The 57,671-nt window shown below is 55.7% G+C and carries 41 protein-coding genes (1 of these 41 running past the window's edge); 23 read left to right on the top strand and 18 right to left on the bottom strand.

The window, feature by feature from the left end; all coding sequences use genetic code 11:
* Positions 1-75: 75 nt before the first annotated feature.
* Together LOC70_RS19940 and LOC70_RS19945 are read left to right on the top strand one after the other, a co-directional pair.
* Positions 76-783: a PTS sugar transporter subunit IIA gene (locus LOC70_RS19940; protein WP_230255730.1), complete on the top strand. Its 708-nt coding sequence runs from the start codon at positions 76-78 to the stop codon at positions 781-783.
* Positions 764-1,759 (top strand): hypothetical protein, encoded by a 996-nt coding sequence (locus LOC70_RS19945; RefSeq protein ID WP_230255731.1) that lies wholly within the window; start codon positions 764-766, stop codon positions 1,757-1,759. The genes LOC70_RS19940 and LOC70_RS19945 overlap by 20 nt, the downstream gene beginning before the upstream one ends.
* Positions 1,760-1,953: 194 nt before the next feature.
* Here the strand turns inward: LOC70_RS19945 and LOC70_RS19950 are convergent, their stop codons facing one another.
* The gene (locus LOC70_RS19950; protein ID WP_449314299.1) at positions 1,954-3,630 is read right to left on the bottom strand and encodes a ferredoxin; all 1,677 of its coding nucleotides are present in this window, start codon (positions 3,628-3,630) and stop codon (positions 1,954-1,956) included.
* A gap of 670 nt (positions 3,631-4,300) precedes the next feature.
* Here LOC70_RS19950 and LOC70_RS19955 point away from each other — a divergent pair.
* From LOC70_RS19955 to LOC70_RS19965, 3 genes are all read left to right on the top strand, one after another.
* Positions 4,301-5,707 carry a tetratricopeptide repeat protein gene (locus tag LOC70_RS19955; protein WP_230255733.1) on the top strand — a complete coding sequence of 469 codons (1,407 nt, stop codon included), beginning with the start codon at positions 4,301-4,303 and terminating at the stop codon, positions 5,705-5,707.
* Positions 5,708-6,012: 305 nt separating this feature from the next.
* Positions 6,013-7,557 (top strand): trypsin-like peptidase domain-containing protein, encoded by a 1,545-nt coding sequence (locus LOC70_RS19960; RefSeq protein ID WP_230255734.1) that lies wholly within the window; start codon positions 6,013-6,015, stop codon positions 7,555-7,557.
* Positions 7,558-7,733: 176 nt separating this feature from the next.
* Positions 7,734-8,294 carry a hypothetical protein gene (locus tag LOC70_RS19965; RefSeq protein ID WP_230255735.1) on the top strand — a complete coding sequence of 187 codons (561 nt, stop codon included), beginning with the start codon at positions 7,734-7,736 and terminating at the stop codon, positions 8,292-8,294.
* Between the two features lie 52 nt (positions 8,295-8,346).
* On the opposite strand, the gene LOC70_RS19970 is transcribed toward LOC70_RS19965, so the two are convergent.
* Positions 8,347-8,853, bottom strand: a complete 507-nt coding sequence (locus LOC70_RS19970; RefSeq protein ID WP_230255736.1) for a response regulator — start codon at positions 8,851-8,853, stop codon at positions 8,347-8,349.
* Between the two features lies 1 nt (position 8,854).
* Positions 8,855-9,577, bottom strand: a complete 723-nt coding sequence (locus LOC70_RS19975; protein WP_230255737.1) for a hypothetical protein — start codon at positions 9,575-9,577, stop codon at positions 8,855-8,857.
* A 336-nt stretch (positions 9,578-9,913) separates the two neighbouring features.
* Between LOC70_RS19975 and LOC70_RS19980 the strand changes: the two genes are divergently transcribed.
* Entirely contained in the window at positions 9,914-11,644 is a 1,731-nt protein-coding gene (locus tag LOC70_RS19980; protein ID WP_449314300.1) for an alkaline phosphatase, read from the top strand.
* 33 nt (positions 11,645-11,677) lie between these two features.
* Here the strand turns inward: LOC70_RS19980 and LOC70_RS19985 are convergent, their stop codons facing one another.
* Together LOC70_RS19985 and LOC70_RS19990 are read right to left on the bottom strand one after the other, a co-directional pair.
* On the bottom strand, positions 11,678-13,186 hold the full coding sequence (locus LOC70_RS19985) for an RtcB family protein (protein WP_390889059.1): 1,509 nt from the start codon (positions 13,184-13,186) through the stop codon (positions 11,678-11,680).
* A gap of 260 nt (positions 13,187-13,446) precedes the next feature.
* A complete protein-coding gene (locus tag LOC70_RS19990) occupies positions 13,447-14,853 on the bottom strand; it encodes a hypothetical protein (protein ID WP_230255739.1) in 1,407 nt (468 codons plus the stop codon).
* Between the two features lie 381 nt (positions 14,854-15,234).
* Between LOC70_RS19990 and LOC70_RS19995 the strand changes: the two genes are divergently transcribed.
* From LOC70_RS19995 to LOC70_RS20020, 6 genes are all read left to right on the top strand, one after another.
* Positions 15,235-18,672, top strand: coding sequence for a mechanosensitive ion channel domain-containing protein (locus LOC70_RS19995; protein ID WP_390889094.1), 3,438 nt, complete (start codon positions 15,235-15,237; stop codon positions 18,670-18,672).
* A 165-nt stretch (positions 18,673-18,837) separates the two neighbouring features.
* Positions 18,838-20,241 carry an NAD(P)/FAD-dependent oxidoreductase gene (locus tag LOC70_RS20000; protein WP_230255741.1) on the top strand — a complete coding sequence of 468 codons (1,404 nt, stop codon included), beginning with the start codon at positions 18,838-18,840 and terminating at the stop codon, positions 20,239-20,241.
* A 74-nt stretch (positions 20,242-20,315) separates the two neighbouring features.
* A complete protein-coding gene (locus LOC70_RS20005) occupies positions 20,316-21,500 on the top strand; it encodes an FG-GAP repeat domain-containing protein (protein WP_230255742.1) in 1,185 nt (394 codons plus the stop codon).
* 105 nt (positions 21,501-21,605) lie between these two features.
* Positions 21,606-21,998: a nucleotide pyrophosphohydrolase gene (locus LOC70_RS20010; RefSeq protein ID WP_230255743.1), complete on the top strand. Its 393-nt coding sequence runs from the start codon at positions 21,606-21,608 to the stop codon at positions 21,996-21,998.
* An 11-nt stretch (positions 21,999-22,009) separates the two neighbouring features.
* Complete coding sequence (locus tag LOC70_RS20015) at positions 22,010-22,789, top strand: TSUP family transporter (protein ID WP_230255744.1); 780 nt, start codon at positions 22,010-22,012, stop codon at positions 22,787-22,789.
* 12 nt (positions 22,790-22,801) lie between these two features.
* The gene (locus LOC70_RS20020) at positions 22,802-23,650 is read left to right on the top strand and encodes a TerC family protein (RefSeq protein ID WP_230255745.1); all 849 of its coding nucleotides are present in this window, start codon (positions 22,802-22,804) and stop codon (positions 23,648-23,650) included.
* Between the two features lie 22 nt (positions 23,651-23,672).
* On the opposite strand, the gene LOC70_RS20025 is transcribed toward LOC70_RS20020, so the two are convergent.
* The 4 genes from LOC70_RS20025 to bcp form a co-directional block, all read right to left on the bottom strand.
* Positions 23,673-27,587: an FG-GAP-like repeat-containing protein gene (locus tag LOC70_RS20025; protein WP_390889060.1), complete on the bottom strand. Its 3,915-nt coding sequence runs from the start codon at positions 27,585-27,587 to the stop codon at positions 23,673-23,675.
* A gap of 138 nt (positions 27,588-27,725) precedes the next feature.
* Complete coding sequence (locus tag LOC70_RS20030) at positions 27,726-30,581, bottom strand: hsp70 family protein (RefSeq protein WP_230255747.1); 2,856 nt, start codon at positions 30,579-30,581, stop codon at positions 27,726-27,728.
* 132 nt (positions 30,582-30,713) lie between these two features.
* Positions 30,714-32,573: an Hsp70 family protein gene (locus LOC70_RS20035; protein WP_230255748.1), complete on the bottom strand. Its 1,860-nt coding sequence runs from the start codon at positions 32,571-32,573 to the stop codon at positions 30,714-30,716.
* A gap of 12 nt (positions 32,574-32,585) precedes the next feature.
* Positions 32,586-33,062: a thioredoxin-dependent thiol peroxidase gene (bcp, locus tag LOC70_RS20040; protein ID WP_230255749.1), complete on the bottom strand. Its 477-nt coding sequence runs from the start codon at positions 33,060-33,062 to the stop codon at positions 32,586-32,588.
* A 564-nt stretch (positions 33,063-33,626) separates the two neighbouring features.
* Between bcp and rsfS the strand changes: the two genes are divergently transcribed.
* From rsfS to LOC70_RS20055, 3 genes are all read left to right on the top strand, one after another.
* The gene (rsfS, locus tag LOC70_RS20045; RefSeq protein ID WP_230255750.1) at positions 33,627-34,082 is read left to right on the top strand and encodes a ribosome silencing factor; all 456 of its coding nucleotides are present in this window, start codon (positions 33,627-33,629) and stop codon (positions 34,080-34,082) included.
* Positions 34,083-34,167: 85 nt separating this feature from the next.
* Positions 34,168-36,183: an arginine--tRNA ligase gene (gene argS / locus LOC70_RS20050; RefSeq protein WP_230255751.1), complete on the top strand. Its 2,016-nt coding sequence runs from the start codon at positions 34,168-34,170 to the stop codon at positions 36,181-36,183.
* Positions 36,184-36,741: 558 nt separating this feature from the next.
* Positions 36,742-37,044 (top strand): hypothetical protein, encoded by a 303-nt coding sequence (locus LOC70_RS20055; RefSeq protein ID WP_230255752.1) that lies wholly within the window; start codon positions 36,742-36,744, stop codon positions 37,042-37,044.
* A gap of 135 nt (positions 37,045-37,179) precedes the next feature.
* Here LOC70_RS20055 and LOC70_RS20060 read toward each other — a convergent pair whose 3' ends face one another.
* Together LOC70_RS20060 and LOC70_RS20065 are read right to left on the bottom strand one after the other, a co-directional pair.
* Positions 37,180-39,306 carry an adenylate/guanylate cyclase domain-containing protein gene (locus LOC70_RS20060; RefSeq protein ID WP_230255753.1) on the bottom strand — a complete coding sequence of 709 codons (2,127 nt, stop codon included), beginning with the start codon at positions 39,304-39,306 and terminating at the stop codon, positions 37,180-37,182.
* Positions 39,307-39,376: 70 nt separating this feature from the next.
* A complete protein-coding gene (locus LOC70_RS20065; protein WP_255716270.1) occupies positions 39,377-40,813 on the bottom strand; it encodes a BaiN/RdsA family NAD(P)/FAD-dependent oxidoreductase in 1,437 nt (478 codons plus the stop codon).
* A 163-nt stretch (positions 40,814-40,976) separates the two neighbouring features.
* Here LOC70_RS20065 and LOC70_RS20070 point away from each other — a divergent pair, with 163 nt between their 5' ends.
* The 3 genes from LOC70_RS20070 to LOC70_RS20080 all read left to right on the top strand — a co-directional run bounded on the left by LOC70_RS20070 (position 40,977) and on the right by LOC70_RS20080 (position 44,221).
* Positions 40,977-42,101 (top strand): fatty acid desaturase family protein, encoded by a 1,125-nt coding sequence (locus LOC70_RS20070; protein ID WP_230255754.1) that lies wholly within the window; start codon positions 40,977-40,979, stop codon positions 42,099-42,101.
* A gap of 26 nt (positions 42,102-42,127) precedes the next feature.
* Entirely contained in the window at positions 42,128-43,009 is an 882-nt protein-coding gene (locus tag LOC70_RS20075; RefSeq protein WP_230255755.1) for an aminotransferase class IV, read from the top strand.
* 438 nt (positions 43,010-43,447) lie between these two features.
* Entirely contained in the window at positions 43,448-44,221 is a 774-nt protein-coding gene (locus LOC70_RS20080) for a LuxR C-terminal-related transcriptional regulator (RefSeq protein ID WP_230255756.1), read from the top strand.
* A 42-nt stretch (positions 44,222-44,263) separates the two neighbouring features.
* Here the strand turns inward: LOC70_RS20080 and LOC70_RS20085 are convergent, their stop codons facing one another.
* Positions 44,264-45,127, bottom strand: coding sequence for a GAF domain-containing protein (locus tag LOC70_RS20085; protein ID WP_230255757.1), 864 nt, complete (start codon positions 45,125-45,127; stop codon positions 44,264-44,266).
* A 463-nt stretch (positions 45,128-45,590) separates the two neighbouring features.
* Here LOC70_RS20085 and LOC70_RS20090 point away from each other — a divergent pair, with 463 nt between their 5' ends.
* Complete coding sequence (locus tag LOC70_RS20090; protein WP_230255758.1) at positions 45,591-45,989, top strand: hypothetical protein; 399 nt, start codon at positions 45,591-45,593, stop codon at positions 45,987-45,989.
* A 47-nt stretch (positions 45,990-46,036) separates the two neighbouring features.
* Here the strand turns inward: LOC70_RS20090 and LOC70_RS20095 are convergent, their stop codons facing one another.
* The 4 genes from LOC70_RS20095 to rph form a co-directional block, all read right to left on the bottom strand.
* Positions 46,037-47,662 carry a serine/threonine-protein kinase gene (locus LOC70_RS20095; protein ID WP_230255759.1) on the bottom strand — a complete coding sequence of 542 codons (1,626 nt, stop codon included), beginning with the start codon at positions 47,660-47,662 and terminating at the stop codon, positions 46,037-46,039.
* Between the two features lie 160 nt (positions 47,663-47,822).
* On the bottom strand, positions 47,823-48,716 hold the full coding sequence (gene larE / locus LOC70_RS20100; protein ID WP_230255760.1) for an ATP-dependent sacrificial sulfur transferase LarE: 894 nt from the start codon (positions 48,714-48,716) through the stop codon (positions 47,823-47,825).
* Between the two features lie 5 nt (positions 48,717-48,721).
* Positions 48,722-49,816: a Gfo/Idh/MocA family protein gene (locus LOC70_RS20105; protein ID WP_230255761.1), complete on the bottom strand. Its 1,095-nt coding sequence runs from the start codon at positions 49,814-49,816 to the stop codon at positions 48,722-48,724.
* A 165-nt stretch (positions 49,817-49,981) separates the two neighbouring features.
* A complete protein-coding gene (gene rph, locus LOC70_RS20110) occupies positions 49,982-50,710 on the bottom strand; it encodes a ribonuclease PH (RefSeq protein ID WP_315857287.1) in 729 nt (242 codons plus the stop codon).
* Positions 50,711-51,043: 333 nt separating this feature from the next.
* Here rph and LOC70_RS20115 point away from each other — a divergent pair, with 333 nt between their 5' ends.
* Complete coding sequence (locus LOC70_RS20115; RefSeq protein ID WP_230255762.1) at positions 51,044-51,934, top strand: cysteine peptidase family C39 domain-containing protein; 891 nt, start codon at positions 51,044-51,046, stop codon at positions 51,932-51,934.
* A 67-nt stretch (positions 51,935-52,001) separates the two neighbouring features.
* Here LOC70_RS20115 and LOC70_RS20120 read toward each other — a convergent pair whose 3' ends face one another.
* Positions 52,002-52,862 (bottom strand): carbon-nitrogen hydrolase family protein, encoded by an 861-nt coding sequence (locus tag LOC70_RS20120; protein ID WP_230255763.1) that lies wholly within the window; start codon positions 52,860-52,862, stop codon positions 52,002-52,004.
* A 173-nt stretch (positions 52,863-53,035) separates the two neighbouring features.
* Between LOC70_RS20120 and sthA the strand changes: the two genes are divergently transcribed.
* Both sthA and LOC70_RS20130 read left to right on the top strand, forming a co-directional pair.
* The gene (gene sthA, locus LOC70_RS20125) at positions 53,036-54,529 is read left to right on the top strand and encodes a Si-specific NAD(P)(+) transhydrogenase (protein ID WP_230255764.1); all 1,494 of its coding nucleotides are present in this window, start codon (positions 53,036-53,038) and stop codon (positions 54,527-54,529) included.
* Between the two features lie 2 nt (positions 54,530-54,531).
* Positions 54,532-54,828: a DUF202 domain-containing protein gene (locus LOC70_RS20130; RefSeq protein WP_230255765.1), complete on the top strand. Its 297-nt coding sequence runs from the start codon at positions 54,532-54,534 to the stop codon at positions 54,826-54,828.
* Positions 54,829-54,879: 51 nt separating this feature from the next.
* On the opposite strand, the gene LOC70_RS20135 is transcribed toward LOC70_RS20130, so the two are convergent.
* Entirely contained in the window at positions 54,880-55,512 is a 633-nt protein-coding gene (locus tag LOC70_RS20135; protein WP_230255766.1) for a zinc-ribbon domain-containing protein, read from the bottom strand.
* A 289-nt stretch (positions 55,513-55,801) separates the two neighbouring features.
* On the opposite strand from LOC70_RS20135, the gene LOC70_RS20140 reads away from it, so the two are divergent.
* Positions 55,802-57,671 carry the 5' portion of a flagellin N-terminal helical domain-containing protein gene (locus tag LOC70_RS20140; RefSeq protein ID WP_255716507.1) on the top strand. 44 nt of this gene lie beyond the right edge of the window, so 1,870 of the gene's 1,914 nt are visible here — the first part of the coding sequence; it begins with the start codon at positions 55,802-55,804; its stop codon lies off the right edge, out of view.

Raw genomic sequence — 57,671 nt, forward strand, 5'->3', positions numbered from 1 at the left:
TTCGTCAAGATAAATCTGGCCTGCAAACTATTCCGGACTTGAAACACTCGACGAAGCGAGAAGGCAGCTTGGGCAATGGAAGATCTAGACATCCCACAATTGGCTGAATACCTGCACATCACTCCCGATCAAGTTCGCAAAATGGCGACGCGAGGCAATTTGCCGGGGCGCCGAGTCGGCGGCGATTGGCGTTTCAACGAAGCCGAGATCCACCATTGGTTGGAAGAACGCATCGGGCTGAGCGACCAAGGCGAGCTGGATCAGGTACGAGCCGTTCTGCATCGCCAGTCCGATGCTCCGCCGCAAAATCTATCGGAGCTTTGTCCAGTCGATTTGATCGCCAATCCGTTCGTCGGCAGGACTCGCGGCAGCGTGATTCGCAACATGTGCGAATTGGCCAGTCGCACGGGAATGTTGTGGGACGCACCGGCGATGGCCGAGGCGGTGGCCAGTCGCGAAAAGTTGCATCCGACGGCCTTGGACTGCGGTGTGGCGTTGCTTCACCCTCGACGGCCGCAGACATCGATCTTGGCTGAATCTGTGGTGGCTCTTGGGGTTTGTCCGACAGCCGTGCCCTTTTCAGACACGGGGCAGCTGACCGACATTTTCTTTTTGATCTGCTCTTATGACGACAGTTCTCACTTGCGTATTTTGGCAAAGCTAAGCCGCATCGTTTCCGATGAAGCCTTCTTGGAAGGGGTGCGAGCGAGTGACACGCCCGCGGACACGTGGGCGCTCCTGAACGAGGCTGAGATGTCGCTAGATGAGCACCACGCTTTCTAAACCCACCCCCACCGTCGATTTCGCGGCATCCGCGGGCGAGCCAAGGATCGTTGCATGGATCGGTCCTTGTGACGATGCGTTGACGCGTTCCGCTCGTGCGATTTGCGAGTCCGGTTGCGATGCCATTTCGACGTTCCCGACGATCGAGCAATTCCTCAACGCACCTCGACGCTTGCCGGTGTCTCATGTGTTGATCGTCCAGTGCGAACGCATCGCGTTGGAGGCGGGCGAAGTTCAAGCTTTGCGGGCCGTGGTCCCCGAAGCTCGCGTGATGCGGTGGATCGGTCCTTTGGTGGCTCCCTCCGTTCAATTGCCAACGCGAGTCGCCGCGACGAATCAAACGACAGCAACACTAACGTCCCCGAAGTCATCCAAGGCCGATGAATGGCATGACGATTGGGTGGCGACAATCAGTTGGCGAGACACGAGTGAGGTGTTGCCACATTGGCTGGCCAGTTCAGATGAACGATCACGCGACGGAGTTGCCAGATTGCCCGAAGGGAACTGTGTTGTTTCAGGACGTGGCGATAGCGACTCGAGCGAGTTGCCCGGATTGGATGGTGAGTGCACTGCCTGTGCTGTACGCCCCGTCATTCTGGTGTCCCGTTGGTGGGCGACCGCGGACGCCATCTTTGATGCGGTTGAGTCGATTGGTCGACAACACAATCGAGCCGTTCCCGTCATGACTTGGCGGCGCAACGGGGTATCTCAATCGGATCGTATTCAAGACGCCATCGTGGTTTGGGACGATTCGGTTTGGACGCCGGACCGATCAACGCAAGTCAATGGCTCTGTTTGCGGGCCGGGTTCACTACATGACAACGACACCGAAGTGCATGTCTGGATGACGGGGATGGCCACGCCTCACCAGGTTGAATTGGCGATGAAAGCCGGCGTCAAAGCGGTTTGGAACAAGCCCACTCGTCGTGAATCGCTCGAGTCGATTTGGGCAATGCAGCGTTCGCCAAAATTCTGATTTCGAGATCACTTGCTGAGTGATTGTGGGCGACCGCGAGTGCAATCATGAGTGGTGTAAACACGAGTGCTGAAATCAACTGCGATTGGCCAAAAGAAAACCCGCCCACGACGGATCGTGAGCGGGTTAGGTGAACCGAGTGGAGTGGCTCGGTCCAGGTTCTGATCGCGAATCGGGTGATCCGCTGATTTCATTCAGCAACCGGTGCAGGGCGAAGCGCTGACGGTCGCGCCGCAGCTGCCGCATCCACTGCCAACCGAAGGTGCCGACTGGTACATGATCGGTGACGAGCATCCGGACGAATCACCGCCCATCATGACCGAAGGACCAACGTGAATCGGCGCCGAAACGGCAGGAGCACTGATCGATTCGGTGCACGGTGTGAAGGATTCTTCCACCAAGGTTGGCACCATCTTGCAGACCTGGACCTGCTTTTCTTTTGTGACGGTCACGGGAACGTCGACCGTGTATTCCTCGATCACCTGTTCCGCGACTTGGTCGTAGCGGGTGGTGGTGTAAGGTTCGACAGTGTACTCCGGAACGTTGTAGGTGAAGCTGACTTCTTTCGTTCGTTCCTCGGTCTTGTAGGTCACGTACGGGATGGTTTCCGTTTTGGTCACCGAGGTGTACGTCAGGTGTTTGCGAACTCGGGTGCGAGTCTCTTCGTTGTACTGCACTTCTTTGCGGGTACGCGTGCGAGTCTCGTCAACGTACTTCACAACCTTCTTGGTTCCCGTGCGGGTTTCAGGTTGGTAGACGATCGTGGTGCACTCGTAAGGGACCTGCGTGGCCTGTTGTTCGTAAACGGTGTAGTTGACGACCTGCGATTCGGTGGTGCTGGTGGTGACCGGGACTTCTTCTGTCACGACATTGGGCACCCAAACACGTTTGGTCACGGTGGTGGTTGCCGATCCACATCCGGCGGAAGCGGAAGCAGCGTAAGACACCCCTCCGCCACAGCCTGCGTACGATTGGCCACAACCCGTGTTGCATCCACCGCAAGAGGAAACGCAACCGCCACAGGAGCGACATCCGCCGCAACGACTGACGCATCCGCAAGCGGAAGACGACGAGAGCGAAGGCTGGCAACCGCTTGAGTAAGCAACGTTGGTCGCCACGGGAGCCGCGGCCACTTCAACGACTTGTTCTTCCCAGTGGCCGTAGTCTTTCGTGACCGTTTTCATCGTCGTTGTGGGAACGGCGACTTCGATGGTGCGGCTCTTGGTGACCGGAACCGCATTGACCACGGTGCGGGTCTTTTGAGTCGTGACCGCTTGAGGAACGTTGACGGTGTAAGTGAAGCTCTCGTCCACCAATTTGGCGACTTTGACCGTGTAGGTTTCTGGCACATCGACCAAGGTTGGGACACGAACAGTGTACTCTTCAGGAACCTCGTTCCACTGCGGAACGCTTTCCGTGACTTGCACCTGCTTTTCTTCTTTTACAGGAACCAAGACCGAGTATTTGATGGTTTTGGTATCGGTCTTTGGAACGTTGACGACCTTCGTGCGGTAGTTCTCTTCCGTCCCGGGCACGGTCTTGTAAACCGTTTTGGTACGGAAACGAGTTTCCGGTTGGCTTTCCGTCACGTTGACCATGCGGGTTTCGGTCACGTAGGTCGGCTTCATCACAACGCGATAGCCAACGACAGGTTCGCAAATCGTTTCGCGGGCCGGCGAAACGGATTGAACCACGGAAGTTCCGCCCAGCACGGACGTGCCGCAGCTGCTGGCGTATCCGCCGGAGTAGCTTGCACTGGGAACGACGTAGCCTTGGCCGCAGCCAATGGCACCGCCGCAACCGCTGCTGACGACGGAGGTGGATACGCCACACGGATCGGAGCAGCCTCCACATGGCATGCACTGAGCCATCGAAATGGTCGCGGTGAAAGCGAGGCACGCCGCGGCGACCCCCGCCATCATGGATCGTAAATTCACTGGTGAAATCCTCTATGAGTCAAAAACGACGGTGTGTTGTGTGCCGAGTGCGGTCCGCTGGCTCGCTGAGATAGCAGCCACACCGCTGATTGGGTGACTGAGACGCCGGCGATCGGCGATGCAGCCACACATTCGTGCAGTTCAGGACGGACATTTGGGGGATCACTCACCCACTTTCGATGCATCAGATTAGATCAACCCAACCAGGTTACAATCGTTCAGGTCGGAAAAATCCTCTCAAATGTTGCAACCGGAACATCCGTTGCAGTCATCGCAAACATCCTACAGCACGTAGATTCAGCAAGGTCAACCGTGCCGTGGCTGATCCGGCCGCCGAGTGCGAAATTTCCAGGGGAATTCATCTCGCGGGCGGTGGTTTTTTCGTCCCCGTCTCTCGTGGCTTGGGCGGTCGATTGATAGAGTTTCGTTGAGACGCACGCCGGAGTTGCACGGTCGAATGACGGCACGTCTCTGGTTGCCAAGCGTTGCTGACCCGCCAATCGACGATTGCCCGGCAACGCGATGTGGGCCTCGCCGGCAGCCCAGGCGTACGAATTGTCGAGAGCAGCGGCGACTCAATGACTCTGAACCCTTCCACTCATACATGAACACTTTGTTGAATTCACCACAGTTGAAGTCACCACAAATGATCAGTCGCTTGTTGCCACTCGCCGTCGTTTGTTTGCTTTTCAACGCCTTGCATGCGACGCCGATCCGGGCGGCCAAGCCTGGGCAACCGGTCGTGGCTCGTGTGGAAATGCAATTTGCGAAAGAGGATCAGGTCGTAGATGTCATCGCCAAAGGTGACCTTTTGACGGTGGTTGAAGATCGCGGTGAAGACTACGTGATTGTGACTCACGACGGCACGCGTGGCGCCGTGGACAAGGTGAACGCCGTGGAGCTCGCGGAATCGACCGGCATTTACTCCGAGCTGATTGAAGAGAATCCGGACGAGGGACGTTACCATACGCTACGAGCTTCCGCTTGGTGGGCCTTGGGCGAGCAAGAAAAGGCGATGGCGGATTTCAACGAGGCCATCGAAAAGGGATACGAAGAGGCTCACGCCTATAGCAGTCGAGGACTTTTTCACGCTGCTCGCGGAGAACATGAGAAAGCGATCAAGGATTACGAACGGGCTCTGGAACTGGATCCCGAAGACATCACCCCAATCATCAACCGTGCCGCCGTCCGCATGGCCCAGCGTAAGTTCGACGCGGCAATCGCTGACTACACCGAGGCCTTGGAGGTTCGTGAAGGAAACGCTGGTTTGTTGCGGCAGCGAGCGTTGGCCTACAAATCCGCGGGGCAGATGGAAAAGGCGATCGAGGACTACGACGCGATCGTGGATGACAACCCGGAGGATGTCGCGGCCGTTATGGGACGTGGCTACATTCGTTTTCAGCAGCATAACTACGCGGCGGCGGCAGCGGACTTTTCCGCGGCATTGGAACTGAATGAAAAGGACCCGGTGGCGTGGAACAACCGTGGTTACAACCGCTATCAATTGGGCAAAGCCAAGGACGCCTTGGCGGATTACGACCGAGCCATTGAACTGGCCCCGGAATATGCATTGGCGCACCAAAACCGAGCCTGGTTGTTGGCGACCACCGAAGACGAATCGCTGCGTGATCCAGATGCCGCTGTCGAAGCCGCGAAAAAGGCTTGCGAGCTGAACGGCTATGGGAACGTGAGCGATCTCTCTGCCCTGGCGGCAGCGTTGGCGGCACAGGGTGAATTCAAGGAAGCCGTCGGTTGGCAAGAGAAGGTCGTCGAGTCGGCACCAGAAGACGCCAAGACGTTTGCCTCCAAGATTTTGGATCGCTATCGAGCCGGCAAGCCTTACATCGCCGATCCGATTGCGGCTGAGAAGACGGAGCAGCAGGCCGCCGAAGCAGCCGCGAAAAAGAAGGCTGACAAAGAGAATGCTGCGGCGAAGAAAGAGGCAGCCAAACGGTTGTCAGAGCAAGCTGAAAAAGAAGCCAAGGCGAGCGGGCTCGAGAAAGCCGAGTGATTCGAGGCGAGTGACTTCGCTTCGCCAGCCAACACCGTGAAACGGCGGTTTCACGCCAATTATCAGAGCTTTTTTTGCTTTCTTCTGGAAAAGACTCAAGAAACGCGAAAGGGCCGTTTCGATTGGGGTTGCCGCGGCGTGTGTGGATCTCCGAGTATCGCGCGACGGACGAGGACGAGTTGAGGTCGCGAAGGATCGCGGTCTGACTCAATCAGACTCCTCGCCCGAACACGACGGCTTGGGTTCATAGCAATGATTCCAAGCGGTGCGGAGCAAACTTTTCTATCGTCCAAGGAGGGACGGGAGTGCACACGACTCATCATTCGGCTGGTGTTCTCGACCGATCGCGGCAACTTCGTTGGTTTGGTCAGCATCTGATCATTCAGTGCTTGGCGGTGTGTTTCGCGATTCAATCGTTCGCTTCCACGGCGGTCGGCAGCGACGCGATCTTGCTCGAGTTTTCATCCGCACAGTGCGGCCCATGCCAAGCGATGAAGCCCGTTGTTTCGGAATTGATCGCTCGCGGAGTCCCGGTTCGCCAAGTCGATGTGCAGAGCGAGCCGCATTTGACTCGCCGCTTTGGTATCCGCAGCACGCCGACGTACATCGTCCTGCGAGAGGGCAAAGAGGTCACGCGACTGTTGGGCGTTCAAACGATCAGTGAGCTCACTGATGCACTCAGCCAATCCGCCGCTGGGCCTTTGATCCCGACTCGTAGCACCACCAATCAACCCAGCCTCAACGAACCGCAAACTCGACTGGCACCTCTGACCTCGGGTCAGAACGCGGTGGATCGAAGTCCCCGTCGAGCCATTCGTAAAGAACGTGCGAGTGAACCGTGGGATTCGGATTGGCAATCGCTCAACCAAGGTCCCGCGGAATCGGCCACCCAGTTGACCCACACGCAAGACGCATCGATGGAACCCATGCCGAGCATGTCCTTGGCCGATGCGATCGAGAAAGCAAAATCTGCCACCGTTCGACTGCGAGTCTTCGATGGTCGTGGTTACGGTGCTGGAACCGGAACGATTGTCGACACCAATGGCGATGAAGCTTTGATTCTGACCTGCGGCCACCTTTTCCGCGACGGCGAAGGCAAAGACAAAATCGAAGTGGATTTGTTTGTTGCGGGCGAAGTACGAACCGTCATGGGACAAGTCGTCGATTATGACGCGGGTGATCGTGACATTGGTTTGGTGGCAATTCGTCCCGGGTTCCCCGTCACACCAGTCAAAGTATTGCCGGCTGGCGAAGTCGTCAAAGTGGGCCAGACGGCGTTCAGCTTTGGTTGTGATCGCGGTGATCCGCCGAGTCGTCGCGACACGCGAATCACTGGCGTCGACAAGTACAACCAAAACATCGGTGCGTCGAACTTGGAGATCGATGGTGCCCCGATCGATGGTCGCAGCGGTGGAGGTTTGTTCGACGATCGGGGTGTACTGATTGGAGTGTGCAACGCGGCTGACTACAAATCGGATCTTGGAATTTACACCGGTCCGCGGTCCGTCTATTGGCAACTGGATCGAATCAATCTGACCAACCTCTACCAAGGTGGTGCTGCTGATATGCCTCGCGAGCAAATCGCCTCGAACAATCAGCAACCAACCCGCGAGCAGTCTTTGAATGCTCCTGCTCAGACGCCTCGCAACGAATTCACCATGGCAGCGGCAGGAAGCAGCCCATCGCCAATCGCCCAAGTTTCTGCAACGAAAGAGCCTCGGACTTCGGCAACGGAAATGATCGTGATCTTACGAGATCCCAACGGTCAGCAACGCGAGCAAGTCATGACGCTAAACCAGCCCGATCCGGATTTGGTTCAGCGAATCCGTCAGGCGGCGATGGGGCGATAACTTTGTTCCGCCGCGGCCTGCTGTACACGCTCGGCATCATTTGGTGCCGAATCGTACCAGCGTCTTTGCTGCGATACCGCCGATGCGTGATCGTACGTTTGGCGGCGCGAGAAACGTCCGGGGCTGAGCACCTAGCAGCAAATTTCGCCGCCCGTCGATCGAGAACGCCAGACGAATTGGCTTCCGTTGAGCGCGTGACGTTGTATTCACCGCCATCCCAAGATGACGTCACCGCGAAAGAAGCTCCGATGCCGAAAGCCCATGGCATTTGGCGAGAGCGTGACTCACCCGTCGCGCCCGCGTTGGGTGGAGCGTGGATCGCGGAAGACGTGTTTGATGAACACGAGCTACACGTTCGCATCTCGCTGGACACGCAGCAACGATGGTTGTTTGCCGCGAGGGTTGAGAAAGGCCAGCGAGGTCAGGGCGTCTACTCCGCGTTGCTGGACGTGATTTTGCAAAGCGATGCAAATGTCTGGGCGGCAATCAATCCGTCCAACGTTGCCAGCATGCGTGCGCATAAAAGTTTCGTCGTCGAAACAGCGGGTGTCTTCTGCGTCTTGCGAGTGGGACCCTTTGCATGGGGACGAGTCGCGAATGCGGGTGGCTCTGTTCCTGCAAAATCGGCGGAGCCGGCCTTCAGTGATCACCGCTCGCACGTCTTGAAATTGCAGGACTGCTGCACCACAAATGGCAAAGAAAAACCGCTCGTGATTTGCATCACAAGCGGTCAGTGAATCGCAACGATTGTTGGTTCAGCGAACTTTGGTTCGCCGAGTATCGATCTGGTCAGGCTTGTATTCCGCCGCCGGTGTGCGACGGATGATTGCCCGCGTTGCCGGCTGCGGCTGACACGGCCGCTTGTTGAAGGTGAATCATCAGCTTTTTGTGGTCGCGAACGACTCGCAGGAATTCATCTTCGCTGACTGGTTTTTGGATGTAGTCGTAGACCCCAAGCTCGTCACAACGTTCTCGATAAGAAGCTTCTTCGCAGGCGGTCAAAACCACCGTCGTGACGCGGGCCGAATCCGGCTGCAGCTCGCACATCTCTTCGAGCACATCGATGCCAGTTCCGTCGGGCAGAATCATGTCGAGTAGCAACAGATCCAACCGTGGGGCGCGAGCAAAAATGCCGGTGCGTTTCATGAACAGAATCGCTTCGTGCACGCTTCGAACCAACGTGAGTCGGTGATGCAGCCCGCTGCGACGCAATGCGTGAATCGTAACACGCGCGTCCACGAGGCCGTCTTCCACCAACAGGATTTCCATTGGTTTGGTGCGTGAATCACCTAGCATTCTAAAGCTCCCTTTCGATCAGTTCGGCTTCGAGACGTTCATGACGTGTCATCTCACGCGTGAAGTGGGCAACTTGTTCGGCGAACGACACCACAGCGGTGCGGTCGCAACCACGATATTGTAATTCCTCGGACTGTTCGATGAGATCGCACAGGTCGAGGTAGAGCCGTCGATGCTGTTCGAGTGCTTCGTGCAGTTGAGCTTGTGATTCGCCCGAATCGGTCGCGAATATTCCCAGTTGGGGGGGCGGTGCAGCGGTCTTCAAGTAACCATAGGACTCTTCCAGGCCGAATTGCAACGAGAGCAAGTCGCGAATTTCGCCGAGGGCACGTACAAATCGTTTGATGAGTGATTGGGCGGAGTCCTCCGGGTTCCAATCTTCCGTTTCGCAGAGGGCCCGCAACTCGGCCGCTGCCAACCACAGATTTGGGTTGCTGTCTTTAATTTCTTGCAGAAACGCCGCGTTGATCAGCACTAAGCATTCGGAGGGATCCAAATGATGAGTTTGCGTTACGGCGGCGGCCGCCTGCAGCTTTCTACGCGGATGAGGGTCTACGCTCGTCATACCAATGCAAATCCTCCGTGCTTGGTAACTCTGGCCGAACCCGAAAAGGAAGCGTTTTGCCCAGCGTTCGTGCGTCAGAGCGGTGATTGAGAGGTTACGGCTGCTGAGACCGATCGTCAAGGAAATTGTGGAGCGCGGCGGGGTGGAAATTCGCTTCATGCTGAGTTTTGGCGGCTCATTTTCCCTCTATTCCCCCAAGTCTTCCTCATCCGTTTCCTCTTCCAGATCTCATGTCAAAATGTCGCTGCCAAGTTTCTGGCATCGCCATGCGGACACTTCGACGACTTTACGAGTAGGATCTTGCGTCAGACCGAAGCCGCGAATCTGTTCCACAGCGAAGCGTATCTCGACGGATGTGCTGTATCGCGGATGGATTCCGAAACGTCGATTCGCTTTGTGTCCCCCGCCTCCCCACCCACCTTCTTTTCCCGCCCGATTCACATGTCACCGAAGCATTCCTTGTTGCCCAAGTCGTTGTTGCCCACGTCGTTGACCATGTTTGGGTTGCTGCTCTGCGGCCCGTTTGTTTTCGATTGCCACTCTGTCTCGGCGGAGGAGACCGTCAAGAAGCTGTTGGACAAAGCCAAGACTCTGGTGGATCTAGGGCCAGAAAAAGAGGACTTGGTCGACCCACTGCGTGACATGCAGTCCAACGCCATGAAGAAGCAGTCCGCGCCTTGGGGGCACTGGGGAAGCAATCCGGCGAAATACAGCACGTGGACCAATCACAGCAACCGTTTGATACCGCTGTATACGTTTGGGTACACGCTGAATGAGCTTCGAGAACGCGGCAGTTTGTATTCAAACGCTCAACGCATGCGGGAACACTTTGGTCGCGTCGATGAGCGGACCTTTCATCCCGCGGCCAACTATCACGATCAGGTCGACGTGTATGACTTGCAAATGGCAGCAATCGAATCCGGCAAACGCAACGTGATCTTGATGATCTTTGATGGCATGGATTGGCAAACAACGCGAGCCGCGTCGCTGTATCGCAATCAAGCCAATCGCTATGACAGCGGTCGTGGCACCGGATTGCTGTTCCAGGATTACCGCAGAGTCAAAACCGATTTCGCGTTCATCGTGACCACGCCGTACTCATCGGGGGCCAAGTTGGATGTCAATTCGCAAACCATCACCGCGGCACCCGGGAAGTCGACCGGAGGGTTCTCGCCGGAACATGCGGGCCCGATGCCATGGCACGAGCAATCGCGTCGCGAGTATGTCATCGGCCAAGATCGCGAGGTGCCACACACCTTCACTGACTCCGCCTCATCAGCAACCAGCTTGATGGCGGGTGTGAAAACATACAACGGCTCGATCAACGTCATGCCGGATGGGAAGTTTGCTGAACCCATCGCCAGAACGCTTCAAAAGAAAGGCTACCGAGTCGGTGTGGTGACCAGCGTTCCCGTGAGTCACGCGACACCGGGTTCCGCCTATGCCAACAACGTGGTCCGGCAAGACTACCAAGACATCACTCGTGATCTGGTTGGGTTACCTTCTTCATCGCATCGCAAGGATCCTCTTCCCGGATTGGATTTGTTGATTGGCGGAGGTTGGGGCGAAGGCGTTGGCAAGGATGGTTCCCAAGGTGAAAACTTCATGGCCGGCAACAAGTACTTCCACGAATCGGATCGTGAGGCCCTAAAACGCGACTCAAAGGACGGTGAGGAGAACGCTTATCTGTTGGTCGAACGAACGGAGGGGCGTTCCGGTGCGGAGGTCCTGAATGAAGCGACCGAACAGGCCATCGAAGAAGGCAAACGTTTAGTTGGATTCTTTGGGACGAAGGGCGGGCACCTGCCATTTCAAACTGCCGACGGCAACTTCAACCCGACCTTTGATGTGAAAGGCACCGAACGCTACGACGAGGCGGATCTGATTGAGAACCCAAATTTGTCACAGATGACCGAATCCGCATTGAAGTGGTTGTCATCCTCGAAGCAGCGACCCAGCGAAAAAGAAAAGGCTCCGGGTTTCTGGTTGCTGATCGAAGCCGGTGACGTGGACTGGGCGAACCACGCGAACAACTTGGACAACAGCGTTGGCGCGGTGTTCAGTGGCGAACAAGCTTTTGAAACCGTCGTGAATTGGGTGACACAGCAAAACGCTTGGGACGATACCGCCGTGTTTGTGACCAGCGATCACGGGCACTTTCTGGTGATTGAAAACGAACAAGCGATCAGTAATGCGGCCCAAAAAGCGGCCTCCAGCAATCGCTAGAGTTTGGTGCTTCATCGTGATTGTTGGATCACGTCAGTCGTCGGCAGGGGCTCCGTCCTTCAGCACAAATTTTGCTTTCAACCGAGCTACCTCGTCGGCGAGTCCAGCGTGCCGCACGCTTGCCAGGACTTCGTTGAAGTCTTTGTAGGCATCCGGCGCCTCGTCCCGTGGGTAGGCTCGGCAATTGCTGATGATGTCATGATTCAATAAGTCTTGATCGACGTTGGATTGGTTCAATTGCTTCTTGGCCTTCGTACGACTGAGTTGTCGCCCTGCTCCGTGGTTCACGCTGAATGCGGAGACGGAAGCACCCGGTCGAGCCACCATGATGCTGGAACCATCGCGAGGATTGCCCGGCAACAGAATCGGATGCCCAGTTGATTCAAAGTCTGTTCCCGCGAGTTGTTCGTGTCCTGCGGGAAATGCACGTGTGGCTCCTTTGCGATGAACCCACTGTAGTTTGCCATCGATCGGTTCTTGGCGTGCAATGTTGTGGCTGATGAAATAGATCAGTTCGCCTTGGACGCCAGGGAAAACGTCACGGAATGATTCCAAAACGAGTTGGTTGATCAGCAAGTGATTCACCGTTGCGAAGTTCGCTCCCATGGCCATGTCGCAGAGGTACTTTTGGCCTTCCGGGGATGCCGCTTCCGCGTAGACCAATTGCGGGTCACCGGCGGGGAAAGCCAGCCCGGTTGATTGGAAGTGTGCCTTCATGGCGCGGAACTGTCCCATCGCTAAGTCGTGACCAAAACCGCGAGAGCCGCAATGTGACAGAAACGCGACCTGACCATCTCGCAATCCCCACTGCTCGCCGATCGCACGCAGTTCAGGGTCTTGTGAAAGCGAGACCACCTCGGCTTCACCAAAATGGTTGCCACCGCCATAGCTTCCGAGTTGACGGTATTTGCTCTCGATCCGATCCCGTTTGTCACGCTGGCGTCCCATCCAATCCAGTCGTGCCGCCAACGTGTCGACGGAACCATCGGGCGCCGTGTGCGAGGCGTCTTCGCAGCGTGAAGCCCAACTCTTGGGGATGCCAAGTTTCTTCAGCACGGATTTCGAGGCACCCTCGGTTGCCAATTGGAATCCCAGTGCCGCGTCGACGCTTCGGCTTTTGGGGGCGTGTCGCTGACCGCGTCCCGCACCGGTGGGGACGCGTTTGGCAATGGCTTGAATGATGCGTCGACGAACTTTTTGGTCCGCGATTTCTTCGGCGGGCAGATTGGTTTGCAACAAACTCATGCTGCACTTGATGTCGACGCCGACCGGACCAGGATAAACGTGGCTGGGCGAAACCATGACGCAACCAACCGGTGCGCCGTAGCCCACGTGTGCGTCCGGGTTCAGAACCACGCGGGATACACCGGGAGCCAAGCGACTGTTGATGGCTTGTTGAAAGGTTTGACTGCCAAAACTTTCACGAATTGGATCGGTCCCAATCACTGTGATCGGGGAATGATCGTCCCCAACGGGCAGCGTCGCGATTGCTGGTCCCTGGACCTGAAGCATTTCGTGCATTGTGTCGACGGAATCCATCATGGTTTCCTTGTAGATGATGGAGCCGATGGATGCAGAGGATCGCTACTCTTCGTGCCGGCTCATAAGCGTTGGTTCATTCTGATTGAATCTTTCAGCAGCAGAGAGCGATGCCGATTCAAAAGGTTCGCTTCGAAACAACATTTCAGGCAGTCCTGCGGCTTCGATCGTCGCGTTGGTGTCCAGAAAGCAGCGTCGCCGGCTCTGCAGTCAATTTCACCAACGAGGATGTTTCTTGGCGGGTCTAACGGATCGTCCGGTTGCTAACGGGGCGACAAACGAGGACCCGTTTCGCGGGTTGGACCACCGATACGAAACATCTCTAACAATTCGGTTTGCCGATTGAACAGGTCTTTGGAGTGTGGCTGCTCCACCGTTGGAAGCCGCTGTGGCCGCGAAGTCGCTTCTGGTGTCGATATCTGTGAACGAGAAGTTTTTTGAGTCGTCGACTCGAGCGAATCGCTTGGTTGGATCGGTTCCGTTTCGTCGTTCTCGACAAATGTGGCGGGTTGAACAGCAGCGGAAGACGAGCTGGGTTCGCTCGGTTGGTTGCTGACCGAGACCGATTGTGGAAGTTGGGCGACGAAGCTTTCGAGTGTCAAAAGCAAGACAGAATCACCCTGCAGCGGAACGCTCGCGGTTTGGCCGGGGCCGTCTGAACCATGTTTGCGTTTGGCCATTTGAATCAGAGGGCTCGACTCCGGTGACCCGGGGACGCTGGCGGCCAAGGCGGATCGCAGATTGGCTTCAGTGATCCTTCGGTTCGGGCGAGAACTGTGAAGCGGACGAACGAACTGCAGAGAACCTGAAGCCTCACCACCGTCGCGATGGCAGCTTGCACATTGCGACAGCAGAATGGGTTGCACCCGAGCGGTGAACGCGTGCAGCAACCACGAATTCATGACCTCGCGATGCAGACTGTCCAGTTCCGGCGAATCGTTGCTTGGTTGCGAGGTCGGAATTGGATTGAGATCGTCTTGCCGATGAACTTCGTCGGAGGTGGTGCTGACGGCGGAAATCAATTCCACCGAGTGTCCGGCGGGGAGTTCCTGAAGTTTCTTCGGTTTCGACTCGACGTATCCTGCTTGTTGGACCGGCGAAGGATTGACTTCATTAGCGACCGAAGGCTTCGTGACGTGCCGCAGTCGAGATTCGATTTGCTGTGCTTCGCGGGATTGCGGATCGATTTGATAGATCGTGAGCAACTGCTTGGTGGCTTCCGAATAGAGCCCTTGGTCCACACACCATTTGGCCGCAGATAGGGCTCGTTGTTCGGGGCGTTGTGAACTTCGTGGACGCATCCACTGCTGACGAAGCTCGAACAAAGCATGCAGGTCGTCGCGAGCACCGATCACATCCTTCGCGGGAACGCGAATTTCTGATCCGTCCTTGTGAATCACGATCGATTCGCCGGTCACTTCGACCAGCCCAGTCATGACTCGGTCGTTGCGAAGCAACACAAACTGCTGTTTGTGCTGCGATCTATCGTGGAACTTGGTTTCGTCCGCGTGAGCCACTTCCGTCATGTGCGCCAGAATGAACAGTCCCACCAAGCACATTGCATGGGCAATTCCCCGCCAAACTCGCGGTGGCGAGTTGGTGAAACGGAAACGCAACCATCTCCGTGAACCGGGGAATTGCGTGATCGGGAACTGTACGAGGACATCCATGGTGAACTTCGCTACCAAATTTCAGCTGATGGCGTCAACGTTTCCCTCGATGTCGATTTTCGACGTTGGTTTCATTTGCTGTTTTAAGGCGGTCTCATTGACTGGCATCAAAGTCTGCCGCGGAACGCAGTTTGCAAGCGGCTTTTACGGGAATTCCGACGCGGGTTTGGGCTATCGGTCGAGTTTGATTTTGCGAGACACTGCCATCGTTCCTGTCATTCTGCCCACGCTTCTTTGACTACCAACACTTTGAAACGACGATCTCCCATGCGTTCTGACGGATCTTTCTGCCGCATTGGTCGCCCGCGTTGTGCCCTCGCGTTCCAATCAGCTTTCCTGCCATTGGCGATGATTGCTTGCTGCTTGGTCTGCATCTTCTGGATGGCGACTGCCAGCACCCAGGTCGTTGCCCAAGACGCCTATTCCAATCCCGCGGTGACGCAAAGGAATGCGCCGCAAAACAATGCGGCCAGCCCCATCATGCAGGTGGCCGCTTACACGCCCTTTCAGGCCGAGGATGGCGGCACCGGTACTGCGGAGACCGGCGGCGATACGGCAATCATCAAACCGAAACATCGTGACGACCTGAGCACGGTCGATGCGGTCGCGGCGGAAATCGAAAAGGTCAACAACGATGCGGGGATGGATGCCGAATTCAAAACCAAATTGCTGGAAACGTTGAACAGTTTGCAGCAGGTTTTGAAATCAAAACAAGAAGCCATCAACAGCATCGCGGCTGGTGAGAAATCGTTGCTGTCACTGGCTGACGAAAAGAAACGCTACAAGTCGTTGGCGAGCCAAGAGACGTCTGCGCAAACGCCCGTGGTGGATCGCTACATGGAATTGGAGCAGATTCAACAAAAACAGGCAGAAGCAAATTTGGCGTTGGGAGCGGCCCGCAGCAAATTGCAGAAGGTAGAAGCGGACATTTTAGCTCGGAAGGACCGGCTGGAAAAACTGCCTGAGCTGATTGTTGAACAACGCAAGAAGATCGAAGAGTTGTCCACACAAACCGTCGGGGAACTCAGTGGTGACCCCGATGGGCAATTGCGTGCGATTCGTGAAGTCGAATTGAAGGAGCGGTTGGAAGAAGCGCGTCAGCGATTGGCGATGTTCCAACAGGAACAGACGCTCTATGAATCGCAATCGGATTTGATGCCGTTGATGAAGACAGCTGCGGAGAAAGAGGTCGCCGAGGCGGAGGCGAAGGCTCGCGCGTGGTCGGCAATCCTGGCTGACAAGCGTCAAAGTGAGATCTCCAAAGACCTTGACCGCTACAAACAAGAGCTTTCGAAAGAAGGGAAGAGTCCTGACAACTCATTGATCCTTTCACTCGAGAATAGCTGGTTGAAAATTGCGGGAGAGAAAGACCGCATCAATCGGATGTTCGATGACGAGAAAGCTGAGCTCGATAGCTTGATGACTCGGGATGCCGAAGTCACCAAAAAGATTGAAGAGAACGCCGCGGGCAAAAACGGACAATCCAGCACCTTGGGCGTGGAATTGCTGCTGCTCAAGAACAAGCTTCCCCCGCTCGGTCCCATCCGAGCTCGAGTGGACGAGCTACGACAACGCGTCGAAAAAAATCGCGCCTTGCACACTCAGCTTGAGCTAACACTCGAAGGCATTCTGGATAATTCCTCGATCGGGCTCTCGCTGGAAACGATCGAAGGCATCTCGATCCCGCAGGAGAAACTGTCAGACAGCGAGGTTCAGCTGTTGAACAAATTTCTGACCGATTTGAATGAGTACATTCTTCAGATGGTGAACCTGCAGAGTGCGCTGCAGTCGAAAGTGAGTTTGGTGGAAAGGCTCTCGTCCAAGATCGAGACCAACATCGTTTGGATCAAAAGCCAGCCCGCTTTTCAGCCGCATGACTTAATCGTTTCGTGGCAAGTGTTTCGGGCGATCGTGCACCCAGACAATCTGATTCTGTTGGGCAGAAGCGTGCTGAAAGGATTGCTCAAGCGACCTGAGCTCATTGCTATCACGGCGATTGCATTTTTTACCATTCTCTACGGCGGTGCCCGTTTGAGGCGGCGGATCGCCAAGCACGGCGAGAAAGCACGCAGCCGACAAAGTGTGTCGCTGAAACCGACCTTGGCCGCGACGTTGTTGTCGTGGGCATTGGTGTTGCCGTTGGTCGGATTGCTTTGGATCATTGGCGACGCCTTGGTGGCATCTGGTGCGACGGAGGCCATCGTGCATGCCACCGCGAAAGCGTTCAAACTGGCCGCAATCGCGGTTACGCCTGTGGAACTGCTGCGACAATGCTTGCGTCGCGAGGGATTGGCCATCGCACACTTCAACGCGGATGAGGGTTCGATCGCACCGCTGAGAAAATGGCTGCGTTTGCTGATCGATATTGGTGTGCCGTTTTTGCTGTTTTACGGGATCGCAGAGAATCTCGGTCGATGGCAAGCCGCAGCGGCTTTCAGTCGTGTGATGCTTGTTCTCAGCATGGTTTTGATCAGCGTCATGCTTTGGCGTTCGTTCTCGCCCCGGCATGGTGTTTTTTCCAAACACATTTCGCTGAACCCCAGTGGTTGGCTTTCTCGTTTGAGGTTCCTTTGGCTCGGCTTCATCGTCTTGGTGCCAATGGGAATCGCGGTGGTCGCTTTGGTCGGTTTTGGCAGTGGTGCTCGCGTACTGGCAGAACAGCTTTATTGGACGCTTTGGTTGTGCTTGTTGACCTACTACATCAGTGGGTTCGTCAATCGTTGGTTGTTGACCAATCGACGTCGACTATCGATGGCTGTTTACCGCGAACGATTGGAAGAGTCGGAGCGATTGGGAGCGGGCGGTGTGGAGATCGAACCGTCCACGACAATGGAAGCTTCCGAGATCAATGCCCAAACAACTCGTCTGCTTCAAACCATCTTGTTCATTGGGGCGTTGGTCAGCATCGCGTTGATCTGGTCACCGGTTCTGCCCGCGGTCGATTATTTAAGAACCGTGGAGTTGTGGAATACTGAGGACGCGGATGGAAAAATTCAGCCAGTCACGCTGAGGAATTTGGTATTCGCCATTCCAATCATTGTTTTGACATGGGCTTCCGTACGGAACTTGCCCGGTTTGTTGGAAGGCGTGTTGTTGGAACGTTTGCCATTGGACAAACCTGCGCGTTACGCAATCACAACCCTTGGCACTTACGCGCTGATCACGATCGGGATTTTGTTGACCGCGAAAGCATTGGGACTTCATTGGCAAAACATTCAGTGGTTAGTAGCGGCGTTGGGTGTGGGATTGGGTTTCGGATTGCAGGAAATCTTTGCCAACTTCATTAGCGGTTTGATTTTGCTGTTTGAACAACCGATTCGAGTCGGTGACGTTGTCACGTTGGGTGACACGACGGGTGTTGTGGCACGGATTCGAATTCGAGCGACCACGGTGACGAATTGGGACCGTCAGGAATTGATCATCCCCAACAAAGATCTGATCACGGGGCGATTGGTGAACTGGACTTTGACGGACAGTACTAACCGAATCGTTATCAACGTGGGGGTTGCCTATGGCAGCGACACCGACGCGGCCTGTAACTTGCTCAGGACAATCTGTGATGAGCACCCGGGAATCTCGAAGGATCCCGAGCCGGTGGTGACATTTGAAGGGTTTGGTGATTCGACATTGAACCTGGTATTGAGGTGTTACCTGTCGACTTTGGATGAGCGACTGAAAACGATTCATCAGTTGCACACGGAGATCAACAAACGATTCAACGCTGCCGGTTTGGAAATCGCTTTTCCACAACGCGATCTTCATTTGCGTTCTTTGCCGCCGGAATTGATGGAGCGAATGGCGGGAGGAAGCAAGGCGTAGGGAAGGCAAACCGCCGACAGCGTGAAGGTGTTTTCAAGGCAGCGATCGGCGAGTTGTTTTCCAGTCCCATCGCGTGTCAACTGAACGCGAGCCGCCCGTCACTCCACGCTGTGTCGGCGGTGTTCGTTGCAGTCAGTCGCTTGGACCTGAGGACAGAGACTTCGCATGACCATTGATTCGAAACAGCGTCCTCATGTCGTCGTGATCGGTGGCGGTTTCGCGGGGCTGCAAGCCGTTCGCGATTTGAGGAAGGCGGACGTTTCCGTGACCTTGCTAGATCGACGGAATTTTCATTTGTTTCAGCCGCTCCTCTATCAGGTCGCGACGGGGGAGCTTTCGCCGGCGAACATTGCGACGCCACTTCGAGGCATTCTTCGCAAGCAAGCCAACGCCCGAGTGTTGCTGGAAGAGGTGACGTCGATTTCGTTGGCGGATCAATTGGTCAGAACGACGGATTCGTCCATCCGTTTTGATTACTTGGTGGTGGCAACGGGTGCGATTCATCACTACTTCGGTCGGGAAGAGTGGCGTTCGTTGGCACCCGGACTGAAAACGATCGAGAACGCAACCGAAATTCGTCGTCAAATCCTGGCGGCATTTGAGGCGGCCGAACGATGCAACGACCCCGACGAAGTTCATGAGATGCTGACGTTCGTGATTGTCGGCGGAGGACCCACAGGATGCGAGTTGGCGGGAGCTTTGGCTGAAATTTCGCGTCACACGTTGCAGAACGATTTTCGATCGATTCAACCAGCCGACGCCAAAATCGTTCTGGTCGAATCGGGGGATGCTCCGCTGGACGTTTATCCCGAGCCGCTACCCAGTCGAGCCGCTGATGATCTGCGGCGATTGGGCGTGGAGGTTCGGTCGCAGTGCCGAGTCGTTGAAATCGAGCCAACACACGTGATGGTTCGAAACAAGGTCACGGAAGAGGTGACGCGATTGAATACTCGGACGGTGTTGTGGGCCGCTGGTGTGAAGGCTAGCCCGCTCGGTGGCATCCTTTGCGAAGCGGCAAAGGTGGAGCCTGATCGCGGTGGACGCGTGCCGGTCAAGGAGGATTTGTCATTACCGCAACACGCGAATGTGTTTGTTTGCGGTGATCTGGCGAAGGTGGAAATGAAAGATGGCAAAGAGGTTCCCGGACTTGCACCCGCGGCAATGCAAATGGGAGCCCATGCCGCAGCATGCATCCACGCAGATTTGCGATCGAAAGAACGCCGGCCATTTCGATATCGCGACAAAGGAAGCCTCGCAGTGATCGGCCGTTTTAGTGCCGTTGGTCAGATCGGCCGCTACAAGGCCAAAGGCTTTGTCGCTTGGTTCATTTGGCTTTTCATTCACCTGATGTACATCACCATGTTTCGCAACCGGCTGTTGGTGCTGATGCAATGGGGATGGACGTTCTTCACGCACGACCGGTCCGCGCGTTTGATCACCGATGGTGCGAATGTCGAGATCTCAACGATGGAGCAGGCAACGGGTTGGAACGAGGATCCGGCGATGCCGACCAATCGCAATGGTGCAGCGAGAACTCCGGTGGCTTCCGATTCCGACTTGAACGTTTGATCAACGCGACAGGGGTGAGAGGCTTTCAACTACAATGACCGCCGTCAGTGATTCATTGTCTTTGTGAGGCTTCCATGCGGTCGCGTTTGGTCATTTCTCGTTGGGTTTGTGTGTTGTGTCTGTCCGCTATCGTCGCGGGTGCGTCGGCGGAGGATGAATTGTCGTTTGACGTCCGCTTGCTGACGTTGGATGCAAACGAAGGCATCGCGGCGGGGGACGTGGATGGCGATGGTAAAAAGGACCTCGTCGCCGGTCGCAATTGGTTTCGCAACGGCGATTGGGCTCCTCGTCCGTTGCGAGCCGTCGACGATTGGAACGGGTATGTCCAAAGCAACGGCGACTATCTGTGGGACGTCGATGCGGATGGGCGGCTGGACGTGATCGCGGGATCGTTCCTTCCCACGGAGGTGAATTGGTATCGAAACCCGGGCGATGAAGCGTTGCGGCTAGGCAAGATGTGGCCCGAATCGACCTTGGTTGACACCGGTGCGTCAGCCAACGAAGGCCAATTGTTCGAGGACATCGATGGAGATGGTCGACCTGAATGGATCGTGAACAGTTGGAAGAACGAGGTTCCCACGGTGATCTGGCGATTGGAACCAAAGAAAGCCGAGAAAGAAGGGGCCCCCGCCTACGCGTTGGTCCGACATGAATTGGGCGATCAATTCAATGGACACGGCATCGGTGTGGGAGACCTGAATGGCGACGGAAAAAAAGACATCTTGGTGGGGTGGGGATGGTACGAGCAGCCTGCCGAAGATCCGTGGAGTCAACCGTGGATCGCACATCAGGATTGGAAATTACATGCCAGTCTGCCGGTCATCATTGAGGACATTGACGGGGACGGAGACGCGGATGTGATCTTTGGTCACGGCCACAACTATGGGTTGGAATGGTGGGAAAACACAGGCGTCGATTCAGAGGGCAATCTCGAGTGGGAAGCTCATGAAATTGATAAGCGATTCAGCCAGCCTCACAGCATGGTGTGGACGGACTTGGATGGGGATGGCAATAAGGATCTTGTGACCGGAAAACGTTACTTCGCTCACAACGGAAATGACCCGGGGGGCAAAGAGGTGCCGTGCCTGTACTGGTACTCGTTCGATCCTGCGTCAAAATCGTTTGACCGGCACACGATTGATGAAGGTCGTGTGGGGACCGGTTTGCAAATTGTGGTGGAAGACCTCAACGACGACGGGCACAAGGACATTGCGGTTGCCGGAAAGAGCGGCACGTATTTGTTGTTGGCAAAGCCCTGAGAAAGCTCCAATGCTCGGAACGTGATTGACTTCATCGCGTTCCGGTGGGTTGCTAATCGGTGAAGGCTCCGCCAAGACCTCGTGACGCCTCTTCGAAAGCCCACCGTGCAGACAGTTTCCGATTCTTCGTTGGATGATGCGTCGATCACCATCCAAGAAGCTCAAACAATTGTAGATCAGTGGATCCAAACCATCGGAGTTCGCTACTTCGATGAAATGACGAACCTGGCCCAATTGATGGAAGAGGTGGGCGAGGTCGCAAGGGTTCTTTCGCGAACCAAAGGCGAACAATCGCTGAAGCCAGGATCGCAATTGGGTGAATTGTCTGACGAGTTGGCTGATGTCCTGTTCGTCGTGATTTGTTTGGCCAACCAATCAGGAATCGATTTGACGGATGCCCTTCGTCGCAATCTGGAGAAGAAGACGCGACGCGATCTGACTCGCCATCGATCCAATTCCAAATTGACCGGCGGTTCCGATTCATCTCCCGCCGAGTAGAGGTGGCCACGATGGACTTTGCGGAGGTCGTTTCGGATCCGGACACTTGGAAATTGGTCGCGGTCTTGTCATTGGGGATCTTTGTCCAGGCTGCCGCTGGATTCGCGGCTGGTTTGTTGATCGTCCCCTTGTTGCTTTGGGCCGGCTACACCATTCCGGAAGCCCAGACTTCACTGTTGGTTGCAACAGTGCCTCAAAACATCTGGGGAGTGATCTCGTTCCGAGATTCGCTGGAAGGCAAACGGTTGATTGCGCCCGGTGCGGCTCGGTTGTTGTTCTTGCCAGTGGGCGTTTTGACGCTGCAGTGGATGGAATCGTTTTCAGTGATGACGTTGAGACAGGTCGTCGGAGCGGCTGTCTTGCTCGCAACGATCGCGAATCTTTTCTTTCGTCCCACACCGCGAAAATCGGTGGCGGCATTTTGGGGATTTTTGGCGTTCCCGTTGTCGGGGTTCATGCAAGGTTTGGTCGGGATGGGTGGGCCGCCAATGGTTTTGTGGGTGCAGGCTCACGATTGGGACACACGTCGTTCTCGCGGGTTTTTGTTCTCGATGTATCTGATCAGTTTGGCACCCGGGATTGCGGTCTTGGTTTGGTTCTTCGGTGCTCGAGTGATTCCACCGGCATTGATTGCCGGAGCGGCGATTCCTATTTTGCTGGTCGTCACCTGGGCGGGGTTGCGCGTGGGAACCGCACTTGGAACCGAGCGGCTGCGACGCGTGACAATGGCATTGTTATTGCTGATGGGATTGGCTGGGCTGGCAGCTCCGTGGCTGACTCCGCCGACTTAACGAGAAAACGAAATGAACTTGTTGGCTTCTTCCGTCCAAATGGCTTCGGACGCACCTTTGTGGTCCATGCCTTCACTGATCGCGTTGTTTGCGTTGACGTTGATGGAAATTGTGTTGGGAATCGACAACATCGTTTTCATTGCAATCTTGACCGGCAAACTGCCGGCGGAACGACGTTCATTCGCTCGCCGTTTCGGCTTGTTCCTCGCGATGGGAATGCGGATCCTGTTGTTGATGATGGTCGGTTGGTTGATGAGTCTTCAATCGCCGCTCTTCGAGCTGTCGTCCCTGATGCCGATCGAGTCACTCAAGGAATATCTGACTTCCGACGGGGAGGTGAATGAGATCAGCGGCCGCGATTTGATTTTGCTGTTGGGTGGTCTGTTTTTGATGTTCACGGCGGTTCGCGAAATTCACCATAAGATCGAAGGTGAACGCGATGATGATTCCACGATGGACATGGATTTGCCCGAGGCGGATGCAGCGATCAAGTCGCGAAAACCGGTGACCGTTGGATCCGTTTTGTTTCAAATCGCTGTGATGGACGTGATCTTTTCACTCGATAGCGTCATCACCGCGGTCGGCATGGCGTCCCACCTTCCAATCATGATCGGTGCGGTGGTCATCAGCGTGGGAGTGATGATCACTTTCGCGAATCAGATCAGTGACTTTGTGCAGGAACACCCCACCGTCAAAATGCTGGCGTTGTCATTCCTGATTCTGATTTCGGTGGTTTTGCTCAGCGAAGCGGTGGGGACGCCGATCAACAAAGGTTACGTGTACTTCGCCATGGCGTTTTCATTGATGGTCGAATTTCTCAACCTTCGCATGGCCAAGAAAGCCAAACTCCAGCACGCTTGATCCGGGTTGCAATCGACGAGGCTCACTGCCCACGGTTCCAAAATTCGCGGAACGACTGTTTTCGCGAAAGATGGGATTGGTTCTTTTGCATTGCCTGCTCGGAGCCGGATTCGTCCGACAACGTTGGCGGGTACTTGCCCATCGATTGGAACGGCAGTGGAAGCGTGGACTGACCGGCAAGTGTGTTCAGGTCGGCGTCCTTGTCCCATCCGACACCGTGAAGGACGAAGTCACGTTGCTGTCCGGCGGCGATGCCCGTCTTTGGTTCCGCGAATCGCAATCGGATCTCGTCGCCACCGGCGATGACGACCATGGAATCATCCCACTGCGTGAGCAGTTGCTTGGCATCGCCGTACCGCGTCAGGCCACCTCGCAGTGGTGGCCAGCGAGGCGTGTCGGTGCTGTTTTGATAGTCGTAGGTTTCTGCGCGACGGGGGCCCGGCTTGGTTCGCTTTGAAAATCCGTGCCATGCAACTTCGGCCGACTGCAGCTCCAACGGAATGGATCGGACTTGAGATTCCAGTTTGGCGATATCCTGGTCGGTGCGAACGGAAACCATCGCGGAATCCCAGTAGATTTGATTGGTTGTGCGAATTCGAACCCGAGGATCTTGCTTGTTCACCCATGGCGTGATGTCGACCACGATCGTCTTGTTTTTGCCGCCCGGAAAACCAATGTAAGGTGAAGCCAACTTCCATCCGTCTACGGATTCAGGGCCGGGGATCCAAAGCGAAGGCGGTTCGGGAGCCTTGAGTTTCGGGTTTTGGTCAATCTGGATATTCAGCGACGTGTCGGTCGGCAAAATCCAGCCATTCAAGACCAGGTGAATGTTCGCATTGGCATCAAGCTCGTTTGTGACTCGGTCACTCAAGTCCAAATCGATCCAGTGTGGCGGACAGAGGCCTTGTCGGTAGCGATGTTCAAATCCTTGGACGTGGTCACCATCGTTGGCATGAAGCTCCGATGCCACGTCGTTGCCCGTCGTGTCCGTTGCTATTGAGACCGGGGTCAGTTCCGATCGATCAAACACATGCACATGAGGTTCCGCGACCGAAGGCGGACCCACTTTTTCGTTCGTGTACACGACCAGTTCAGACGGGTGGTCGATCGCGGTCAGGTGCAAATGATCGAAATAGGCAATCTCCCAGAGTTCTTCTGTGACCCGCAGTTCGTAGCTTCCGTTGCGAGGTTGTAAGAAGCGACCTTCGACCAACAGATGTTCCCAAGGTCGATCGGGAACCACTTGGCCCGGCGACGTCTGCAAGCCAAGCGGTGCAGCCCACAAGCAATCCGTCACAAATTCAAACGACTCACCGTTGAAAGCGTACAGGTAGGGGCAGGAACCTTTGAGCGTTTGTTCCTCTTCGATCATCACCCCTGGTTCGATGGTTGGCACCGATTGAGTCAAACCGTTCGGAAAGATCACTCGAAGATTGCCTTTGTCGGCCAGTCCGTCCAATCCGAAGTGAGTGGAAGGTTCCGTGACGATTCTGGAACGGTAGTGCGGGCCAAATCGCAGTTCCAAAACGGAGCCGATCGCATAGTGATTGACTCGGCCGCTGTTGGCATTGTTGTCGTCGATTCCTTTGAAGCGAACCGCGACGGCTTTGCCGGGAACCTTCGTTTGGTTATTGCCAACCCAGGCAGGTGATTGCTTGGGCGATTTGGCGTCGCTCCATCCTGCGAGGTCAACTTGCAAGTCTCCATCGAAATCAATGGCTAATTTAACCGTTGATGTTTGACCATCCATTTCACCCGTCCATGACAAGTCTTGTTGTGCACCAAGACTCGATGTCGAATCGTCAGCCGATTGTGGGCTGAATTCAATTGCGGAGGAGGGAGCACCCGATCGAAGGCATTCGTAAAAACTGTCGTTGTCCAAATCCGCAACGATGATTGAACCCGGTTCGTCCGATGCGGAATCAGGCCAGCGAAATGTTTGTGTTTCGTCGACATTCCAAATCCCGATGTCGCCTGTGTGCGATAAAACGAGTTGCCCTTGATCACGGCCTCCGATGACGAGGTCCCAAGACACATTGCCGTCGACATCTTCGATGGCTAGTGAATCTGCTCCCGTGAGAGCAGGAACATCGTCGCGGTAAGAAAAGCGAAACTGAAGGTGCAGTAAGTTTTCGATCCATCCGACTCGACCGGATTTTGGGTGAACGGTGATGACGTCTAAATCCAAATCACGATCGAGATCCGCGATGGCGACTGCCGATGGCGGATCGTCGGAGTCCCACGAAGTTGCTTGCTTTTCATTGGACGGCAGAGGGAAGAACGTTCGGTTGCCTCGGTTGATCAACAACTCCCAACCGCGTTCGGTGCCGGCCATCAAGTCCAAGTCCCCGTCACCTTCGAAGTCGCCACTGATCAGAACGGACGTCGGTGGTAGTGCGTCGAGAGCTTCGTTGTCTTGGGATTGAAGTCCCTGTGAGGCGTCAGCGTTGTCTGTCCCAAACGACCGGCCGTCCACCACAATCAGACGTGCGCCTGAATCACCTGACAGCACAATGCTTCGCACGGTGTTGTGGCTTTGTGAGGTTCCGTCTTGTCGCAAACGACCAGGCGAACTCGAATCAACCATGAACAGGTCCGCCACGGTCATGTTCGCCCATTGGCCGTCGATCTCCAAAGTCGAATACCGTGCCCAATCGTCCTGGGTTTGCATCCACAGAGTCAGACGCGATCGTTCCTCGGCCGTCTCCAAAGCCACGATGTCAGGTCGAAGATCGAGGTTGGCATCGATCGCGACCATGGATGCATTCGTCCATTCGGTGGAATCATCCTCCGCAGCGGCCGGCAAGCGACTCACCGCGAACTGAAGGGGCTCGCTGAACGTTTCGAGTTTTGATTGCTCAGAGACTTCCGCAGACAAACGTCGCATCGATTCGAATCGGATCAGGTCCAACGGGTGAGGCGAGGCGCGACGCCGGTCGGTCTTGATCAATTCGGTGGAATTCAAAAGGTTGAACCACAACATCATTTGGTTGTCGGCCTCAGTGAAGCGACCTTCTTCCACGGCGTTGGCGATGCCATCGACCAGTTCCGCGGGAGTCTTGCCGATGGGTGCCGTTTGTTGTCGCAAGGTGGGCTCGATTGATGCGGCCAACGTTTCTGTTCGCCGGATGGCATCGACGGCTTCTTTGGATTGGCTTGCGATTCCCAAGCGAGCCGCACGAACAGCCAAATAAAGATTGTTGGGTTGTTGGTTGGAAAGCTGGGCCAGCGAGTTTGCCGCTGGGGTAAGCAGTTCTTCTGGAACACCGCGGATGGGATCTTCCAGCACATCGATGACTTGGGTCAAAGTCCCGGCAAGCAATACGGAGGTGGAGTTCTCGGACTTCGATTCCGAAATGGCTTGGATCAGGTTTTGAAAGACTTCCTTGCGGATGGATTGCATCACGGAACGAGGCAGCAAGCTGGCCTCGTTCAGGTCAACGCGAGCGTTCAGCCAAGTGGAGACATTGGAGTCGCCACCAAGTTTGCTGTAACGCTCGATCAATTGCCGAGATTCTGAAAGCAGACCGGACAACCGTTGTCGGGCGGCTCGTTTGTCTTCCGCTTTGGCGGATGCATCGTTGGCAACGGAAGCCAGTTCGTCGATGGTAAGAACGCGGTTGAGCGCCCGGTTCAGAGCAATCGAAATGTCATCGGGACGAGACTCTGCAAGCTCTGCCCATGCGGATTCTGCCTTGTCGGTTTCGAGGTTTTCCATCGAAGCCAATGCGACACGATTCAGTTCCAGGTTCTTGGTGGCCAACTCAGTTCCGGCACCGCCATCTCGCGGTTTGACGTTGTCGTCTCCGCCGGGCCCAATGGGATTCTGGCTGAACCACCATGTGCCGACTGCGATCAGGACCACCGCGAGAACTAAAAACAACCAAGTCTTGGAAGACGAAGAGGGGGCGGGAGTCGTCGAAGTCACCGGATGCATCCTTGAAGAACAAACTGACGCGTGATCAGAGCGGGATGCAGTTTAACAAATCAGTGTCGAAGCGAAGCGCAGGATGATCGGCGATACCCGGCTGAATTGTGAACCGGTTGATCGCATTGCAAACACAACGCAGTTGGCTCAACCGCGAAGCGAGATGCCAAGTGGCAACGTGTCGCCGAACACGGCCTGTTGTTCTTCGTGATCCAATTTACCGCCGTTGCGTACGAGCTCTTTCCAATGATCGGGGGCATCAAGGCGTTTCAGTAGCGTCAATGCTCGATCTCGCGTGGGCTGATCGACGTCGCGAAAACGGTCGTCGCATCGACGGGTCATCTGCGTGATGGTGAATGCCGCGAGTCGCCGAACGGCACTGTCTTGCGTTTCAATGGACTTTGAGTGGGTCAGCTGAGCCATCCAGTGACCGATATCGCCCGCAGGAACAATCAGATTCATGGGGCCATAGGCCAAGACTCGAGACGCAAGACGTCCGAGCGTCCATAGCAAGCTGGGGTGCAGTGGTGCCATCTTTTTGCGATCCAAGGCTTCTAAGATCGCCGACGCAAACGCTCGTTTGGTATCGATGGGCAATCGTTCCATGGCGCCGATCGTACGCCAAGCTTCGTTGGCTTCCGCCATGTCTTGGTTGGACGGTCCGGCGAGCAACCATTTACCCAGTGTGGTTGCCAGTTGTACCTGTTGCCCGGACGTCATGCCTCCCGCGATTCGACGCCAAAGAACATAGGATTCAGCACGGACTTGTTGATCCGCGTGAGCGATCTTTCCATGAATCATCCGCCACGTCTGTGACGTTCGCCAATCGTCCACCGCCACGCCGTAACCCGGACGCAGAGCAAACCCGGCCAGGTTCAGCCAACGTGATTCGTGTGAGGGCGATTGTCGGCGTTGATCCTGCACGTCCATGAGAGCTTCCCAAAGTTGCCTTAAGAACGATGGCGGCCATTGATCGCGTGAACTTCCAACGGTGGTCTGCAATCGTTTGACCAACAAGGATGGCTTCAAAGATTTCTCAACGAACACGCGTTGGATCAATTGCCGACACTCATTCAACGTTTCTTCGTCGACGATGCCCGCCGACTCACCTTCGTACTCATGGGATTCGCGATCGGTTTCCAGCGTGCCGCGAATGTCGAATTCCAATCGCCAGCGTTTTGGCCCCGAAACACAGAACAGTCCGACTGTGCCAATTTCTGACAGTTCGGATTGGATGACAATTTCCATTGTCGATTGATCACGTCGTTTGCGATCGCGAAGTGCCGTTTGGATGGGCGGCAGTGGCGTCATCGTGTTGGGATCAATGTCGACGACGTCGCCGGGGCGATCAGCTAGGCGAGTGCTGCTGACCCACAGCGGGAAACTGACCGGAACGCCAACGCTGAGTTCCATTGGCAATTGATCGATCTGATAGGACGTTCCCGGTTGTGCATCGGCTGGAATGACGCAAACGGCTCGCGGTGGGTTCTGTTCGATTTGAATGAAGTAAGCTCGAGCCAGGTTGGCCGCGATGCGAACACCATGCCCGCGCCGTACCATCGCATAGTGAGCTGCGCCCTGAGCAACCGCCAAGTCGAGTCGGCTGGCGTCCAAGACCGCCGGTTCGCCGAACCAACGAGTCAATGCACCAACCAATCGCTGCCGAATGGCCGGCGCGGTCAAGACACCGCCGTTGAAGAGGACAAGGTTGACGGCGTCGCTTTCTTGAAGGTTCGAGGTTTCTTCCTGGTTCTGATCGAGTCCCGTACGTCGGTGTTCGCGAAGGAATTCGGCTAAGTGCCGGGTGACGGCTGGGTCCGCAGCGTAGGGCAAGCCGACTTCTTGAAAGCCGCTTTGCTCCGCGGTGACTGAAGCGTCCAGATCAACCTGGGGAAAGAACCCTTCCAGTAGAAGTTCATCCACTTCCTCCGCTGTCATTTCCACTTGGATTCCACCACCGATCAACGAGGAGCCTTCGCCGGGCAAGTGGATGGTGGTGCGTTCAGGTCGTGAATCGGAAAGGAAGGTTTCTTTGGTTTGTCGAGAGGCGGCCAAAAGCTGTTGCCACTGGCGTGGCGTGAGCGTCTGGTTCAGCTTGGCTTCCGCCGCTTTCGCGACCGCCAGATCAAGGTTGTCACCACCCAAAATCAAGTGCTTTCCAACCGCCACGCGGTGGAACTGCACGACGTCTTTTTCATGTTCGGAGTCCGCGGGTCGCACGCGAATGAGTGTCAGGTCCGTCGTGCCGCCACCGATGTCACAGACCAGGATCAGTTGACCGACCTGGACCAGATCTCGCCAATTGTCGCGATGTCGATCGAGCCATGCGTAAAAGGCGGCTTGGGGTTCTTCAATCAACTGAATGCGAGGCAATCCAGCCATCTTGGCCGCGCGAACCGTCAATTCGCGAGCGACTTCATCGAACGAAGCCGGCAGCGTGATCACGATGTCTTGTTCTGACATCGGATGGTCGGGATGTTCGGCGTCCCAGGCTTCCGCCAAATGCCGCAGATAAGATGCGGATGCGTCGGCGGGAGATCGGCGAGCGACATCGGGATCGCCATGCCACGGAAGCAGGTCGGCCGTTCGATCGACGCCTTCGTGCGACAGCCAGCTCTTTGCCGAAGCAATTTGACGAGCCGGGTGAAGCAAGCCGGCGATGCGAGCGTACTCGCCAACGCAAGTCGCCAAGTCATCGTTGTCGTTATGCAGCCAAGGATGTTTCTCGCTACGCGACAGGTTCTCGGTGGAGTGCAATGTGTAGTGGAACGACGGCAAAGTCGCGCGGGCTTCGGCGACGTCCAAATCAACCCATTGAGGTACCAGGAATGTTTCGACCTGAAACTCGCTGGCACCGTTGGAACCGTCGTTCACACTTTCGGTGCCCAACCTTTCGGTATCCACATATGCCAACACGCAGTTGGTCGTTCCTAGGTCGATGCCGATGCAGAAACGTGCGAGGGTGAATTCGTTTTGGTCGTTGTCGGTCTCGCGGGAATTCATGAAGTCTCAATGGGCGTGGGGAACGCGGTGGACTCCGCGATCCGCGGCGATGCGGTCACAATAAGACGATCTTTCGCTTCCACAGATCACGGCGGATATGTATGCCGCGAATCGTGAATGGAAGACGATGGGTCAAGCGTCTTCTTGGCGAGCGTTGAATTCAAGTTTCCAACGACGGTCGCCTCGTTTGTCATGACACCACAGTTCGAACATGCCCAATTCGGTCACACGCGATTCGAACTGCACTGGAACAAATGATTGAGCCGGTTCACCGCCGCCGTCTTCATCGGGCGAGCGATGCTGGTCGAGGGTCAGTTCGATCGGTTCGCTTTCTTGAAGCTCTGTTGGTGACCAGCGGTCCAAGCGAACACCGGGGGTGTCTTGCGGACGCGTGGTGGAAGAGAAGAAACGAAACCTGGCTGGTGTTCCGACAACGACGCCGACTTCTTGTCCGGGGACTTCGGCTTGCGTGCCTTCTTCCATGCCCTGTGCGGCGACACAGACGGCACGAAGAGGCCGCGGGGCACCGGGAATCGCCATTCCGGCGGTCTCGATTCCGATGTAGAACGCTTTTGCCGTTCCACCGCGAATGCGAATGCCGCCGCTGGTCTTGGTCCATCCGTAGTAAGCCGCTCCGATCGCGACCGCGTTGTCGAGGTCCTGTTCCGACGACAGTGTGTCGATCTCGGCGTCGGTCCAAGACGAAAGCGTTGTCTGCAATCTTTCTTGCATCGCTGGGCTGCGGAAGACACCACCGTTGAGCAACAGATGAGTCACCGGGCCATTGCCATCACCATCCTGTCGGGGCGACATGGCGGATTGGTCCGTGAGGAACGCCGCGATGTGTTTGGTGATCGCAGGGTCCGACTCAAAGGGCAGACCGACGTCTTGGAAGCCGCTGGCAACGTTTGCTTGAGGTCGTTCCTGGGCGGAACACTGGGGAAAGAATCCGTCCAACAGCATCGATGCGGCGGCGGTCTTTTGTAATTCGGTGGTGATGGTTCCGCCGATCAGCGAGCTGCCACGGCCAAGCACCGAAATGGGATGCGATTCGGGGCCGTCATTGGCGAGCAGGCGTTCCTTAGCTTCGCGGCAAGCGTGCCAGAGTGACGTGCTTTGCCAAGGATCCAAGTCATGTCCTGATTGACGGAATTGTTCCGCGGCTTGGTAGGCGAGCGCCAAATCCATGTTGTCGCCGCCCACCAGCAGGTGGTTGCCCACGGCGACACGCTGGAGCATCAATTCACCGTCTTGCTGTTCCACGCCAATCAGTGTCAGGTCAGTTGTGCCGCCTCCGACGTCCACCACCAACATGGTATCGCCGTCCGATAGCGACTTTCGCCAGCGACCTTCGGTCGAAGCCAAATAGCGATACACCGCGGCCTGGGGTTCTTCCAACAACACGAAGTTCTCGTCCAAACCGGCGCGGATGGCTGCTCGACGCGTCAGCTCACGTGCCGCCGGGTCGAACGACGCGGGAACGGTCAGCACCACCTGTTGCTCGCCGATGGGAGCTTCGGGGAACTCCGCGTGCCATGCCGCAACGAGGTGGCGAAGAAAAATCTCGGTGCACTCCACGGCGGAGACACGTGGGATTTCATCAGGTGATTGCCAAGGCAAAACGGGAGATTCGGGATCGATTTTCCGTTGGCACAACCAACTCTTGGCCGCGACGATCACCCGCTGTGGATTGTCCGCCGCTTGTTGTTTGGCGTAGACCCCAGCCACCCCGTCGGTGGACGATGGGAATCGCGCGTGCTCGTGATGAATCTCCAGCGAGTCGACTTCTTGGTCGCGGGGCAAGTACAGAAACGAAGGCAGCGACGTCCTGGATTCGACCTGTCCGGATGCCACCACCTGCGGGATCGGTAGCAATTGAATTTCAGGTGTTTGGTCGACGGAGGGTTTCTCGCCTTCGGATTGGCGGGTGTAGGCGACGACGCTGTTGGTCGTCCCCAGGTCAATTCCGATGCAATATTTATGATCACTCATGTTGGTTCAGTCTTATTCCGCCAGTGCCGTCAATGCATCCAAGACCTGTTGGTCGTGGCCGTTGACGCGAACGCGTTTCCAAACTTTGACCACTTTGCCTTGGGCGTCGATCAGATAGGTCGATCGTTGGATGCCCATCGATTTTTTGCCGTACATGTTTTTCTCGCGATAGGCACCGTACTTCTCGCTCATGGCATGGTTTGAGTCGACCAGCAGCGGGAAAGGCAACTCGAACTTTTCGCGAAACTGCACGTGACTTTCCGCTGAATCGGGGCTGATTCCGAAAAGCTGCGCCCCCGTGGATTGGATTTCCGGATAACAGTCGCGAAAGGCACAGGCTTCGGTGGTGCAGCCGGGCGTGTTGTCCTTTGGATAGAAGAACAGCACCACGGGAGCCCCGGCCAGGTCTTTGAGTTTGACCGTCTGGCCGTCTTGGTCCTTCAACGTGAAGGCGGGCGCCTTTTTACCGGGTTCGATGAAATCAGCCATGATGGTGGAGGCCCAATTTGGGGGCGTCTTCAGTGAGGAGAGCGTTCGGAGGAAGGCATTGTTTTCGATCGGTCAATTTGTCGCCAGCGGGGGCGGTTTGTCTGGCCGGACCGGGACGCCATGTGGTTCGGTAAATCACGGGAGAATCGGCGATTGGACTTTGATTTGCCGGGTGACTCGATTTGTCACTTCGCGTTACACTGTGCGGACTTCCATCCTCCAAGATTGACAGCGACGGCGATGTGGCTGAATTGGGGCTCCGCTTGGCTGCGAACCACGGTTTCCCAATCAAGCTCCCATCGTGTGTCTGACGACATTCATCTCGGCGACTTCCATAATGCAATTTGGTGTCAACGATCTCGCTCGCTTTGTGAAAAGAGTTCAGGCAGCGACCGCAGGTTTGAGACCAGATGGTCCGTTCACATGGGTTGGTGTCACACCTCGGCAGAGTCACTGGTCAGCATCGAGGTGGGAGTTCAAGACAATTGACAGGGTGTCGCAAACCATGCGACTGGTCATTGTCTTCCGTCGTCTGTTTGTTTCTCGTTCGAAAGTCATTTGAACTTGTCCGATCAATCCACCTCCTCCTCCGACGAATCCCAACCCTCCAATCCGATGGCTCACCCAAGCCGTGCGATTCGCCCTCACGGATTGGAAGAAGCTCGCAAACTCGCCACCGAAGCGGCTCGAGTTGCGTTGGACAACAACGCACAAGACGTGATGGTGATGGATGTCAGCGGTCAATCTGCGGAATTCGATTTCTTTGTGATCGCCACGGGAACCAGTCGCCGTCAGTTGCACGCCATCAGCGAACAGACTGACGATGCTCTTGAAAAAGGGATGGGCGATCGTCGCCAGGGCATTGAAGGTTATCAAGAAAGCAGTTGGATCGTTCTGGACTATGGCAGTCTGGTCGTTCATCTGTTCGACGACGAAACCCGCGAATACTACGACCTGGAATCTTTGTGGGCCGATGCGAAGCTCATTCCATTGTCGGATCTTGGTTTGACGCAACGCTGAAAAAGGCGTTTTGACGTCGCCACATTGTTCATTTCGATTCACCTTTCTTTCTCTATTTTGCACCGTTGCGCGGTGTGCCGTTTCGATGCATCTACCCAATGTCCTGCAGGCTCGTTTTACAGAAGCACTTCAGTCACTGACGGATTCACCGGCTGACTACGCGGGGATGATTCGCACGGCCGCGGATCCGAAATTTGGCGATTATCAGTCCAACGCTGCGATGCCTCTCGCGAAACGAGTCGACAAGTCCTCGCGCGATGTGGCGGCGGAGTTGGTCGAAAAACTGAAGGTGGATGACCTGTTCGAAACACCCGAGGTTGCAGGACCAGGGTTTATCAATTTACGACTGAAGGATTCTGTTTTGTTCGACAGCATGCAACAAATGCTGTTGGATGAACGCGTCGGTGTCGCGTCGACTTCGCAACCTAAGCGAGTGATCATTGATTTCTCGTCGCCCAACGTCGCGAAGCCCATGCATGTGGGGCATATTCGCAGCACGGTCATTGGGGATTGTTTGGCTCGAACGCTGCGTTTCTACGGCGAAGAAGTGATTACCGACAATCACTTGGGCGATTGGGGCACTCAGTTCGGCATCATCATCTACGGGTACCGGCATTTCGGTGATCCGGCCAAGGTTGCGGCCAATCCGGTTCCGGAACTCTCTGCTCTCTACCGGTTGACCAACCAGCTGATCGAGTACCAAAAGGCCAAACGAGCCGTGGTCGCTGGGCAGGACAAGCTGGCAACCGCAAAGGAGGAGGCCGTCGTTGCCGCACGCCAAGCCGATGAAGCGGAAGCGGATGAGAGTCTGAAGCCCAAAGAGAAGAAAAAGGCTCGCAAGAATGCGGATGCGGCCAGCCGTCGAATCTCCACCGTCGAGTCTGAGCTGAAATCGCTGCAGGAAAAGATTGATGCCGTCGACAATGACCCTGAGTTGTCCAAAATGGCTCAGGAGCACAGCGACGTGGACCAAGCGGTCTTGAGAGAAACCGCGAAATTGCATGAGGGGGATGAAGAGAATCTAAAACTTTGGAAGGAGTTTTTGCCTCACTGCCAAGATGAAATCAATCGAATCTATGATCGGTTGAATGTCGAATTCGATCACACGCTCGGCGAAAGTTTTTATCACGATCGATTGGCCGGGGTGGTCGAACAACTGACAAAGCTCGGTTTGACGACCGAGAGTGATGGTGCCATCTGTGTCTTCTTAGAAGGGTTCGAGAGCCCGATGATCATTCAAAAACGCGACGGTGCGTTTTTGTACGCGACCACCGATTTGGCGACCCTCCAATATCGACGCGATGAGTTTAAACCTGACGAGATCTTGTACGTCGTCGATTCGCGCCAGGGTGAGCACTTTCAGAAATTCTTTGCCATGGCCGATCCATTGGGCATGGAAAACGTGCATCTGGTGCATGTCAATTTTGGAACCGTTTTGGGGCCGGATGGCCGTCCAATGAAGACGCGCAGCGGTTCGCTGATTGGTCTTGAGAGTCTGCTGAATGACGCGGTGGACCGCGCCAAAGAGGTCGTTTGCAATCCAGATCGTTTGCAGTCGATGAATCCGCCCATGGAGGAGGCTGAGCAGCAACAGATCGCCGAAATCGTTGGAATTGGCGCCATCAAGTACGCCGATTTGTCGCACCACCGAACCAGCGATTACAAATTTGACGTCGACAAAATGGTGGCGTTGGAAGGAAACACCGCGACTTATGTCCAATATTCCTATGCTCGCACGCAGAGCATTTTGCGGCGTGTTTCCGATTCCAATGATGCTGCAGCCGTCGAGCAAATGGTTGAGCAGGCCGTCGCGACTCAGCCTCTCACCTTCACGCACGCACACGAACGAGCGTTGGCTCTCATGCTGCTTCGTTTTGAAGAAGCGGTCGAATCGGTTCGATTGAACTACGCACCCAACGCATTGTGCGACTATTTGTTTGAAACCGCGAAAGCTTATTCTTCTTTCAACGACAGTTGTCGAGTGCTGGGGAACGATGACCCCTCCGTGATGCAAACTCGTTTGGCATTGGTGGTTTTGACCGGTCGAGTATTGCGAAAAGGGCTCTCGTTGCTCGGAATCGGTGTCGCCGAACGCATGTGATTCGGACCTTTTGGGCCTCGTTCAACTGCGGTGAGTGTAGAGCTTGCCGCTTTTTTTATGCGCCGATCCCGGCGGCCCTGTCGTCTGCGATGGCTTTCAAGAGTAGAGGTCGATGCGAATCAAATCGTTCTTTTGATATTGGTGGAAGGCTTTTTACCTATGATTTCCTAGACAAAAGCGATTCCTTTGGGTGTGTGTAATATCCGCCAGTGGGGGATGTGTCTGATGGTGTGTCATGAAGAATTGATTGCATGCCGCTTCTCTCAATTGCATCGGCTGCGGGGCAATGGGGCGACGCAAGAGGTTGTTTTCAAGGACTTCTTTGCAAACTGATTTGCAAATTCCGATCAAAACGAGGGTGACTATGTGAAAATAAATGAAGTGATTTATTGCATAGTTGAGTGTTGGAGCATTGACAGTAAACCGCTTTTTTATAACGTGTGCCCAACTTGAGTTTCAAACACCCTTATGGAGTCAAACGTGGCCAAAAAATCTGGTGGACCCAACAAGTCGCAAGCTATCCGTGACTATTACACTGCAAACCCGAGTGCAAAGCCCATGGAAGTGGCTGCAGAGTTGGGAAAGAAAGGAATCGATGTCACGCCTGCGTTCGTGAGCACGGTCAAGTCCACCACCATGGGCAAGTCCGCGAAAAAGTCGGCTCGCAAGTCGGCCGCGAAGTCGCCAGCTGCGAAGAAAACCGGCGCGAAACGTGGTCGTCCCGCAGGCTCGACTTCCAAAGCTGCTAGCAACGAAGTCTCTTTGGATTCGTTGTTGCAAGTGAAGAAGATCGTGGAAGAAATGGGCAGCGTTCAAGATGCGAAAAACGCACTGACCGCGCTCGAAAAGTTGATGGGGTAATCCATCTCATACAAAGAATGGATAACAAGGATGTGCTTCCAGTCTCGATTTGAGGCGACTTGATTCGTTCGAGTCGCCTTTCTTTTTGCGCCCAGTAAATGGTGGGTAGGTCGCGTTTCTGCAAGATACTGTTCGTTATTTCGGGAAATCGAGCACGCCGTCCCAGCCCGCCGGTGCGGTTCGGTGATGCTGCAGGATGATCCGCAACAAGACGTCTTTGGGGCGGTCCCATGCCGGCAGTTCGAGCAGGCGTTCGTAGGCGGAGTCCCATTCACCGCGAGCGAATTCTTCCCAGCCCTGGTGGTAAGCTTCGATCTGTGCGTCCGACAGGTTGGACTGTCCTTCAACCGGCACCACCAATTGATAGACGTCCACCGGAATCTTGAGTCCCGCGGCTCGGACGCGACCCAACTTGCGAAGTCGAAAGAATGGTTCTTGCGTGGTGGACTGAAGATGTTCGCTCCAAGATCGGAGGGCATCCGCTGAGGCGTGGTCCAGTAGAATTTCGACTCCGAAGTGTTTGGTTAGGCCTTCCAACCGACTGGCCAAATTCACGACGGGACCAAAGGCGGTGACTTTGACTTGATCCACCGTCCCAATGCGGCCCGCGACGGCTGGACCCGACGCGATGCCGATTCCGCAACGAAATTCAGTGTTGCCGGATGCATAGTCCAGGCGAATGCCAGCAGCTGCTTTCGCAGCGGCCAGGACGCTCGCGACGATGTGGGCCGATGAGCTGAGGTCGGCTTCTGGGTGTTCGAGTTGCAGTTCGATTGGCCAGCCCCAAAAACCCATTGCGGCATCACCGTGAAAATCACCGATCACGCCGCCGGTATCGAGAATATGACGCGTCATTACGCCCAATGCCGCACTGACTTGTTCAAGCAATAGCAATAGTTGGTCGCTCTGCATCTCAGATGTTCTTGAGAACCCGCGCAGGTCGCAGAACATCACGCTTAGATCGCACTGGCGTGGCTGCAACCAGCTTTGAGGGTCTTGTCCCGAAAGAGCGTCCAACACCACGGGCGCGAAGAAACGCCGCATGGCTAGGTGCCGCTGTTGAAAGTGGGATGTTTGACGAATTCCTGAGATGAGGGAGCCGACAACCTCGGCGAATTTGACATCGTCACCCAGACGATCCGCCAATGTGCCAGAGTCCTCTGATAGCTCTTTCCAATTAGCACCCAACGCTCGGGATCCGGCAACATAGATCGCCCATCCGGCACAAGCGTCGCTGCGAAGCGGAACACAAAAGGCCCAGTCGACATTTTCCGCTGCGGTGTATTCGACTCCTCGGTTGCCTTGTGAATCCCATAGGTGCAGCACGCTTTCACGACGTTTGAGAGCTGTTTTGACCAGTCGCGAACTGACTGCGTGTTGCTGGGTCAAATTCTCGCGGCAGTCGTAGTGCAGAACTTTCATGTCGCCGGATTCGTCCGATGCATGATCGATGCCGCCGAAGGCTTGTTTCTCCACTGGGTCTGATTGAACAATTGCCACGGTGGAGGCGGATGGAGTGGCACGCAGCAACGTGTCGGAGACTCGGACGAGCAGTTCTTCATCATCAACACTGCCGGCCACGATGTCGGGTAGTCGAGCCAGCAATTGGATTCGACGGCGGGTATCACGAAAATCACGGTCGCGGAGTGCCGATGCCTCGAAAGCCATTTCGGTCACACCGTCGCGGTCCGAAACGAGGTCTGACCGGAGTTCGGCTGGGATGGGGCCCGGGCGAGGTGTGGATGCGTCGGCGGCCCGCTCCGCGATGGATTGGTGGCGAGAGCTGGACGATTCGTGTCCGACTCCGCCGACCTGATCCGTGAATCCAGGCCGACGCGCGAGCGTGAAAGTTGTTTCACCGATCACAAAGTGTTCGCCGGGCACCAATACGAAGCGGTCTCTGGGACGTCCTCGAAAGAAGATCGGGTTGCGAGCACGTTCGTCACGCAACACTTGCAAGCGATCGTTGCTCAATGCGGTGAGGATGGCATGGGAGCGTGAGATCGAATGATCCCAGGGAACTTGCCAATGAACCGTGCGAGTTCGACGTCGGTCGCGAGCCGGATACGGTTCCGGCTCGGTCGCATTTGAATCGTCCGTGTCGGTTTCGCCGGTGTGCTGGTTGGCCGAGACGACGGTCACCGGTTTGGCATCGCCGGACGGTTGCCGGCCCATCAAGATCTCAACCCCAGCAACCAATTCTGGCAAACCTTTTCGCCATCGATAGCCGTCACCGGCTCCTTGCGCGATCAAATCAGGCATGTTGGTTCTTTGTAGAGGATCGAGATGCGATGAGTCGAAGACAACAAGACGCTTGGCCAGAAGCGACCGGTTAGTTTGTCCCGCCAGTCGCTGCGGCGATTCCGGCGGCTCTGCCGGTGCTGAACGCCGCCTGAAAGTTAAAGCCGCCGATCCACCCGTCGACGTCAAGGATCTCTCCGGCAATGTAAAGCCCCGGCACGATTCGGCTTTCCAGTGTACGGGGATCGACCTCAGAAAGTTGAACGCCACCAGCGGTCACTTCCGCTTTCGCGAATCCGCGGGTGTCGTGGACCGGAAGCTCCCATCGCTTGAGCGATTCGATGGTTGTCTGAAGTGCTTTGCCAGGGAGTTGTGACAAGTTGACGTTGGGATCGGACGGGCAATTGGCTTGACAGAGATGGCCCGCGAGACGCGACGGCAACCACTGTTGCAACAGAGCGAGGAGACTACGGCGACCGCGTTCTGATGAGCGATCAGACAGCAGAGTGCGGAGCTCCGTTTCAGCGACATCGGGAATCAAGTCCAGGCGAAGTCTCGCTTCGCGGATGGACGGACATTCCGTCATGACACCGCTGACATCCATCGCGGCGGGGCCCGAGAATCCAAAGTGGGTGAACAGCCATGACGATCGTCGCTCGAGTTTGGGTTTCTTTCCCGAACGATGGTCGGGCGTGAAGACAGACGCACGAATGTCGGGCAAAGTCAGTCCCGATAGGCTCTGCGTCGCCTCGGTTCCTCCGATCAAAGGAACCAAGGCTGGGCGAGGCGCGACGATTTGGTGCCCGAGGGCTTTCATCCACGGATAACCGTCACCGGTGGTGCCGCAGCCCGGCCAACTCTTTCCACCCGAGGTCACAACGACCCGGTCGGCATGCAGTTCATCTTGCGCACCGTTTCGTGAAACCGCGATTCGCCATTGCCCACCGGGTTCGTTGGAAGTGGTCGCCTCCGCTCGGCTGATGTTGAGCACGGCGGTTTGCTTTTCTAGGCGGATCCCAGCATCCAGCATCCGTCGGTGAAGAGCATCCCGCACATCGACGGCTCGATCACTGACTGGAAAGATCTTTCCCGTGTCTTCACGCTTAGTCGGGACGCCCCACTCGTTGAAGAGTTTGATGACGTCGGTAGGGCCAAACTTGCCCACGCTGGGTTGTAAAAATCGTTTGGACTTGCCGAATGCTTCCGCGATTCCTTTCGCATCTGTGTCATGCGTGATGTTGCAGCGGGTGCCGCCGGACATCAGGATCTTCACGCCCGTTTTGTTGTTCTTTTCCAACAGAGTGACTTTGGCACCCGCGTAGGCGGCTTCGGCTGCGGCCATCATCCCCGCAGCGCCCGCCCCAACCACCACGACATGAGGGGGGCCCGAAGTTTGATTCCCGTTGGTTGCGGGATGGTCCGAGGGAGGCAAAAGGGCGTCTTCCTGATGGGTGGTGGGCGAGATTGGACAGTCAGACAGCGGTTTCTGGTTGCCCAGGTTCGGCTCCGTGCCGATCTGGGGCGGCATCGAACTTCGCCGACTGCCAACATGGATTTGATTGACGTGGCGGAATCAATGCAATGGCGGGCAAGAAAGCCAAATCTGAATTGCAATTTGTTGTCTGATTGACTAGTTCTGATCTTACCTCAGACAGGATGTCTCGTTCACACCCCAATTGTTTAGAAGTGAAATGAGCGGTTCCGGCTCCAACCCGTCGTGCCATGGGTTTCGATTTTCAGAAGCTCGTGCCCTGATCGCTGACCTTCAGCGACCCAACCAAAAAATCTATTGGATCGACTTTCTAAGTTCGATTCTGGCGGGACACGTGTTTCTGCATGGGATCTTTCTGTTGCCGTGGTTTTACGGATTCACTCCCACAGTTTGGGCCGGAATGGCCGTTTGCTATGTGCTGACATTGATTCTGTACATGCGAGCGTTGATGTTCATCCATGAGTTGGTGCATTTGCCGGAAAAAGGCTTCACCGCGTTCCGCGTCGCCTGGAATGCTCTTTGTGGCATCTTCTTTTTTGTGCCCTCGTTTCTGTATTACCCTCACGTCGACCATCACCGACGCAAGCACTATGGGACCGAGCATGATGGGGAGTATCTGCCGCTGAGTAATCGTGGACCGTGGCTGATCTTCCTGTTTATTGGCCAGGCGTTGTTCTTGCCGTTTCTGGCAATCTTTCGTTTCTTGATTGTCAGTCCTGTTTGTTGGTTGATCCCCAAGCTACGGCCCTTTGTGCATCGCCATTTGTCGACGATGGTCGTGGACCCGTTCTATGAACGTCCGGATGCCTCGCCCAAGGTGATGCGGATCGTCATCCTACAAGAGGCTCTTTGCTTTGCTTGGTGTGTTTGGTTCCTGATTCGCGGCGGCTTGCTTCGCGATCAATGGTTGGATCCCTTTTGGTTGATCGCATACGCGGTCGGTGTCGGCATCTTGGTCTTGAACGAAGTTCGTACTTTGGGGGCCCATCGTTGGACCAACGACGGTGGTGAAATGTCGTTTTCGGAACAGTTGCTGGATTCCGTGAACTATCCCAAACATGCCTGGGCGAGCGAATTGTGGGGACCGATCGGAACTCGGTTTCACGCGTTGCATCACCTCTTTCCGCGTTTGCCCTATCACAATCTCGGCAAGGCACACCGTCGATTGACAGAAGGGTTACCAGCAGACTCGCCCTATCACCAAACATCAGCCGAGTCGTTGTTCTCAGAAATTGTGGCTTTGTGGCGACGAGCGAAGGAAGCCAATGGTAAGGTCGCTCAAAAAGAGTCGGCCGATCCAAAGAACATGGTCCCGTCGACTTGAGTGCAGATTCGTCGCGATTAAGAAACATGCAAGTGAACGTCGATCACCTGGCCTACTTCTGTTGTCCGGCGTGGGAGATCGATGGCTGGCAAGCTTCTCGTGAGATCTCTCTGCCGATGGATGACATCGGATTTCGACAGGGAGTCACGGCCGTCGAAAGGTTGCGGACCTACAACGGAAACTTGTTCCTGTTGGATCAGCATCTCGAGCGACTCGCCGAAACTCTGCGTCTGGTCCAGATCGATGGGACGCCGTCGGTCGAACATTTGAAAGAATTGGCCATCCAGTGCATTCATCGCAATCAAGATTGGATGCGAAATCAGGATTGCGGTTTGACAATCTGGATGACCCCAGGTTGTCAGCCAGGACAGCCAACTTGGGCAATCCATCTGAACCGAATCGACCACGCACTGGTTGCTCACCGGCGAAAGCACGGCCAACCGTTGGTCGTAACTCAGGTCCAACAACCGGCACCAGAATGCTGGTCGAGGCATGCCAAAGTCCGGAATCGATTGCACTACTATTTGGCGGACCAACATGCCAAGCAGATCGCGCCGGACGCGACCGGGGTCTTGATTGATTGCGATGGCAGCCTAACCGAAACAAACATCGCGAATATCGCAATCGTCGTAGATGGAACGCTGATCTTTGCTCCGAAAGAAAAAGTGTTGCCGGGAGTGACTGAAAATCACGTTTGGACACTGCTATCGGAGAACGGTGTGGCAATAACGCGTCAGCGCATTCCCCCGGAAGCTCTCGATAAGGCCAGCGAAGTTCTTTTCTTTGGGACGGATACGGGGGTTTGGTTTTCCAATGGTGTCCCGGAAAGGAGCCTGGTTTACCGTTGCGGGTCGATGTGTTCTTATGTGCAGGAGGTCTTTGATCGGTCGATTCCGCACTCGAAATGAACATCGACCCGAAAGGATAGGGCGATTAGGCTGGCTGTCCGGGTTGCTATTTGTTCAGTCATTGTGCATATTTGCGTATCCGATGCACAAAGTGTTCGCAAATGCGAAACGAATGAATCAAGGAGACTCTCGTGTTGCTTGCCCCGCGACATGGAGTCACTTTGTTAGGTGGTTCTGTGGGGGACTGCATTGTGCCCCATTGGCAGTCCCTCGCAGGCCGCCGCTGTTGATCAAGACGCTCGACCAGCAATCAGTGATTGCTTGTGTTTTGAGTGGAGCCGGAGAGTTACACCCCCTCGTGCGAGAATGTCGCAAGGGCGCCTGGTGTGGGGGCATGTTACGATCAATTGATCACGCACCAGAATGACGTCGCGTTGTTTGACTAGATGATTGAATCGCCGACGTGGTGCTTTCCTCCCCAACGGGTTGAGGTGTGGCATGTTCCAGTCCGATTTCACGTCGATCTATCGCTTGGCGTATCGCCGATCGCTGAGCGATGACCGTCGTTTGATCGAACGCTGGTTGAGCCTTCATTTTGGCGGAGCTGCTGGTGATTCGTCGGACGCGAAGGCAGAGTTGGCCGATGCTGACATCAGTTCGCAGCGTTTGGACTATCTACGACGCAGTCTGCTCGATATCCGGCTTGAATCAGGGGCATTTCTGGTCGACCACCGGTGCCACCTGATGGTTTGGAATCAAACGCTCGATGATTTGTTTCCAGAAGTCGCGTTTGCGAACCAAGCTCCTGTGCCTGAAGAGGTGCCGAATGAGATTCGTCGCGTTCTGCTATTGGGATGCGAACTGGTGACTTTGGGGGCGACGGAAATCGAGTATTCGTTTCGTGCGGAAGACGAACGCGGTCGGATTTGTTTTTGGGACGTCGCCGGGATTCGTGTGGAGATGGAAAACACGAGCGATGTCGTCGCTGCGATGTTGCTTCGGCCGGTCGCGTATCAGAAAGAATCCGCGTTGAATGACCGGCCGTCCCTAAGCGAATCTTTACTAGTGTTTCAGCAGTTGGATGCGATCGATCGACAGATTTGCGAAGCAATCGCGACCGGCGAGACCACCGGAGAAATCGCGACCATGGTCGGGCTGACACGACGCTCCGTTGAAGTGCGTCGAGCTAAAATCTTGGAACGGCTTGAGTTCACGCGTCCAGTCGAGATTGTTCGCTTGCTCGTCCGGTTGGAAGAGAACGACCTGCTTTGAATTCAGTAAGTCGGTTGCCGTGAATGCGAAGCAACCTGTTGCTCAATGCGTCTTGTCATCCAAATGGGAGAGGCTGAACGCGTCGTAGTCAGAGTGGATGCCGTTTTGAGCCAATCGACCTTGGATGGACTGCCCGCGTTTTCCCACGAGAGAGAACTCGTGGTCCTCCAGTAGAATCTCAAACTGGTTGTCAGTGACGTGTCCAACCAAGTAGTTGGATCCAAACTCTTCCTTGATCGCGGCCACCACATGATGCAAATCATGGTCTTCTTGCAGGTCCGCTTTGATCCTCAATGCATGAGAAGGGCGTCCCAAGCGTGACGCCCTTTCGCGTTCTCGCTGGGTCAGCCGACTCCAGCCTTCCGGGTTGAAGCAACTGGTGGTGGGGTCCACCATTTGATTCAACGAACTGCGATCATTCTTTCGCTGCAAAGATTGCAGTTGAAGTTCCATCGATAGATAGCCGCCAAGCATCCGAGACAGCAATTGGATCAGGGGAAGGTGCCGATCGAAATCATTCGGTTGGATGTCAGGATCGATCCCGCACAGCGTTCCAAAGACTTCGCCGTCACGATCCAAAATGGGAACGCCCGCATAGGCGCCGATCGGAAGCTTTTTCGAGAGAGCTGAGCTGGCGAATTCTGGAATGGACTGAGCGTGATGCGCAATTTGCGGTGCCGTTCCATCGATCATGTGGCGGCAGAACGAATCGGACCACTGAATCATATCTCCGGGGTCCAGTGGATACACACCGTCAGGGTCGGCATGGTCCAAGACAATCCACCCTTCATCTTCGGTGCGGGTGATCATCCAGAGCGCGAGACCGGTCTGTTCTTGGAGATATTCCAATATAAGACGGCTGGCCTCGCGGAAATCGAGGGTGGGTGCGAGCAGTTTTCGGATCATGGCGACTCATTGCTTCACAAAGTGGAGCGTTATTTCAGAGAATCTTTCTCGGAATCAACCGGTGCCAGCTCGGGGCAGAGAGGGCGAGAGAGTATCTCACAAATGCAGAAGATGAGAAACAGAAATCTAGACAAAACAAGAATCGAATCGAATGCGGATTTTGTGCATCCATCTTTGGGGGGGGAGATTAGGCTGGCCGACCTGGAATGGGACATCCCGGTTCATGTCACCTCAGGATTCGACAATCAGTCGAGAGACAGAAGCATCGCCGACCTTGGATTGAACGGGAATGAGTCGATCGCCTGATCCAGGCTGACTTCTTGCTTGTGCCACGTTTTCGCAGACGGACGCGACGCGACAAGGTGTCTCGTCACTTTCCGCTCACCACCGGTTGAGGGGACAAAATTTCGAAAACCAGAGGCGACTGATTCTGCAAAGTCGCCAGATTCGTTATCTTACCAACATGCCAGCCGATTCTGACTTGAATACGAACGAGTGTCGAACCGCGATTGAGCAGCGTGATGCGGCTCAATTAGCGGATTGTTTGATGCCGCATTCGTATGTCTTGATCCATCTTCGCGATGACGAAGAAACGGATGCCTTGGGGGCTTTGACGGCGGAGATGGAGGGATCGCCCTACTTGGTCGCGTTCACCGGGGAAACTCAGGCCGGGGAGTTTGTTGAGCTTCGCTCTGATTTGTTCGGCGACGATGAGGTGGGCGGTTTCTTGGTCGATGGCGAAACTCTATTGGACTACGTCGCCGATGGTTATGGGTTGCTGTTGAACCCAGACCTCAAGGGCATGTGTCGCGTCGACGCAGAGCTGATTTGCGACGTGTTGGACGAATTGAATCTCGACTGAGGTTCGCTGCTGCCTGCGACCTGAACGTTTGCACTTCAGCCGTGAATTCAGATGCTCCTGGATGAGGATGGCGTCACCGTCCCGCTTCGGCGGGCACTCGGCCCATCGATGATCGCGGGTTCGTCCAGCCCCAGTTTCAATCGTTCAGAAAGAGGAACCAAGGTTCGGAAGGTTTCCAACGCCGCTGACTGATCGCGTTTGAGTTCGTCCACCAAATTCCGAAGGTTGGTTTTTGTACGGTCCGCTTCCCGACGTTGACCGGTACCGGTTTGAATCTGGTAACGCATCACCAGAGCGAGTGCTCGATAAAGGCGAGACGAGTTTGCGGATTGTTCGACGCTGGCGAGCGTCGCCGAAGCTTCGGCCCAGCGTTGATCGTTGATCAACAATCGAGTCAGTTGCAACGCGGCTTTGGAGTGGTAGATCTCGTCTTCAGGAGAGATCTCGTCTTTCGGGAAGAATTCCGAAACGGCCCGCCAAGCGGGAACGCTGTCGGTCGCGATTGCTTGCCAGTATTGGTCTTCAATCGAAGCCGCTTTCGCAACCAGCGGTGCTCGGATGGAACGGCTGATCGATGGCCCGCGAGCCATGGTTGCCAGTCCCCAACCCGCCAAAGAGGCGAGCACGACTAAGGTCAGCAGCCCCAACCATCGCATTGGATCGCGACGTCGGTCGCTGGCGATGGCGTCCGTGACGCGTTGGAGTTGGATGGTTGCTGATGTGGACCCAAGGTAGTTCGCTGCGGCGGAAGGCGTGGACGCTTGGGACTCGGTAGCTGACGTGTCGGTTGGAAGTGGAATGGTTGGAATGGTTGGAATGGATGATTCCGTCGCCGGGCAATTGGCCCGGATCACTTCCAGCAGTTCCATTGCTGAAGAGAAACGTTCCTCGGGCGATTTCCGAAGCAAACGCATCACGGTGGCGGCAAGCCAAGACGGAAGGTCGGCAGAGCCACGGGCGTGATCGAGTGGTTGCGGCATTTCATGCAAATGCTTGACGGCCAAAGCCAACGGTTCTTCCGCGTCGAAAGGAGGATGTCCGGCCAGCAAGTGGTAAAGCGTCACGCCAAGCGAATAAAGATCGCTTCGTCCGTCGACCTTGTGTCCTTGAATTTGTTCCGGGCTCATGTATCGCGGCGTGCCAAGTGTGAGCCCGGCGCGAGTGAGGTCCGCGGCACTGGCATCTGTGTTGGACAGAACGCGAGCGAGCCCAAAGTCGGTGACTTTGATGTCGCCTTCTTTGGACCGCATGATGTTTTCAGGTTTAATATCGCGGTGAGTGATCCCGGCGCGATGTGCGATCACCAAAGCCTCGGTCACGCAGCGTAGGATCTCGATGCCCTCCTGCGAAGAAAACTGGCCGCTTTGTTGCAGGCACTGCTTGAGGTTGGATCCGTCGATCAATTCTTGAGCGATGAAGTGGTTGCCTTGGTGGTCACCAATTTCATAGACCTGAACGATGCTGGGATGATTCAAGCAAGCGGCGGCTTGAGCCTCTCTTTCAAAACGTCGCAGATCTTCTGGGCTGGTCTGAGGTGTTTGGCGAAGCACCTTCAGAGCCGCATCGCGTCGGAGCTTCAAGTGTTTGGCTGCGTAGACATCGGCCATGCCGCCACTGCCCAAACGCCGAAGCACTTGGTAGTCGCCAACACGACAGCCAACTAGGTCACTCACGAACGAGCCTTTTGGGGAAAGATGTTTTCGGCAAACAGTTGCGGAAGAGGGAATGGTATGGGAAGGATCGCTTCGATCACCGAACCGACGTTTGAGCCATGCTTCCGTTTCGCAACGATTGCTGAATCAGCATGCAATCACTGCATCAGCGAGCCATGAATCAATTCGGATCGGGGCATTTTGGCTTGGACGCATCGGGGACCGCGAGTTGCACCAAATCCAAATCCGCCAGTCCACGATTTTGACTACCGCTGCTCAACCCACCCAGTTCCAGGGTGACGAAACGGAACCCCATTGTAATGAACGCGTCGACCAAATCGTTGTTTTCTGTCCATTGGACGACCTGTGATAAATACGGCGTGGGCACCTCAATCCTCGCTAATTCATTTGCGTGCAGGCGGACCCGACAATCTGGCACCCCTCGCGAGCGTAACCACGCTTCGGCAGCTTCAATTCGGCGCAACCGTTCGGGGGTGACCTCCACGTGGTAAGCAATGCGGCTCGCCAGGCAAGGCGACGCCGGAAGGTCTGCATTCTGCAAGCCAAAGTGTTTCGCGAGGGCACGAACCTGGGACTTTCCGAGGTGCAAGTCTGCCAACGGAGTCCGAACTTTGGCGAGCATCCCGGCCTGAATCCCTGGACGATGGTCACCCAGGTCATCGGCGTTGGTACCGGAGACAATCGTGGCCGCTCTTTCCACCGCGATGGGAGCAAGAAATTCGTACAGTGTTTGCTTGCAGTAGAAGCATCGGTCGGAATGGTTGCGTTGATAATTGCCGCGTTCCGATTCATTGGTTTGGACCCACTGGTGGTCAATGCCGATTTGATCAGCGATTCGTTTTGACCAATCGATTTGCCATTGGGCGACCGCGGGAGATTTTGCGGTGACGGCAACGCAACGAACCCCGCTCGCATGCGCCGCCGCGGCAACGACACTGCTATCGACGCCACCCGAGAATGCGATAACCAAATCTCCGATGGCTCGCAGATGGTCGATCAAGCGATTCGCGAGTTGGCTGCTAGACGATGAAGTCGTTGCGGATGTAGTTGGCATCGCGTTCAAGACCCCGCACCGGAATTCGACACGCGGTCGGAGTGCTCGTCGTGGTCATGCGTCGGCATTTGCATTTCGCATATCTTCAATGCGTCCGTTGCCAATTTCGCGTCCAGCACCGGATGCACCGGGCCGCCGGCAACCGCCTCCGCCGCCGCGTTGATCTCGTCAACAAAGCCATCAATTGGATCACTGCTATCAAGCTCTGGCCGTTCAAGTCTGCCGTCGTTGTGCATGACCGTCAGAGGAATCGTGTCGGTGGACTCGTCGTTGTAGGCCGCGAATTCGAATCGCACGGTGGCCTGTTCAAACGACACTTCATAACCATGCGTGAAACCTCGTGCGGGTGAATCAATCACGCCGCCAGCCAAGCTGACCACGGGAGTGAATTTTGATTCGTCTGTCGACGCGTACTCCAGAATCGTTTCGTAACGTTTGGGAACGCCTTGTTTGAAGTGGCTGGCACAGTGAGCACTTACTGGCATGCCAAAAAGAACACGAGCCAGATGGGCGTCGTGGACTTGCAGGTCGATCAGTGGGCCGCCGACGCGAGAGGCATCGTAGAAATCGGGAATCCAATCCGGTGGGCTGATCGTTCGCATGAATCGCCCCGTGATTGGTTGCCCAAAACGCCCGTCGGATTTCGCTTCGACCAGAAAGCGAAACGCCGGCATGAACGGCAAAATGTGGGCGACCATCAGTTGGCCCGGCTGTGCACTCGCCAGCAAGGATTCAGCATCTGCAGCGGTGAGTGCCAACGGTTTCTCACAAAGGGCCTTCTTTCCCGCAGCGAGGATTTTCTGGATCGCATCAACGTGCAAATGAGGCGGCAAGCAAACGTCAATCAGATCGATCGAATCGTCTTGCAGCAGACCGTCCAGGTTGTCCGTCACGGTCAACCCTGACACGTCCCACTGTTCGCCAGGCGGGCCAAAGTTTCCTTGGATACCGCTCCAATCGCCCTGCCGTTTCTTTGCATCGCGGCTGGCAAAGCCAACCAAGTCGGCTGTTCGCGAGCGATCATAAGCGAGTTTGTGGATCCATCCCATGAAGCCGACGCCGTAAATCGCGGCTCGCATTTTATCGGGCGATGTGTTCATGCACTTTCCTGGTGAATGAAGAGGACGCGGTGCTTCCCGACCGGCGCCTGTTTGAGATTGCGAATCACCGATTTTGTCCGCCGGGCGGAGCGACAGCGAACGGACGGATCGATCGTCGATTGTCTTGCGACGAATGCGGCATGATACGAATCCGTGCTGACCGAACTAGTTGTTCAGTTGAGCTTGTTGCAGACGAGTGAGTTCTGCGATTCCGATTTTACCAAGACGCAACAGCTCAGCGAGTTGCGTGTCGTCGAAGGTGGCTTCCTCGCCGGTGCCTTGAATCTCAATGAAGCGGCCTCCGCCGGTCATGATGACGTTCATGTCCACATCGGCCGCCGAGTCCAGTCGATAATCCAGATCCAAGACGACTTCCTCGCCGATGACACCGACGCTGATGGCCGCAACGGAGTCTCGCAGAACTTTCGTGGGATCGACGGGCGGATCCAAATCTGGTGTTTGGGCGAGTTGCGAAACGGCCAGGGCCAATGCGATGTATCCACCCGTGATCGACGCGGTTCGCGTGCCGCCGTCTGCTTGCAACACGTCGCAATCGACTGTGATGGAACGTTCGCCCAACGCGTGCAGGTCCACGATCGCACGAAGACTGCGGCCGATCAAACGCTGAATTTCAGTGGTGCGGCCATCCACCTTGCCGCTGCGGTCACGCCTTTTTCGCGGGCTCGTGCTGCCCGGCAGCATGTTGTATTCGGCGGTGACCCAGCCCTTGCCGCGCCCTTCCATCCACGGCGGAACATTGGTTTCCACCGAAGCCGTGCAGAGCACGATCGTTTTACCGCTTTTGTAAAGCACGCTGGCGGGATTGGATTCCAAGTACCCGCATTCAATTTCGACGGGACGGATTTGGTCGGCGGCACGGTCAGAAACGGACACGGATTTCATTCGTTGTGGAGTGGGATGGGAGGAAGCATCGAAGGCAGCAGCCTACCGCAAGCGAGGCCAAAAATGGATGGGAGATCAGCAGTCTTCGTTTGGCGCAATAAATGCACCGGTGTCTGGCTGTCGGAATTTGGCGGAAAACACACTTGCTTGCGCATTTTCTCAGCGGCGCCAATCATGAAAACTGACCGTCTTGATCAAATTTTGATGAAGCGAGCATGAAGTTGGCGTTTGCAGGAGACGACATAAGTTAGTAACGTTAAATTCATCTAAAGTTAATGTTGCCCCCATTGTCTTCTCATCTTTTCTATTCGTGGAGGCTTCCCTATGTCGTTGGAGCTCGTCAGGCCTGACCTGGAGTTGGCGTTGGCTGTGATCGTCGTGACGATCCTCACGCTGGGTGCTTATCGCCTGGGATGCCGCTTCCAATTCGCGTCACCGCGATCCGATCGGACTGTCTTTTTGGGGCTGATTGGGGTTTCGTTCCTGTTTGCCTGGAGCTTCTTCGGTCGATTGATCTGGGCGGAAGCGATCACCTCCTCCGCGGCTTTGTATTGGTCGAATGTGACGCCTGTTGTGTTGGCGTTTTGCGCCGGAATGGCCGGACACGTGGTCGATTTGCGGAAAGCCTTTCGGCCCGTGGTCGGTGGAATCCTGATGACCTTGGCGATCGCGTTCGTCATCACTCCGATCGCTCGCCCCGTGCTGTTCCCGCTGGATTGGGATTCACCTCCGGAGCCGCAGTGGATGAGTCAATGGCAGGACGGTGTCTACATGCAGTCCAATTCTGCGAGCTGCGCACCCGCAGCAGCCGTCACACTGCTGGACCACGCCGGAGTCAAAGCGGATGAAAAGGATTTGGCGTCCGCTTGCTTGAGCAGTTCTTTGGGAACCGCACCACTCGGGCTCTATCGCGGTCTTTCCACCGTTGCCAAGCAGCATGACTTGACGGCCAAGGTGGCTTCGCGACGCCCGGAACGATGGTCCGATAGCGGTCAGCTTCCCAATGTGGCTTTGGTACGCTTTCAGATGGGCGGTGACAACCCGCAGGACCACGGATTTCTGGGCAACGTGTCAGTTGGTCACGTCGTCACCGTGCTGGGCCGCACCGATGGCGGTCGCTGGTTGATTGGCGATCCCGCCGTGGGCAAGGTGTCATGGAGCGACGAGGAGTTGCGTCGACGTTTCACCGGCGAAGCCATTTATTTGGCGAAGTGATCACTCGCATCTTGCAGAGCACGCCGACAACGCTTCGCGGATCCGTCGCTGGTTGCTCGCATTGCTGTCACGAATCGCTCTGCGACAACCGCGAATAAAGATTGGGTTGGCGATCGGCGAATCGGTCGATGACGTGTTTCCCCACGGTCCTCTCGATCCGTTTGTTGCGAGCGGCTTCGAGTTGAATGTCGGCGGTCAGAATGATCGGCGAATCATCGGGAGCTCGAGCCAGTTCGACACCATCGGGGCCACAGATGGAGCTAAGTCCGCAGTAGTCAAAATTTCGCTCGTTTCCGATCCGGTTGGCCGCGACGAAAAACAGATGGTTTTCCATGCTGCGAGCGGGAGGAACAATCTCTGCGGTTCGAAACGCTGCGACGGGCCAATTGGTTCCCAACGCGATGACATCCGCACCCGCCAACCCGAGCGCACGCATCGGTTCAGGAAAAGAACTGTCGTAGCAAATCCCCAATCCGACGCGGCAACCGGTGGTGATTTCGAAGACTTGATCACACGCTTCACCGCGATCCACAAACCGATCCACACCCAAGTGCGGCAAGTGGACTTTGTTGTATCGGCCGATGATTTGGGGGCCGGTTGGAGCCACGCCGTCGATTAGCAACGCGGAATTGTGGAGCTCATCTGCCCCGTCGTCTCGCGTAGTGCGTAACAGGGTGCCAAACGTGATGGCTAGCTTCTTCTCGCCGCATCTTTGCACCAATTGATCGATTTCGGGCGAGTCGATGGTTGGTGCCACAGCCAGGGCTTCCTCGCGGCTATCGTATCCGTAGCCGGTCAGCACGCATTCGGGAAAGACGGCGAGTTCCACGCCCTGTTCGCTGACTTGATCGATCAAATCACTGACGGATTCGACATTCCTGCGAACCTCGGCAAAATGGACACCCGTCTGGACGCAAGCAAGCAACATCGTACAAACAAGACTATTCGATGACGTGATGGAATTGGACGAACCAACGATTCGACCAGAATTGTTCCGTCAGTGGTACCCAATCATCGGGTGTCGACATCGAGTGAAGCTTGTTTGATTCGGAAGTCATTCGAATTGATCCACGATTCATTGCATCAACCAGGAAACGCGGCATGACATCAGCGACCGAATCCGCCTCGGCCAACGGGACGGCGACCTCCGAAGAATCAAAGAGTGAAAATCACCCGATCGAATCCCCTCAGCCCGCCGCCGCGAATATGCCCGACAAGTTTGACTTCGATCTTTTCGTCATCGGAACCGGACCAGGCGGTGAAGGGGCCGCGATGCAAGCCGCCAAAGGTGGGCTGAAAGTCGGTGTGGCGGAACGGTATCGCCAAATTGGCGGCGGCTGCACGCATTGGGGCACCATCCCCAGCAAAGCGTTGCGTTACGCGGTGACCAGTACCATGAAGTCACTGAAGAACCCCGTGATGCGCGAAATGGGGTTCGCGGTCAGCCCAACGATGGAGCAACTGAACCGTGGCACACAGGCCATCATCGGTCGACAAGTTTCCATGCGGCAATCGTTTTACGACCGCAACAATGTGCCGATTTTTCGCGGGCAAGCCCGGTTCCTCGATGAATACACCATCTCAATCGACAATGGGGAACACATCACCGCGCGATCGTTTGTGATCTCGACCGGTTCGCGTCCTTATCGTCCGCCGGGCGTCGACTTCTCGCACCCGCGAATCTTCGACAGCGACACGATTTTGGAGATGAAGGACAAACCTTCTTCCATCACGGTATACGGTGCGGGGGTGATCGGAACGGAATACGCCTCGATGTTCCGCAACCTGGGCATCAAGGTGAATTTGATCAACACGCGTGAGAAGTTGTTGGAGTTCTTGGATGACGAAATCATTGATGCGTTGTCGTATCATCTGCGCGACCAAGGCGTCATCATTCGTCACAACGAAGCGATGGAGAGCATTGAAGGACAAGACGACGGCGTCATCTTGAATCTCAAGAGCGGAAAGATCTTGAAGACCGATGTGTTCTTGTGGGCCAATGGCCGTCAAGGCAACACGGACGATTTGGGATTGGAGAATCTGCCCATCGAGGCCAACAGCCGTGGGCAAGTCATCGTCGACGAGCAGTTCCAAACCTGCGTCCCAAACATCTATGCCGTGGGCGACGTCATCGGCATTCCCTCATTGGCCAGTGCCGCTTACACACAAGGTCGCGCTGCGGGAATGCATTTGCTGGGGCGTGTTGATGGCAATCTGCGTTTGCACGACATTCCAACCGGGATCTACACCAGTCCAGAAATCAGTTCGGTGGGGCATACTGAACGCGAATTGACCGAACGCTGTGTTCCCTATGAAGTCGGCCAAGCTCAATTTCGATCGTTGGCCCGGGCTCAGATCACCGGCGAAACTACCGGGATGCTGAAGTTGTTGTTCCACCGCGAGACCAAAGAAATTCTTGGTGTGCACTGTTTCGGCGCCAACGCGTCCGAGATCGTTCACATTGGCCAAGCGATCATGAATCAACCCGGTCGTCAGAACACGATCGAATACTTCATCGAGACGACGTTCAATTACCCGACCATGGCCGAGGCCTACCGTGTCGCTGCGTTGAACGGAATCAATCGGCTTTTTTGACGATGAGTGATCGCGAATCTTCAGCGTCTGCGGAACCCGTCGGCGACGTTCTTGCCAAGAAACGAAATGACTTGGCCGTCATCCGAACGGACTTGGCCAACGAGCGGACGTTGTTGGCTTATCTGCGAACGTCACTGATGATGGTCGGGACGGGAGGGACGCTGATCAAGTTCTTTGGTGAATCGCGTGAGTTGCTGGTCGCCGGGTACTCGGCGTTGGCCGTTGGTGCGGCCGTGTTGCTAGCGGGAATCGTTCGCTTCTTTCGCTGGTGGCGTCAGATACGATTGCGAGAGGAGTGATGGTGTCAGGGCGTTTCGAGTCGGCTCATTCTCCTGCAAAGCCAAACGCTCTCAAATATTCGCGAAGAGTACCGAATCTTCGATGACCGCTTCGAATTCGGATTCGGTCAGCTCCAGGATCTCCTCCATCTCCGCCAGCCGCTGGATCTTTGCGTCGGAGACTTCTTCCTGGCAGGACGTCGCGGCCAAGAACATCGCCTGCAACGCGGTCAGCCGCTGCTGCATCGTCCACCGTTTGGAGACGGTCAGCACGTAGTTGTTCGTGCGGATGTTGGACTGCGTGGCGACTGAGCAGAGCCGACCAAGTTCTTCTCGATCGATGGGGTGATCCAGGATTTGCGAGCTGATGCGAAGTAGGGACTGGATCTCGGGTTCCGTGATCTCGTCGTCTTCGAGCGTGATCAAAACCGACGCACGAATCGCCTCGTTGCGAAACTGGTTTGCCCGGACGCGCTCATGGGTTTTCTGGTCCATGCTGAGAACGCTCAAATCCCAAGACGATTTGCATCCGTCGCACTGCACGAACGGTTCCGGGTTTCCGATGGGAATCGTTGGGATGAAGTAGAGCGTCAGGAATGGACGTTTGGAACGAGTGCGTTGTCCCTGAATTGAGTTGCATGTGGGGCAATAGAACTCTCCCGATTCCAGCGTTCGCGTCAAATTCATCGTGCCAATCAAAATCATGCTGGTGGCTCTCAGAAGAAGGGATGAATTGGAATAGGGAGTAATTCCGCGAGAGATATTGCAAATTGCCGCGGGTGCCGGAATCGTCCGCTTGCGGGCCTGTCCGTCGGATGGGGCTTGTCTGCGGTTTGCTCTTCAGTCGCGGCACTGACTGTGCCGATTACAACGATACCGCAAATTCTTGCACAATCAATTTCTGAACCGTTGTCTCTCGCACAGTGTTCACGAACACAGCGGGTATTGAATCATGTCGCTACTACCCGTCGCAACGAATCGTATCAGCACGCCGATGCAGAATCAGCGGCTGATGCATCAGTTGAACAGCGATCAATTGGCGATTCAACGTCAGTATGACCAGCTCAGTACCGGAAGACGGGTGTTGAGTATCAGTGACGATCCCGCGGCCGCCGCTCAGGCCATCAGTTTGCAACGCGGAGTTTCACGGACCGAGCAAATGGTCCGCAACGCGAATTCGGTGGAAGCATTCTACCAATCCGCCGACGTGACCTTGGACAAGGTGGACGGTGCAATCATCGAGGCTCGCGGCGCGGCGGTGGAGGCGGCTCAGTCAGTCCTGTCTGACGACCAGCGAGAGGCGTTGGCGATGACGATTCGTCAGCAGATGGAAGCGGTGGTCAGTGCGGGAAACGCGATGTTCGCGGATCACCAAATTTTGGGCGGGATCTTGGAAACCGACGCCGCCCTTGAACACCTCAGCGGGACGGTTCGGTTCAACGGTAGTCAAGCGATCGGTCAAACAAAGCTGGGCGACGGAGCCTTGACCGAGTTCACGGTGACCGCAGCATCAGCCATTGGCGTGGGCGAGCCATTCATTCAGGGGCAATCGCTGGGAGCGTCGCTGAACGAGAACACGCGTTTGATCGACATGCGTCAAGGCGAAGGGGTGCAACCGGGCGTGCTGACGGTTTCCGATGGCAGCAACTTCGTGGAACTCGATCTACGGCAAGCGGCAACCATTGGGGACGTGGCGGACATGTTTCGGTCGGTTGATTTGGACGGCCGATCGTTGTCGTTCACGATTGGGCCCGACTCGGTGACGGTTCAATACGCCGACGGATTGCCTGGCACTCTCGCGATTCGCGATTCGGAAGGCAGTCGTTTGTCGTCCGATTTATTGATTGCCAACCCACAAGGTTTTCGGCCGCCGCCGTTGGTTGGCGATCGATTGTCACCCCAGGTGACTTTGGGGACGCCCATTGCTGATCTGAACAATGGTGCCGGCTTGGACCTGACCGACGGAATCGTCATCGATCGAGGATCGGACCGCTACACGATCGACTTTTCAGATGCGGAAACTGTTGGCGATGTGATCATTGCAATCAACCGCAGCGACGCGGAAGTGCGGGCCGTTTTGAATGAAACGAGCGGTAGCATTGAAGTGCACGGCTTGCGTGCCGGTGTGGACTACAGCATTGGCGAAAACGGCGGCCAAGCCGCGACGCAGCTTGGGATTCGCACGGCAGATGAGGACACGCTGGTCAGCGAACTCGCACGCGGTCGCGGATTGCGTCTGAATCCCGAGGGGCCGGATCTGGTGATCACTCGTCCGGACGGAATCGAACTCGAATTGGAGCTGGAAGATGTCAGTACGGTCGGTGACATCGTTGACCTGATTCGCAATCATCCCGACAACCAAGACACGCAGCGGGTATTGGTCGATCTCAATTCGGTCGGCAATGGATTGCAACTCAGTGTGCCTCCCGGTGCAGATCCGATTCGTGTTTCCCAGCCCGGGGTCAGTGATGCGGGAACGTATCTCGGTTGGATCGAACCCGGTGAAGCATCGGCAGAAGGCGAGATTCAGGGGGCTTTCATGGTCTTGGATGGCCGTGATTACCAACCGCGGGATTCGGGAGGCGCGATCGACACGTTGCTGCGTTTGGAAACAGCCATTCGAGATGGCGACATCTCCGAGATTGGGCGTTTGCAACAACGGCTGGACGAGGATCTGGATACCAGCACCCGAACTCGAGGCCGCGTCGGTGTGTGGCATTCCGCTCTTCAGGATTCACGCACCGCCGTCGAGAACGAAAACGTTCTCCTGCAATCGCAATTGTCCGATGCCATGGATGCTGACTTGGCGGCTGTCATCAGCGAGCTGCAAGCCCGGCAAGCTGCTCTGGAGGCTTCGATGCGGT

The sequence above is a fragment of the Rhodopirellula halodulae genome, from assembly GCF_020966775.1.
Lineage (GTDB): Bacteria > Planctomycetota > Planctomycetia > Pirellulales > Pirellulaceae > Rhodopirellula > Rhodopirellula halodulae.

Coding starts and splice junctions, on each gene's coding strand:
- LOC70_RS19940 (WP_230255730.1), top strand. CDS start 76: ATGGAAGATCTAGACATCCCACAATTGGCTGAATACCTGCACATCACT.
- LOC70_RS19945 (WP_230255731.1), top strand. CDS start 764: ATGAGCACCACGCTTTCTAAACCCACCCCCACCGTCGATTTCGCGGCA.
- LOC70_RS19950 (WP_449314299.1), bottom strand. CDS start 3,630: ATGGCTCAGTGCATGCCATGTGGAGGCTGCTCCGATCCGTGTGGCGTA.
- LOC70_RS19955 (WP_230255733.1), top strand. CDS start 4,301: ATGAACACTTTGTTGAATTCACCACAGTTGAAGTCACCACAAATGATC.
- LOC70_RS19970 (WP_230255736.1), bottom strand. CDS start 8,853: ATGCTAGGTGATTCACGCACCAAACCAATGGAAATCCTGTTGGTGGAA.
- LOC70_RS19975 (WP_230255737.1), bottom strand. CDS start 9,577: ATGAAGCGAATTTCCACCCCGCCGCGCTCCACAATTTCCTTGACGATC.
- LOC70_RS19980 (WP_449314300.1), top strand. CDS start 9,914: ATGTTTGGGTTGCTGCTCTGCGGCCCGTTTGTTTTCGATTGCCACTCT.
- LOC70_RS19985 (WP_390889059.1), bottom strand. CDS start 13,186: ATGATGGATTCCGTCGACACAATGCACGAAATGCTTCAGGTCCAGGGA.
- LOC70_RS19990 (WP_230255739.1), bottom strand. CDS start 14,853: ATGGATGTCCTCGTACAGTTCCCGATCACGCAATTCCCCGGTTCACGG.
- LOC70_RS19995 (WP_390889094.1), top strand. CDS start 15,235: ATGGCGACTGCCAGCACCCAGGTCGTTGCCCAAGACGCCTATTCCAAT.
- LOC70_RS20000 (WP_230255741.1), top strand. CDS start 18,838: ATGACCATTGATTCGAAACAGCGTCCTCATGTCGTCGTGATCGGTGGC.
- LOC70_RS20005 (WP_230255742.1), top strand. CDS start 20,316: ATGCGGTCGCGTTTGGTCATTTCTCGTTGGGTTTGTGTGTTGTGTCTG.
- LOC70_RS20015 (WP_230255744.1), top strand. CDS start 22,010: ATGGACTTTGCGGAGGTCGTTTCGGATCCGGACACTTGGAAATTGGTC.
- LOC70_RS20020 (WP_230255745.1), top strand. CDS start 22,802: ATGAACTTGTTGGCTTCTTCCGTCCAAATGGCTTCGGACGCACCTTTG.
- LOC70_RS20025 (WP_390889060.1), bottom strand. CDS start 27,587: ATGCATCCGGTGACTTCGACGACTCCCGCCCCCTCTTCGTCTTCCAAG.
- LOC70_RS20030 (WP_230255747.1), bottom strand. CDS start 30,581: ATGAATTCCCGCGAGACCGACAACGACCAAAACGAATTCACCCTCGCA.
- LOC70_RS20035 (WP_230255748.1), bottom strand. CDS start 32,573: ATGAGTGATCATAAATATTGCATCGGAATTGACCTGGGGACGACCAAC.
- bcp (WP_230255749.1), bottom strand. CDS start 33,062: ATGGCTGATTTCATCGAACCCGGTAAAAAGGCGCCCGCCTTCACGTTG.
- argS (WP_230255751.1), top strand. CDS start 34,168: ATGCATCTACCCAATGTCCTGCAGGCTCGTTTTACAGAAGCACTTCAG.
- LOC70_RS20055 (WP_230255752.1), top strand. CDS start 36,742: ATGGAAGTGGCTGCAGAGTTGGGAAAGAAAGGAATCGATGTCACGCCT.
- LOC70_RS20060 (WP_230255753.1), bottom strand. CDS start 39,306: ATGCCTGATTTGATCGCGCAAGGAGCCGGTGACGGCTATCGATGGCGA.
- LOC70_RS20065 (WP_255716270.1), bottom strand. CDS start 40,813: ATGCCGCCCCAGATCGGCACGGAGCCGAACCTGGGCAACCAGAAACCG.
- LOC70_RS20070 (WP_230255754.1), top strand. CDS start 40,977: ATGAGCGGTTCCGGCTCCAACCCGTCGTGCCATGGGTTTCGATTTTCA.
- LOC70_RS20075 (WP_230255755.1), top strand. CDS start 42,128: ATGCAAGTGAACGTCGATCACCTGGCCTACTTCTGTTGTCCGGCGTGG.
- LOC70_RS20080 (WP_230255756.1), top strand. CDS start 43,448: ATGTTCCAGTCCGATTTCACGTCGATCTATCGCTTGGCGTATCGCCGA.
- LOC70_RS20085 (WP_230255757.1), bottom strand. CDS start 45,127: ATGATCCGAAAACTGCTCGCACCCACCCTCGATTTCCGCGAGGCCAGC.
- LOC70_RS20090 (WP_230255758.1), top strand. CDS start 45,591: ATGCCAGCCGATTCTGACTTGAATACGAACGAGTGTCGAACCGCGATT.
- larE (WP_230255760.1), bottom strand. CDS start 48,716: ATGCCAACTACATCCGCAACGACTTCATCGTCTAGCAGCCAACTCGCG.
- LOC70_RS20105 (WP_230255761.1), bottom strand. CDS start 49,816: ATGAACACATCGCCCGATAAAATGCGAGCCGCGATTTACGGCGTCGGC.
- LOC70_RS20115 (WP_230255762.1), top strand. CDS start 51,044: ATGTCGTTGGAGCTCGTCAGGCCTGACCTGGAGTTGGCGTTGGCTGTG.
- LOC70_RS20120 (WP_230255763.1), bottom strand. CDS start 52,862: ATGTTGCTTGCTTGCGTCCAGACGGGTGTCCATTTTGCCGAGGTTCGC.
- sthA (WP_230255764.1), top strand. CDS start 53,036: ATGACATCAGCGACCGAATCCGCCTCGGCCAACGGGACGGCGACCTCC.
- LOC70_RS20130 (WP_230255765.1), top strand. CDS start 54,532: ATGAGTGATCGCGAATCTTCAGCGTCTGCGGAACCCGTCGGCGACGTT.
- LOC70_RS20135 (WP_230255766.1), bottom strand. CDS start 55,512: ATGATTTTGATTGGCACGATGAATTTGACGCGAACGCTGGAATCGGGA.